Raw genomic sequence first — 57,671 nt, forward strand, 5'->3', positions numbered from 1 at the left:
ATTTGCAGCTCCTAGTGCACCCGCACCGATTAGGAGCACATGCTTTTCTCTTATTTTTCTTTGTCCCATTTCACCAATTCTAGAAAACAATACTTGTCTTGCATAACGCTCTTGCATAAGAACTCCGCCTTTCACTATCCACCAATGTAAGACATTTCAACTTTTGGACGTTTACTTGTACTTTCAACTGTTCTTTCATCTGAATATCGATCTGTTCTATATCGCCATGTATGTTGTAAAATTTTTAATAATGAAGCGTCAGAAATATTTTCTCGAAGAAGCGTTCGCAAATCCGTTCCTTTTGTTCCAAATAAACATGTAAAAAACTTACCGTCTGCCGAAATACGGGCTCTCGTACAAGAAGAACAAAATGACTCAGAAACAGAAGTAATAAATCCAACTTCTGCATCGCTCCCTACATATCGATACATTTTCGCAACCTCTCCAAAGTAACGAGGTTTAACAGGCTCAATCGGATATACACGATTAATCTTCTCTATTAATTGTTCCTTCGTAATAACTTGTTCAAAGTTCCAGCCGTTTGTACTGCCCACATCCATAAACTCTATAAAACGGAGCTGAATTTCTTTTTCTTTAAAGTAACGAGCCATATGAAGAATTTGACTATCATTCATTCCTTTTTTTACGACCATATTTACCTTTACTTCTAACCCTGCGTTCTTCGCTTCTTCAATTCCTTTTAATACAGGTTTTGTGCTTACATTTCGTCCATTAATTTTTTTGAAGACATAATCCTCTATCGCATCTAAACTAATATTTACACGTTTTAATCCCGCTTCTTTTAACGCCTTTGCTTGTTTTGCTAAATGAATACCGTTTGTTGTGAGTCCAATATCTTTTAAGCCTTCTAGCTTTGCAAGTCTTGCAATTAACGTCGGTAAGTCTTTACGCAATAAAGGTTCACCGCCAGTAAGCCTAATTTTATTGACTCCCATACTTATAAATAATCTCGCTAATCTTTCTATTTCATCGAACGTTAATAAAAGCTCTTCCTTTAAAAAAGCGTAATCAGGTCCGAACACTTCAGCAGGCATACAGTATGTACACCTAAAATTACAACGATCAATAACTGAAATACGTAAATCTTGAAGTGGCCGTTCTAAAGAATCTTTCATGTTCTCATGCATCTATATCCCTTCTTTTCTGCTGCAATCCTTAGTAAGCTTTCAATTTTTTTATTTGCCTTCATTATAAAAAAGAAGCTACATATTCAATGTGACTTTTCTCACATTACTTTCCCCATTCAAAAATTCTTCACAAATCCGTTCGAATTTTGTTCACATCTTTAATCTCATCCACTTTGTCTATTGAATTTTTCAAACTAAAAACTGAAGATTTCTTCCCCTTACGGTCATTGAAATTTCAATTTATTTTTAAAATAGCTCTTGCATTTTCATCATACTTACACTCAAAATAGGAAATGTATTGCTTATAAGAAGAAAGGTGATCACTGTGGCAAACAGTATGACATTATCTCAAGATTTAAAAGAATTACTTGCATCTGTTGAATATAAAATGCAAATTAAAAAAGGTAGTTTTATTTTTCAAGAAGGTATGGAGGCAACAGAGCTCTATATCATCCACTCAGGAAAAGTACAAATTAGTAAATTAAGTGCTGACGGACAAGAATTGACACTTCGAATTTGTTCGGAATATGACATTATTGGAGAACTAACATTATTCACGGACAATGCGAAATACTTATTAAATTCAAAATGCCTTGAAGATGTTGAAGTAGGAGTTATAAAGCGTGAAGCGTTAGAAAAAGCATTACTCCAAAAACCAGCACTTGTATTTGAATTTATGAAATGGATTAGTGAACATTTAAGAAGAATGCAAACGAAGTTCCGAGATTTAGTATTACACGGCAAAAAAGGTGCCCTGTACTCTACTCTTATACGAATGACAAATAGTTACGGTGTATTAAAAGAAAATGGGATTCTCATCGATTTACCATTAACAAATCAAGAACTTGCTAATTTCTGTGCAACTTCACGTGAAAGTGTAAATCGAATGTTAAATGAATTAAAAAAGCAAGGTACAATTTCGATTCATAAAGGAAAGATTACAATCCACGATTTACAATTTTTAAAATGTGAAATTGCTTGTGAAGATTGCTCTGCTTCTGTTTGTAGCATTGATTAGCATCTTATTTAGATGCTAATCTTTTTTCAATTTAAACTACTTATTAACGGCTATTCCCTATATAAACAAAAACGAGGCCTTCCATATTAGACCTCGTTTCGTTTTAGCTGCTAACTCCTATCTGTTTACAGCAGTATTATTTTTTCAACTCATTAGGAATACGTCTTCTGTAAATTACATAACTACGGCTTACATATTTAATTGGGGCACTAAATACATGTACTAGTCTTGTAAATGGCCACACTGCGAATAAACCCATCCCTGCAAGAATGTGAATTTTAAACCATACTGGTACTTCCGTCATATATTCAACTTTCGGTTGGAAAATAAAGAGACTTCGGAACCAAGGGCCAATTGTTGTACGATAATCAAATCCTTTTGAATCGATATTTAAAAATGTTGAAGAAAGTCCTGCTAACATTACGATAAGTAATAAAATAAGCGCAATATAATCTCCCTTTGTGCTCGTTGCAATGATACGTTTTACAGTTACGCGGCGGTACGTTAATATAATTAAACCGATGATAGAAGCAACACCTGCCGGAAGCCCGAAACTAATTGCCATTATGTGATACGTATGCTCAGAAATACCTATCGAACGGTATACAGCTTCTGGAATTAATATCCCCATAACATGACCGGCAATTACGAACATAATCCCAAAGTGGAATAATAGACTTCCGATTCGGAGCATTTTCTTTTCTAATAGTTCACTAGATTTTGATGTCCATCCAAATTGATCATAGTTGTATCTAAAAATATGTCCACCGATAAAGATTGCAAAAATGATATAGGGAAACAATACCCATAGAAATTGATTCATCATTTTAACAACTCTCCTTTCTAATTTGTCTGTACATCCCATGCTTCGATAGCGAGTAGAACAGCCGCAAGAATTGGTTCATACATACTACCTGCTTCTTTTAACTGAACGTGTAATGCTTGTATATTCTCCTTGTATTTATTCATAATTGGTTCACTGTCTTGCTCATTTGCATTTGCAAAAAACTCAAGAAAAAGTGGTAAATAATCAGGTAGTTCTTTATCCGTTACTTCAAAACCAGATTTTTTATAATGCTGCTTTAACTCTAATAATTCAATACCTCTTTCTCTTTGTTCACCAGTGTTCATATAAGTAAGATACATATTTGTTTTCTTACCAAAATCGAATGTATATACGTAACTATCAATGAGTTGATCATTCGTTTTATGTAGCGCTTGCTTTATAAAGGCTGTAAGTGATGCTTTAACTTCTTCCTTTTCTATCGTTTCAATCTCTTCTTGCAATTCAGTTACAGCTTCTCTCCACCCTAGTTCAGGATAGGAGAGAAGAAAAGAAGAACAAGAAAAAGCAGTTTGTAAACTTTGTTTCATCATTTTCTGACCCCTTTATTTAAGAAATTGTCATACAAGAGCCTGGACCACCTGCGAATGCTAAACCACAGCTTCCTTGTTCGCTATATAAATCTGTCACTTGTTCACGGTGAGTGCCCGGAATGACGAAGCGATCTTTATATTTCGCAATAGCAAGAAGACGATACATATCTTCTACATCCTGTTTTGTTAAAATAAGTTCTTTTAATACAGCTTCATTTGGCTCTTTATTAATTTGCAGCGCTCTCATATGCGTTCGCATAACAGCCATTTTCTTCAATGTAAGACGAATGTGTGATTCATCTCCTGCAGTGAGTAAATTCGCTAAATATTGAATTGGAATACGCATATTATCGATAGCAGGGAAAATCTCTTCTGCTTGCCAGTTACTGCCTTTCCCTTCCACCATATTCATAATTGGGCTAAGCGGCGGAATATACCAAACCATCGGCATTGTACGGTACTCTGGATGAAGAGGCAGAGCAATTTTCCAATCGATAATCATTTTATAGATTGGTGACTCTTGTGCTGCTTTAATCCATTCTTCAGGAATGCCTTGTTTTTTCGCTTCAGCTGCTACTTCTGGATCATTTGGATCTAGGAAAACAGTAAGCTGAGATTCATATAAATCTTTTTCGTCTTCAACAGAAGCTGCTTCTTTTACTTTGTCAGCGTCATATAGCATTACCCCAATATACCTGATACGTCCCACACATGTTTCTGAACAAATTGTTGGCATACCAGCCTCAATACGTGGGAAACACATTGTACATTTTTCAGCTTTATTCGTTTGCCAGTTAAAATACACTTTTTTATATGGACAAGATGATACGCAGAACCTCCAAGCACGACATGCATTTTGATCTACAAGAACAATGCCGTCTTCTTCACGTTTATACATCGCACCAGATGGACAAGATGATACGCAAGACGGATTCATACAATGTTCACATATGCGTGGTAAATACATCATAAAGACGTTTTCAAAATCTGTTTTAATTTCTTCTTCCATTTTCTTTACGTTCGGATCTTGTAATCCTGTTATATGTCCACCAGCTAAATCATCTTCCCAGTTCGGACCCCATTCAATTTTGTCGATAAATTCGCCTGTAATTGCTGATTTCGGACGAGCAACTGGTTGATGCTTACGCTGCGGGCTATTTGTTAATGTTTCATAATCATAATTCCAAGGTTCAAAGTAATCATCAATTGTTGGTTGATCTGGATTGTGGAAAATGTTCATAAGACGTTTCATTTTCGAACCAGATTTCAGCTGAATTTCACCATTTTTCAATTCCCATCCGCCTTTATATTTCTCCTGATCTTCCCATTGTTTCGGATAACCAATTCCAGGCTTCGTTTCTACGTTATTGAAGTACATATATTCCGCACCTGGACGATTTGTCCAGGTGTTTTTGCACGTTACGCTACAAGTATGACAGCCGATGCATTTATCTAGGTTCATTACCATTCCGACTTGCGCTTTAATCTTCAAGCCAATCTACCTCCTTCAGTTTACGGATTACAACATTTAAATCACGCTGGTTCCCAGTCGGACCATAATAGTTAAATCCATAGCTTAATTGGCCATATCCACCAATCATATGTGTTGGTTTAACATGAATACGGGTTGGACTATTATGCGTTCCCCCACGGGTGCTTGTTAATTTCGTACCAGGCACGTTAATGTGGCGATCTTGCGCATGGTGCATAAATGCCATTCCCCTCGGTATACGGTGCGTTACAACAGCACGCGCTACGACAACACCGTTACGGTTAAAGCACTCGATCCAATCATTATCAGCAACGCCAGCTTCTGCAGCGTCCTCTTTATTCATCCAAACAGTTGGACCACCTCTAAACAGCGTTAACATCGGTAATGAATCGAAATACATACTATGAATCGACCACTTATTATGCGGTGTTAAATAGTTTAGTGTAATCTCTTTCCCTTCTACTTCAGGGCGTGACTTACGGAACGGTTTATGTTGCAGAATTGGTTTAAATGTTGCCATCGTTTCACCAAATTCTTTCATCATGTCATGGTCTAAGTAGAAAGATTGTCGACCAGTTATCGTTCTCCAAGGAATAAGACGTTCCACATTTGTTGTAAACGGTGAGTAACGTCGTCCACCTTTTTCTGAACCTGTAAAGGCCGGAGAAGTAATTACTGTTTTCGGTTGTGCTGTAATTTGTTCGAATGTAAAGCATTCTTCTTCACGTTCTTCTGCTAAATCACGTAATTTTAGATCTGTTTGTTTTTCAAGTGCTTCCCATGCTTTTACTGCCATATGACCGTTTGTTGTAGAAGAAAGCGTTAATACCGCTTCAGCAGCATTGATTGCTTCTTTTATGTCTGGGCAACCTTTCGCAATAGTATCCGTTCGAACAACTCCTAATTTGCTCTTTAATTGCTCATACTCTTTTTCTGCTGACCAAGAGATCCCTTTCGTACCAATCGGTTGTTTTCCGGCATTTGGTCCAAGTGCTGTCATTTTGTCATAAATCGTTCTATAATCCCTTTCAACAACATGAATTTGTGGCATCGTTTTACCCGGGATTGGTTCACATTCACCTTTACTCCAATCTTTAATCTTGCCAAGTGGTTGCGCTAATTCTTGCGGTGTATCATGAAGAAGTGGTGTTGCAACAACTTCTTTCATTGGTTCAAGATCTATTTTCTTCGCTAAATCTGACACAGCTTTAGAAAGTGAAGTGAAAATATCCCAGTCAGAGCGTGCTTCCCACGGTGAACCGATTGCTGGATTAAATGGATGCACAAATGGATGCATATCTGTACTACTTAAATCATGTTTTTCGTACCAAGTTGAAGCAGGTAAGACGATATCAGAATACAGCGCTGTTCCAGCCATACGGAAATCTAAATTAATGAGTAAATCAAGCTTCCCTTCTGGTGCTTCTTCATGCCACTTAATTTCTTCTGGTCGTAATGAATCACTATCGTCATTCATTAATCCGTTTGTTGTACCTAATAAATGTTTTAAGAAATATTCATGCCCTTTACCAGAACTTGAAATTAAATTCGCACGCCACACGAATAAGTTGCGCGGGAAGTTGTTTTTATTATCAGGATCTTCAATCGCAAATTTCAGTTCTTTTTCTTTTAATTTTTGTGCAACATATTTTCCGATTTCTTCTTGCGTTGTTGCACCAGCAGCAACAGCTTCTTTATATAATTCAATTCCATTTTTCTCGAATGTTGGATAAGAAGGTAACCAGCCGAGTCGTGCTGCTAATACATTGTAATCACCGTGATGTTGATAACGTGAGTTACCTTCAATTGGTGATGCTAAATGTCCAACAGGTGTATCTTCATAGCGCCATTGATCTGTTACGAAATAGAAGAAAGACGTACCATTTTGTAATTTTGGTGGCCCTTGCCAATCTTTTGCCATCGCGATTGTTTGCCATCCTTCTGCAGGTCGTAACTTTTCTTGACCAACATAATGCGCCCATCCCCCGCCGTTTACTCCTTGTGCCCCAACTAGAAGAACAAGATTTAAAACTGCGCGATAAATCGTATCAGAATTAAACCAATGGTTAATACCAGCTCCAACAATAATCATCGAGCGACCATTTGTATCAGCGGCATTTTGTGCGAACTCACGAGCGATTTGAATAATTAGTTCTCGTTTCACTCCTGTCATTTTCTCTTGCCATGCAGGTGTAAACGGTACATCATCATTGAAGTCTTTCGGCTCTTGTCCGCCAAACCCTCGGTTCACCCCGTAATTTGCTAACGTTAAGTCGTATACAGTTGTAACGAACACTTCGCCTTCTTCTGTCATAACCTTTTTCACTGGAATTGTACGTTCTAATACTTTGTTTCCATCATCAGAGAAGTACGGAATTTGTACCGTTCCAATCGTTTCTTCCATTCCAAGTAAAGAAAGACGTGGATCAATCTTTTCACCTGTTTCTTCATCTTCTAAACGCAAGTTCCATTTCTTTTCGTTATCCCAACGTGAGCCCATTGTGCCTTGAGGTGTTGCAAAATCATTCGTGTTCTCGTTCCAAAGAACAGGTTTCCATTCTCCTAACTTCGTTTCGCGTCCAATATCAGCAGCGTTTAAGAAACGATCAGCAACGAATTGATCTCCTTTTTGTTTCAATGTGACAAAGAAAGGAAAATCAGTATATTGCTTCGCATACTTTGTGAAATATTCCACTTGATTATCTACGTAAAATTCTTGTAAGATCACATGCCCCATTGCCATCGCAAGTGCACCATCTGTACCTTGTTTCACACTAATCCAATCATCCGCAAACTTTGTAGATTCAGCGAAGTCAGGACTGACAGAAACGACTTTCGTTCCTTTATATCGAACCTCTGCTAAAAAGTGAGCATCTGGTGTTCTCGTCATCGGTACATTTGAACCCCATGTCATAATGTAACCAGAGTTATACCAGTCACTACTTTCTGGTACATCTGTTTGATCGCCCCAAATTTGCGGAGAAGCTGGTGGTAAATCTGCGTACCAATCATAGAAACTAAGCATCGGCCCACCCATAAGTTGCATAAAACGACTACCAGCAGCATGACTTAACATCGACATAGCTGGAATTGGTGAAAAGCCAACATTTCGATCTGGCCCGTATTTAATTACTGTATAAAGTAGAGAAGCTGAAACGAGTTGTAATACTTCATCCCAATTCGCACGAATAAATCCACCTTTACCACGCGCCTGCTTATACTTACGTGCTTTTTCAGGGTTTTCCACAATACTTTTCCAAGCATCTAGTGGTGACTCGTTATTTTGTAGTTCATCTTGCCACATACTCCAAAGAACACCACGTACATACGGATATTTCACACGAAGTGGACTATAAATGTACCAAGAAAAACTTGCTCCACGTGGGCATCCTCGCGGTTCAAAATCTGGCATATCAGGACCTGTCGTTGGATAGTTAAGCTCCTGTCCTTCCCACGTCACAATTCCATCTTTCACATATATATTCCAGCTACATGAACCAGTACAGTTCACGCCGTGTGTAGAACGAATTACTTTATCATGCTGCCAACGCTTTCTGTACACATTTTCCCATTCGCGATCTTCATATGTTTCTTGTGTATGATTATCGTTATAACGATCTATTGGTGAAAAATATTTTAAACGTCTCATTAGTGCTGAAGTTTTTTTCTTCATACTGTTCACTCCTTTAATACGTCTCTCTTACATACCCTTACTATAAGAGAGGTTGTAAAATACAGATGTGACATTTCGCACAGTTCAAGAGATTGTCAAAAATTCAGTAGAAAATAAGTTTGTGAGAAAATCTTGTGTTCCGTTGTGAAGATTATGGTTAATCTTAATTATTAGGAGAATGGTATTTTGAGGTATCGACTATTTTGCAAAAGAAAAAGAGTTTTGATATTATTTCAAAACTGCCATAAGGAAAAGAGTATAAATTGTATGTAAAAAATTTTTCCCAATGTTATTATTTTATATCGAGTCTGATTTTACATAAAACTACAAATCATTATTTACTGTATTGCCCTTAGTTACGGAAACAATTATACTAGATGTAATCGAAATAAATAATCTGAATATTCTCAGAATTTAAGGTAAAAGTTTTACTATCTACAAATAGAATTAGAAATATGTCCACTAAATAGATTAGAAAACGATAATAACATTAGGAGGATTACGATGCCCCAGCTTGATTCATTACATCCCACTGTAGAAAAAATAATCAATAATATTGAAAAAATAATGGTCGGAAAACGAAAAGAAACGATCTTAGCTTTGACAGCTCTCTTAGCTGACGGTCATGTGCTATTAGAAGATGTTCCTGGTGTCGGGAAAACAATGCTAGTACGTGCTCTTTCTAAATCCATTGATGCTGATTATAAGCGAATTCAATTTACACCTGATTTATTGCCGTCAGATGTAACAGGAGTTTCTATTTATAATCCGAAAGAGCTCCAATTTGAGTTCAAGCCTGGACCAATTATGGGGAATTTTGTACTTGCTGATGAAATTAATCGTACATCTCCAAAGACACAATCTGCTTTACTTGAATGTATGGAAGAAGGCAATATTACAATCGATGGCATTACAAGGCCTTTACCAAAGCCGTTCTTTGTCATGGCTACACAAAATCCGGTCGAATATGAAGGAACATATTCTCTACCAGAAGCTCAGCTCGATCGTTTCTTATTGAAACTAAAAATGGGATATCCTACACCAGAAGAAGAATTTGAAATTTTAAACCGGATGGAAAAAACAAATCCACTCTCTCAATTACAGACCATTACTACAATAGAAGAATTAATTTATTTACAACAAAGCGTACGGGTAGTAAGTATGGACAAAGCAATTAAGCATTACATTGTAAAACTTGTTAATCAGACTCGTACGTACAGTTCTATACAGCTAGGTGCAAGTCCACGTGGCTCAATTGCTTTAATGAAAGCTTCACAAGCTTATGCATTTATCCATGGCAGAAATTATGTTATTCCAGACGATGTTAAATTTTTAGCTCCTTACGTTTTAGCACATAGACTCATTTTAAAAATGGAAGCAAAATTTGAAGGAATAACTGTAGAACAAGTTATCGCAAAAATCGTTGCACGAACTACTGTGCCGACTCAAAGGACGATGAACCCTTGATGAAACGAATACTGCGAGCGCTATATCACGTTACGAAGTTATTGCTACTCCCTTTATGTCTAGTCTTAACATTTGTGTACGCTATGTTTCAAGGAGGGTTTGTAAGTTGGTTTTTGTTTTACAGCACAATTCCCATTGCTCTTTATTCACTACTACTCCCCTTTTACGCTTTTCGGGACGCTGAAGTAAGACGAATAACAAACCAAAATGGATATGTAGTAGGAGAACAATTTATAAGCACGATTACAATAAAAAGAAAATTTCCTTTTCCCTTACTTTATTTAGTTATAGAAGATGAACTGCCACCACAATTTATAAGTTGTAAACAAACAAAGATGAATAAGGTAGTACTCTTCCCAGGATTGAAACGAAATATTTCGTTTCAATATGTTATTGACACAATCTCTAGAGGCGAGCACACTTTTTCAAGCGTTCGTGTAAAAACTGGCGATTTATTCGGCATGATAGAGAAAGAAGTAACTTTTTCAGTTCCAGATACATTTTTAGTCTATCCCCAGTATGTAGATATAGCATATCGACAATTGGAAAATCATTTCGAACAAGGAGCGCTTTCAGCAAATATAAATTCAGCAAAAGACTCTACAATCTCTGTCGGTGTCAGAGACTATAAACCTGGTGATCGCTTTTCATGGATTGATTGGAAAGCAACTGCACGAACAAACACTATTATGACAAAAGAGTTTGAACAACAGCGCAGCCATAATGTCATGATATTCATAGACAGAACCGAGTCTCCTCTATTCGAATCAGTCGTCACATTTACTGCCTCTATCGTAAGGACTGTCTTGAAACAAAATTCACCAGCATCATTCGTGTCTATCGGAAAAGAACAAACTATTTTCCCTTTAGACAATGGAGATACGCAGTTACAACAAATCCTTTGTCATTTAGCAAAAGTGCAAGCAGACAGTGTATTCCCGCTCTCCCAGAGTGTAGACATGGAACTAAGAAAAATTTATGAGCCCGTCACGGTTATACTCGTGACCAGTAATCTTTCTCCCGATATTCAAAAGGCGGCTGATTGTGCTGCTATAAGAAATAGAAAATGTATGGTTTTTGTCGTGAAAGAAAAAGCGAATCAACTTTCACACCGAGAAATCAGTATAATAGAAACTCTAAAAAAACGACAAATATTTGTAAACACGGTTTATGAAAACCGTTATACAAACGTGTTTTTTGAGGTGAGCAAATGATAACATTACAAACAAAATACAAGTGGGATACGAACAGATTCTTTATGCATGCATGTGTATTTCTTCTTTTACTAGAATGGCTAAGACCTCTTATAGGTATTACAAATGTAGGTAGATTAGATATTTTCGTAACATTTATAGGAATTTGCTTCGCTCTCTCTTTTTTTCAAACGAGGTGGCAGATTCCAATAAAAATTGTCACAGTCCTATTTATCATTCATTCCCTATATTATAAAAATGCTTTTATAAATCCATCTTGGCTAACAGCATTCTTTTCTGATATGTTTCGAAATTCCTCCCTGTTTTTCCAAGGGAATTTACTAGATATTTCTCCAGTTTTTCCGACGGTTTTATTTTTTCTCTCATTTTGGTTTTTGAGTTCTTTTACTTCATTTTGGATTATTCATAAAAAACGTGGGTTTCTATTTCTTGTATTGACTATTATTTATATCGCAACTTTTCATAACTTACATTTATACAATGCAAACTACGCTATTATTCGTACTGTTGTCATCGGCTTTTTTATGCTTAGTCTTCTTCAAGTAGAACGAATAAAAGAACGTGAACACTTACAAAATTATGCTAGGGAAATCTCAAAATTACTTAGACCACTTACAATATTTATTGTATTATTAGCAACCATCGCATACTTTGCTCCAAAATTTGGCCCTCAATGGCCAAACCCAATGGATTTCTTAAAATTCAACACATCTGAAGCAAGTAAAGAAAAAAAAGTTTCTACAATTGGGTATGGTTTAGATGACTCACGATTAGGTGGTCCTTTTAAGGCGGATCCTACAATTGTTTTCACAGCACGAACGCAAAACAAACAATATTGGAGAGTCGAAACGAAAGATTTTTATACCGGAAAAGGCTGGGAGGTTTCTGAAAATCCGAAAAAGGTTTCTTTTAAAAATAAAAACGACGTCGTAAGCTGGTACGAACAAAATACAAAAACAGAAACTACTGAGGCAACAATTACCATGCAAAAAAGTTACCCTCACCTTACCTATCCAGCAGGATTAGTAACAGTTGAAGCTTCTTCTGATGTATCATACAGTGTTGACCCGTTTTCAGAAAAAATTTATACAATGAATGGAGACTCTTCTACTACTTTACATTCGTATAAAGTAACATATGAGATCCCTGAGTTTTCCATAAAAAACTTGAAAGCTGTAAAAACAAATGAAGGTCAAGAAACAAATCCTTATTTTATGACAAAGTACACACAACTTCCCGAGTCATTACCACAGCGCGTAAAAGACTTGGCTATCAATCTTACAAATGATAAAGACAACCGATATGATAAAGTATTAGCTATTGAAAATTACTTCACAGACAACTCTTTTACATACGAATCAACGAATGTCTCATTCCCTGCCAAAAGCCAAGATTATGTAGATCAATTCCTTTTCGATACAAAAAGCGGCTACTGTAATAATTTTTCGACGTCTATGATTGTACTACTTCGTTCTGCGGGGATTCCAGCTCGCTGGGTGAAAGGCTATACAGAAGGAACTCTTGACAATACACTTGCCTCTGCAGAAGGTGAGGATGTTTATACAATCACGAACGATAACGCACACTCTTGGGTCGAAGTATATTTCCCAGAATACGGATGGATTCCATTCGAACCGACAAAAGGATTTACTAATCCCTATAATTTTATAAATAATACGCCTGCTCCTATTTCACAAAATAGCGAAGCAAATAATTCTAATAACGAGCAAATACAACAACGAAATAATGAAGCAAAACTTAAAAGTTTAATTGAAAATACAGAAGAAGCTTCTACTAAAAAAGTCACAAATTCTAAAACTAGTTTTTCTTGGTGGTACGTATTCCTCTCTACGATACTAATTAGTATTATAGGATACATTCTCTTCACCACTAGAATGAAATGGATGACATTTCTTATTATTCATTTCTATAAATACCGAAAAGATGATGCTGTTTATCAAAAAGCTTACGGTGCACTTTTAAAACAATTTGCGAGAATTGGCATACCACGGGGTGAAAGTCAAACATTCCGAGAATACGCTCTCCATATCGATACACTTTACAACTCGGCCGATATGCAACAACTTACTGCCAGTTATGAGAACGCTATGTATCAACAGGGGCAGGCTACGGTAGAATGGAAGAAATCCGTACACTTATGGGAAGTACTTATGAAAAAAGCAGCTTCTCCACCTAAATCAGATGGCTTTGATACAGTTATTTAATCTTGAAAATTTGAGTTTAAAGAAAACGTCTCAAAGAACTACATTGTTCTTTGAGACGTTTTTTAATAAAGTGAAACTCCTACTTATTCCCCAAGCACCTTCTCAATCTCAACCTCTAAATCTACCGGCTTCGTCTGCGGAGCAAAACGCCCTACTACTTTCCCGTCTTTTCCGATTAAAAACTTCGTAAAATTCCATTTCACTGCTTTCATACCAAGTAAACCTGGTGCTTGTTCTGTCATGTATGTATATAGAGGGTGAGCCTTATCACCTTTCACATCAACCTTTGCAAACATCGGGAAGTTTACACCGTAGTTTAATTCACAAAAACTAGTAATGTCCGCTTCTGTACCTGGTTCTTGTCCCCCGAATTGGTTACAAGGAAATCCGAGTATTTCGAGTCCTTGGTCTTTATATTTATCATATACCTCTTGTAATCCTTTATATTGTGGTGTAAAACCACATTTGCTAGCTACATTGACAATAAGAATTGCTTTTCCTTCGTAATCTTTTAACGATTTTTCTTCACCTGTAATTGTTTTAGCTGAAAAATCATAAACTGTCATTGTCTTTGCCCCTCTCTTCACTATCATTCTATGTTTATACTATACTACATTCGTGAATATACAGCTCTTATTACGTACTTATAAGTTGTAATGATAGCGCTTTATTTCTGTTCGAAAATTCGACACAAACTACTAGACTTTTATGATGGAAAGTTTTACAATTGAAATGTGAACAAAATGTGACAGTTTATATTCCATTATAAAAGAAAAGGATGGTGTTCATTATGAAAACTGCACAACATGAAACGATTTCAAATCGCGAGTTTTATTTCGTACTATATATGATGTTATTGTTTGTTACTGGCTGGGTAATCGATGTAAATGGTTTATTCTTAAGCTCCTACTTTAATTTAGCAGGAGAGATTATGCTTCCATTAGTAGGCGGGATTGTTGGACTGTTCATTATGTCTATTAATAAACAACAAACGAAATAATAATATTACAAAAAGGCAGAAGATGAGCTTCGTTTTCTGCCTTTTTTCTATTTTAGCGTATAATAAAAACATGCAGTATATAAGGAGTGGTAACTATGAAAAAAGTAGAGCAATTATCTTCTCACCTATATCTTATTGATGATTTCGATTTACAGCATAATGAACGAACAGGTACGTACGTTTTATTAGGTGACGATATTACTTTAATTGAAACTTGTGCAGCCCCTTCTCTTCCGTATATTTTAGACGGCTTACAACAATTACATATTGATTTAAACGATGTTAAAAACATTATCGTTACACATGTGCATTTAGATCACGCTGGAGCAGCTGGTTTAATGATGGAAAAGTGCCCAAATGCTACGTTATATGTGCATTCTCGTGGTGCTCGTCATATGATTGATCCAACAAAACTTATTTTAGGTGCAAAAGCTGTCTACAAAGAAGATTTCGATAAACTCTTTGATCCAATTCTTCCAATTGAAGAAGAACGTGTTCATATTGTACAACATGGTGATACGTTAAAAATTGCAAAAGATCGCACCCTTACATTTTATGATACACCAGGACATGCGAAGCACCATATTAGCATTCACGATTCATTAACAAACGGGATTTTTACTGGCGATACAATTGGAATTTATTATAGAGAACTCGCAGACGTTGATGTAGAGTTATATCTACCATCAACGTCCCCTTCACAATTCCAACCAGATGCGATGATTACTTCTAAAAATCACATTCAAAGTATGAATGTAGATACTATTTATTTCGGTCATTACGGCGCATCCTCTCATGTTACAGAAGTATATAATCAACTGGAATATTGGCTACCTATTTTCGTTCATACTGGTAAGGAAGTCTTTGAAAAGTATAATGATTTCGATGAAGCAACTAAAGCTTTACAAACTTTGTTAATGGATAAAATCTCTTCTCATCTTACAAAGTTAAACGTTCCATCAGATCATTCCGTTTATAATATTTTACATTTAGATATAGAAATTAGCGCAATGGGCATTATTGATTATTTCACGAAGCAAGAAAAATCAAACTCCACTATTAACTAACAGTAAAAGAAGAGATATACAACAGTAGTTATTGTATATCTCTTCTTTTTTTGAATATATTTTGAGTAAAGGATGGTGGAATATAATGCAAAAAGTGATGCTATACCTCTGCTTCACATTATTTATCGTCTTATTATTATTTGTAGGAGTAAAAATTCAATTTTATTTAGATACAGATGCACAAGTGAACTTTAACGTTTATCCAAGATTATTCTACTTTACACTCTTCCCTCTTATAGTTGGCATTTTATTACGCTTCCTTCAATCTATTAATCGCGAAACGAGTAAACAAAACTGGAGCTTTCAACCGGATAAATTTATTGCTATTACAGTGCCTACACTATTCATTTCCTTTTCCCCAGCACTACTCTTTTCACCACTTGCCGAATACCTACCTTATTTAGTTAATATTATTCTAATAAATACAACTTTTGTTACGATTATTAGTTTAATAGCTGGTTATTCACTATTAGATTGTTTTATACAAAAGGACAATGCAACGATGAAAAAATATAATTGAATGCTCTATTTTCTTTTAATAAAGAAAGCTCAAAGCTAAAGCTTTGAGCTTTTTTACTTATCTCACCTTTTCATCTACATACTCCATAAACTGCTCCGCTTTAATAAATCTTTCTTTGTACGCCTCAGGCACTTCTTCTACTGTTATCCCGCCACTCGATTTCGTTTTTACTAACACAGTTTGATGTGACATTAATGCCTCCATATATTGTTCATACTCTTCAGGAGTTAGTACTTCTTTACTAGATTTATGGCCATTTAATTTATCAAAATACGGATGAAGCTCCATTACTACCTTTTTCAATTCCTCTTTTTTAGCTGGTGATAATTGATCATAATCTATATTACCATTCGAATCCCCGTACGCAAGCTTTGCATTAGTTAATTTTTTCAGTTCTTTTGTAAACTCTTCATATTCCTTCGAACTCATTTCATCTTTCGCTTCTGATAATTTTGCATTAAAACGCATATACGTTTCTAATGTCATCGCTCCGGCGTGTTTTTTTAAATTCTCAAAAGATCCGTATATACCATCCGCCATAATAGATTGATATGCAAAACCGGTCGTAGGGATTAAAAATGCTGCTGCAAGCACTCCGGCGATAAGACGTTTCTTCACCTTACTTCCCCCGCGATTCATTTTGATTTGAACAATTACTTTTTCTTTTAACTCCGGCGGGGCAACAATCCCCTTCGCTTCTTCTCGTATAGATTCTCTAACTCTACAATCTAAACTCATTTCACATTCCCTACCTCTCCTAAAAAGATTTCTTCTACTTGCTCTTTTTGACGTAGTTTCTTTAATGCCGCATGAATTCTAGACTTCACTGTACCAATTGGAATATGTAGTATTTGTGCTACTTCTTCTTGTGAATATTCGTATAAGTATCTTAAGATAATAACTTGTTTCAATTTATACGGTAATTTATGAATGAGTTCGATTAGTTTTTGGTTTGATATTTTACTTACAACATCGTTAGAAAAATCAATTTGCACTGGCTTTCTTTACTCTTCTGCTTTTTTCATAATTCGTAGTCGCATCCACCTCTTTCTTCTATAAGAATGAATTTGTTTAATCGCAAGCCCAATTAGCCAAGGGCGAAATGGCTTCTCGCTATCATATTTACGAAGCGATTCATATAGCTGTATGTATACTTCTTGAACGACATCATCTACATCCGTTTTATCTTCAATTAAAAAATGTGCTGTTTTATATACTTCTTGAATCGTTACATCATACAATTCGCTATACGCTTCTTTATTTCCTGATAAAGTTAATCGAATTAAATGTGCGTAATCTATTTCAGCCTTTATATTCCAGCCCTCCTTTGTCTTACACTATATATTGGCAAGTAATTCATATTTCGTTCGATTTTTCCGAAAAAATTTTTTATATAAATTAATATTATGATCCGATGAGTTCATAAGCTTCACTTATAACCACACATAACTATTATATAATTTTCCAATTTCTGATAAAGATTTAAAATGATTTATATAGTCAAATTTAGGAGGATATATGATGAAAGCTATCGTTGTAACGTCGTTCGGTGGTCCTGAAGTGATGAAATATACAGATTTGGATATACCGGCTATTTCAGAAGATCAAGTTTTAATTCGCGTTGTTGCTACTAGTGTAAATTTCGCTGATATTAAATCACGTTGTGGCAAAAAAGGAAATAAAGCACTACCTTTTATTCCAGGTATAGATGCAACTGGTATTGTAGAACGCGTCGGTTCTCATGTGAAAAATATTCAACCTGGACAGCGTGTCATTGCTTTTCCTCAAAATGGATCTTACGCAGAGTACGTTGTTTCAAATGAAAATCTCACTTTCGTTTTACCCCATGAAGTCGACTTTCAAACCGCAGCTGCTTGTCCGATCGTATCTTTCACAAGCTATAATTTACTCGTGAATGTTGCAAGGCTTCAACAAAATGAATCCGTGCTGATTCATGCAGCTGCTGGCGGAATTGGTACTACCGCGATTCAACTTGCAAAACGATTAGGGGCTGGAACAGTTATCGGTACTGTCGGAAGTGAAACGAAAAAAGAAATCGCTTTAGATGCTGGAGCTGATTATGTTATTTGTCATCAAGATGAAGATTTTGTAGAGAAAGTCAATGAGCTGACAAACGGAGAAGGAGTGAATATAATTTTGGACTCTATTTCTGGAACTGTCTCTGAAAGAAGTTTAAACTGCCTAGCTTATTACGGTCGCCTCGTTCATTTCGGTAATGCAAGCGGTAAAATTGGCAATTTCAAAACGAAAGATTTACACGCAAGTTGCCGCTCTATACTAGGCTTTAGCTTTGGCACTACACGGAAAAAACGTCCTGAACTACTCCAAGAAACGGCAAATGAAGTTTTCCGTTATTTGCGTGACGGAAGTTTGCAAATGAAAGCTACAAAATCTTTTCCCCTTCAAGATGCAGGGAAAGCACATGAATGGGTCGAAAGTAGAAAAAGTACAGGGAAAGTAATACTAACTGTTTAGTCTTCTTCCTGAAATGAATACTTGAAACAGAGGTGGCATTCATGGGATCACGAATTATGCATGTTATTATCGCTAACGGTATTGCTGAGAAACTATGTATTCAAGATAAAACTTCTTTCTTACTTGGAGGGGTAGCCCCTGATGCGGTTCATTCAGCAGAAGAAAAAGGAACTTCACACTTTTACGCTGGTACAACGAAGAACTATACGAGAAGAATAGATTATGATTCATTCTTTCATAAATACGAAGCACATATAGATTCCCCCTTTATTTTAGGCTATTATACCCACCTCATTGCCGATGATAATTGGCTAAGTGGCTTTTTTCTACCATGGCTAAAAAATAGAATAGAGAATGACGAAACCATCGCACCCCTGTACTATAACGATTTTAAACTGTTAAATGCAAAGTTGCTTCATCATTACGATCAAGAACAACAGCTCTTCTCTCTTCTCAATCAAGAGGCTCACATTGTGGATATTGAAGAGGTTTCTAAAGAAAACGTTTTAGCTTTTCGAAAGTATCTTTTTGAAGATATGTTGTATCCTGAGCAACATTTGCATGAAGACTTACAGGTGTTTACGTTTAATCAAATTGTCGGTTACATTGAAACCGCTATTGAAAAAGGTGTATTTTTTATTACACAACTCTCTCATGAAAAATCCACTTCAAAGATTTAATCCCCCTCAATATATTTGAGGGGGATTTTCACATAGCAATATTATTATTGATTCTTCTCCATAACCGCAAAATAATTCCCTTCACTATCAGCAAAGTTAAACACTTTACCAGAAGGCATAGTTACCATTTCTCCAACAGTAACATTTTTATTTTTTAAACCTGCATATAATTGATCCAGATTTTCTGAGAAGAACATTAAGGACGGTGTACCAAGATTTAATTCTGGGCTCATTTTCGAAATAACTTCTTTATTATGTAATATAATGCTCGTTTCAGCACCGTTAGTTGGAGCAATTTCAATCCATCTCATTCCTTGCTTGTTATCTTCCTCCGCAACTACATGAAACCCTACCTTTTCCGTCCAAAAATTTACTGCCTCATCTTGATTATTTACATATAACATAATTTGTCCTACTTTATGAATCATTTCTATTCCTCCTATTGTTTTTTTACATTCTATGTAGCTTTCTACAGCTGGTATCGTTATTCCTTTTGAGTTGGTATGTACTTCTTTGCAAAATTTATCGACTGACTCATCCCATCCAGTTCGTCAAAATAATTGTTTCTTTCAATCATGTTATATCCGTCGAATCCAATTTCATCTAATACTTTGAAGAATATATCGAAATCCACTTCACCATTTCCTACTGCTACTTCTATATACTTACTTGAACTATTACTTTTCACTTCTTTACAATCTTTAATATGAGTTTGTACTATATAATCTTTTAATAGTAATAAACCTTCTAACAGATTTTCATTTACATCACTTATTAAATTTGCTAGGTCAAAGTTAACAGCTAGTCCTTTCGAGTTTGCATTTTCTAAAAATCGTTTTAATACTATTGCTTTTTCAGATCCTGTCTCAATAGCAAAGACTCCCCCAAATTTGAATGCTAATTCTCCTATCTCATAACAAACCCGTATCATTTTATCATAGCACTCACTTTTTTCATCATCTGGAACTTTCCCAATATGAGCTGTTATTATCTTTGCTCCCAGCTCCAAACCTCTGTCAGTAATATATTTAATCTGATTTATTGCACTGTCAGCTTCTGTTCCTGTAATTCCATTTTCTCCAAAACTAATTGCTAATGATGGAATCTTTATCCCATTAAAAGATAAGCTTTTCTTTAAAGCAGTCCATTCTACCACTGGAATATTAGCTAAGTTGAAGTTTTTATTCATAGCATATAATTGAATATATTCTAAATCCCATTCCCTTGCTTTTTGTATTCCTTCGTTTACTTCAATATGTTTCGTATTCAAAAACATTCCTAATTTCCTATCCATATATGAACCTTCTTTTTATCATTTCGCATCAGTTTAATATTCGACTTTTTTTATATTACTTCCTTGTACATATGTTGATTAAAAAAGTGATAATAGATACATTTCAATAATCATTAATAAAACTCCTTGTATTATTCAATTGCAAATAAAAAAGACGTAACTACAAATAGTTACGCCTTCCCCATTATTTATCTAGGCTTTTTCTTCCCAGTAAATGCTGGTTTCTTTTTCTTAGGTGCTGGTGGCTTCGATTCTACAAATGTTCCTTTGAACATTTCTTGCTTCGTAAATACGATGCCTAGTTTTTTCGCAAATTGTAGTAATTTGCGCTCTTCTTGTGGAGTTACAAGAGATACGACAGTTCCTTCTTTACCCATACGTCCAGTACGTCCTGAGCGGTGAATGTATTGGTCTACTGTGTCTGGTAATTCTAAGTGAATTACATGTGTTAAATCATCAATATCAATACCGCGTGCTGCAATATCAGTAGCAAGTAGGATTTCTAATTTTCCACCGCGGAAAGCACGCATCGTTGCTTCACGCTCTTGTTTACTTGCTTCTGCATGAAGAGCCGCTGCTTTCATTTTACGGAATTTCAATTTCTGAGTAATTTCATCTAAACGGAATGGATCGTTTAAGAAAGCAACTGCTTTTACATCGCCCATATGCATAATTCTTCTTACGTAATCATTTTTTTCGCGTCGCTCACAAATGATATACGTATGCTCAACTAAGCTTTTTGATTCTGCACGTGTTACACGTACTAATTGTGGTTCAACTGCTAAATCACGTGCCGCATCTTCTGCCGCTTTTGTCATTGTCGCCGAGAAGAATACTAATTGACGATCGCGCATCGTTGATTTAATTACATCTTGCACTGCACCCATCATTTTTTGCTTTACAATTTGATCAAACTCATCAAATACAATTGTTTTTACTTCATGCATTTTTAGCTTTTTCATACGAATTAATTCTAAGATACGGCCTGGTGAACCGACAATTACTCTTGGGTGTTTCTTTAATTTTTCAACTTGGCGCTTAATATCTGCACCACCAATTAAAGATGCACCTGAAATTTCAGTTCCTGCTGTAAATTTTTGAACCTCTTCATGAATTTGCATTACAAGTTCACGCGTTGGAGCTAAAATAACAACTTGTGGCTGTTTTACTTCAGGATTAATTTTATGTAAAAGGGGTAATAAGTACGCTAATGTTTTTCCTGTTCCAGTTGGAGATTCAGCTATAACGTCTTGTCCTTCTAAAATAGTTGGAATCGCTTGTTTTTGAATTTCAGTTAATTCTTTAAAACCAGCCTTCTCCCAAGCTTCTTCTAAAAATGGTTGCATATCTTTTATCATTTGTTTTTCTCCTTTATCTCTATTTTTGAAGAAAATGCTGTATTGTTCGCACCGTTTCTATCATGTGTGAAATAACAGCTATTAAATCATCAACATGGTCTTCTGTAATCGCTTTTTGAAATAGAACCTCTACCTTATTATGATATGAAATCGCTTGCTTATTATATTCGTATGAAACTTTCTGCATAATCATTCTTTCTTTTCCCCATATAGAACGCATTAAAGTTTCAATTTCTTCGCATCCTACTTCTGGTTGTTCTAACGGGAATGAAAATGCTAGCTTCATTTCACAACCTGGTGTAAACTGAGGCACTTCTAGTATTTCACCAGACAAGTTCTTTGCATCCACAGATAATGAAAATGTTGCTTCTACTAATGGTTCGAACGGTTCTGTTAATTGAAATGAGATATGATATATACGACTTAATGAGGCAAGGTCCATCATATCTTTTCGATCTGTTACAAGAATATCTCCATGTAGATCAAAATCATACACAGCACCTTCTACGATTACTTTTAAATTGTCAAAAGCAGTTGGATCAAACATAATTTCCTCCAAAAAACAGGCGCCTTTCGATGGAAAGGCGCCACTTGATGTATATATAGTTTACAGATAAACGAGATGAATTACAACCTTTTAGAATAAACCTACTGCTTTTCCATCTTCATTTACATCCATTTGAAGTGCTGCTGGTTGTTTTGGAAGACCTGGCATTGTTAACATTGTACCTGTTAACGCAACGATAAAGCCTGCACCGATAGATGGTTTTAACTCACGAATTGTAACGATAAAGTCAGATGGACGACCTAATTTTGTTGCATCGTCAGAAAGAGAGTATTGTGTTTTCGCCATACAAACTGGTAGGTTACTCCAACCTTCTCCTTCATATTGAGCTAATTGCTTACGTGCTTTCGGAGCAAATTCAATATCTTTTGCGCCATACACTTTTTGAGCAATTGTACGAATTTTTTCTTCTAATGGTAATTCTAATTCATAAAGTGGTGCGTAGTTGTTTTCACCTTTTTCGATTTCTTTTAGTACTTTTTCAGCAAGGTCAACTCCGCCTTGGCCACCCTTCTCCCAAACTTCTGTTAAGGATACTGCATAGCCACGCTCATTACACCACTCTTGTAAGTATGTAACTTCTGCATCTGTATCTGTAATGAATTTATTAATTGCAATTACGAAAGGCACACCAAAGCTTTGAATTGTTTCAACATGCTTCTGTAAGTTTTCCATACCTTTTGCTAATGCATCTACATTTTCTTCTTTTAATTGATCTTTTGCTACGCCACCATGCATTTTAAGCGCACGAATCGTCGCAACAATAACAACTGCTTCTGGTTTAATGCCAGCTGCACGAGCTTTAATATCTAAAAACTTCTCAGCGCCTAAATCAGCACCAAATCCAGCTTCTGTAATAACATAATCACCTAATTTTGCTGCCATTGTCGTAGCGATAACACTGTTACAACCGTGAGCAATATTCGCAAATGGTCCGCCATGAATAATAGCTGGTGTATTTTCTAATGTTTGTACTAAGTTTGGTTTTAATGCGTCTTTTAATAATAGCGTTAACGCACCTTCTACACCTAAATCTTTAACCGTTACAGGTTGATTTGCAAAGTTATAAGCAACTACGATGCGAGATAGACGCGCTTTTAAGTCTTGAATATCTGTTGCAAGGCAGAATACGGCCATAATTTCAGATGCGACTGTAATGTCAAAACCGTCTTCACGTGGTACACCTTGTACAGGTCCACCAAGACCAATTACTACGTTACGAAGGGCACGATCATTTAAGTCAACACAGCGTTTCCAAACAATTTTACGCGTATCAATTCCAAGTGTGTTTCCTTGTTGGATATGATTATCAATAAACGCTGCTAATGCGTTATTGGCAGTTGTGATCGCATGGATATCTCCAGTAAAGTGAAGGTTAATGTCTTCCATTGGTACGACTTGTGAAAAACCGCCACCTGCTGCTCCACCTTTTAATCCCATCGTCGGTCCAAGAGATGGTTCACGAAGTGCAATTACTGTTTTCTTACCAATTTTGTTAAAAGCTTGACCTAAACCAACTGTTACTGTTGATTTACCTTCTCCAGCTGGAGTTGGGTTAATTGCTGTTACTAAAACAACTTTACCGTCTTTCTCATCTTGTAAGCGCTTAAAAATATCAAGAGATAACTTACCTTTATAATGCCCGTATGGCTCTAATTCATCTTCTAAAATATTTAAATCAGCTGCAATTTCTTGAATCTTCTTCATACTCGCTTCTTGTGCGATTTCAATATCGGATTTCACTGTTGTAGTAGTTGTCATATACCCTAGTCCCCCTTTAATTGGTTCTGATGATATTGTATCAGTTTTTTGTATTTTCTGCACTTATTTACCTCCTAAAAATTCTTTCATTTCTTTATACGTTTTTTAACATAAATACCCATAAGAATGTTAACGATTGTTGTAACTCTGTAGGTAGTTGACCTAACATCTTCTCATTTACTCCGCGCTTATATACGCCGATGCCATCTATAACTTTAAAACCTTGTTCTTTCGCTAACTGTTCAAATTCCCAAGGCATCATCGTATTACAAACAACGTCTTTTCCATACAAGCGAGGATAACTGTTCTCTCGTGGCTTTGCTGTCGGTCCTAAAATTGCAATACATGCATATCCATCTTTCTTTAACACACGCTTTATTTCATTTAACGCTCGTAATGGCTCTTCCGTCCATTCTAAAGAATTAATTGCCATAATTGATTCAAATTGCTCATTTTCAAATGGTAATGCAGAAAGATCTCCTTTTATAAAAGATAAATTTGGTCCTTCTCCGCGCTCCTTACCTTTTTGAATCATCACTTCCGATAAATCTACTCCCACTGCTTTATAGCCTGCGCTACTTAATTTATATGTACCGTACCCATCACCACAACCAACATCGAGCACTTGTGCTTCTTTCTTTACGTATTGTTCAAAAAACGGAATAATTGTGCTCCTACTCCCGCTATCCCACATTTCCTGACTATTTTTATTCCAAAACTCCGCACTACTATCCCATTTCTTCTCTGCTGATTCATGCCAATTAAATGTTGTCATACATTCCCCTACCTTCACGTATTATCATTCATTTCATTCTACATCATTTTCCAAAATTCCTGTTTTATCCTGCTTGCAGTAAGACACCTACCTCAGAATTCAATGGATGCGGACCAGTTAATGGGAGAGAACTGCTCATAAAAATCCAATTGTTGCTGGCTGATAATCAGTCGTGATGGAAAAAATCCCGCACTTTATCTTCAATAGGAAATGGATATGTTAACGATGGAATACGTATTCTCCAATTTTTGCTTTACTTGGGTTTAACTCATACTCATGTTCTTCTCTTTATGAAAGATACTATAGATACACCCAATTGAAAGAGAGGGATGTACATGCGAAGAAAGAGAAATCATCATTTTAAAAGTGGTGAAAAAAACGAAGAGTATGCTGCTGAAATATCACCAGCTGGCATTCCAATTAGACATAAGCGTAAAGAAATTGCAAATGAGATAGAAGGTACAAATACCGGCGCAATGGTAGGCTATGTCGCTTTATTTCTTTCGTTATTCTCCATTGCTTTTTATCCAGTTACGCTCGGCTCCCTAGCAATTTTAGTTGGCCTATTAGCTGTCAATTTCGGAGCAAGAACACTTGGATATACAGCAATTGGTTTTGGTAGTTTTTCTGTTTTATTTACTTTACTTTATCCGCTTGCTTTGTCAGCGTTTTAAAAAAACACACCAAGTTATACTTGGTGTGTTCATTCATGATACAACATAATATGACCGCATCCACAACAATGTTTCGCTGTAATTTCTTGAAACACTGGATAATTTTCTTCATCCCTATGCTCAATAAATACTTTTTCAAACCGATACATGTTTGGTGCATATGCCCAATCTTGTTTCGTACGTGCATATAATGTTGAGGAAAAAAACTCCTCACCACCGCAAACGATACATGTGTTCTTCATCGCTATCCCTCCTATGCTTGTCTTACTTCATCTATATGAACATAAGCATAAAAAAAAGACCTTCTATTACTAGAAAGTCTTCTCTGAAACAAAAAGAAATGTACCAAACATTCCTACTCCGCTATATTCTTTTGAAACACCAGCTTCTGTTTTAAATGTTTGCTTTACAGTCATAAAGAATACACCATTTCGTGCATCTGTACTTTCAAATTGTAGTTTTTCTTTTTTACCATCTACATTTTGCGTGCATTCAAAACTACTCTCATTACAATTCAACGCATACTTATCCTCTACATACACTTTAAAATCTGATTCTTTCGGACAAGTTATAAGTAATATTGCCACGAGAATAATACTTACAATACCCACAATTGTATAATATTTCTTCATTTGTACTCCTTTCAAATGACAAGAAAACTTGACTTCATGCGCCAAGTTTTCTTAGTCAACAACCCATTGCCACTCTTGTTCTTTCTTATCAAAAATGAGCCAACCTGTTTCTGTTGCTTCCTCTTTCAATTCATCGATATTATCTAGCACCTCATCCGTACTTTCATACGAACCAACTACATATACCGGAATTTCAAGACCTCTTCTTGACTCAATCTTCCCTGCTAGATCTATGTAAAGACCATCTTCCATTAGTGGAATAAGTCCCATAATCAATTCTTTTGAAATTGCCGGGAAAATTTTTGATTTTTGGAAGAAAGAAAAACGTTTCTTACCGAAAGCACCGAGTTTATACGGAATGACTTTACTTAACATTCCTACAAAATCGGCAATTCTACGATAATACACTTTGTTGTACCATCCGTCATCATGTGAAAAATAAACAAATCTATTTTTCAGTAACGGAAAGAATGTTCTTGCAAGTGGTTCTTTTTTGTGAGCCAAATATAATAATTCTGCAATTTCTTTCGGCTCTAATTCATCTAAATCGCTTGCATCATCAAAATCTACCCAACAAAATTCATCAAATTCATCAATCTCTGCTTGAATTAACTTATGTATATTTTCTTCCTCAACATATTCAAATAAAGTATGATAATGAAAATCCGTCCATTCAAAGTTGTGCTTCAAAAGCAACACTTGATGAAGCGGTGAAGGGATGTTACTCGCAAACTCTTTAAACGTAATTCCTGATGTAATAAAACAATGACCTCGACGATTACCATTAATATATATCATATTCTTTACTTGGTCAGATCCTCCAGACAAAGCACCTAGCCACCTTCGTTTTATATGTTTCAATTCTATAGCATATTTTAACATGAAAAATTTTAGAAACATAGAAAAAACTTCAAAAACTATTTACAATTTCATGTGTTTTATTACATAGTGATTACAAGAAAAAACGCCTGCTCATAAGCAGGCGTTTTTAAAGGATTTCATCAGGGTTTTGAGGATGATGATTTCCCTCTTTCTTTTCTTCTTTTTGGAACATCGATTGAATTTTATCAATTGTTTGTGGAGCTAATTCAATCATTTTTTCTGCTAAATGTGTCGCATTTTGTAAATGAAGAATATTTACTCCATCTTTATTCACCACAAGAAATGCTACTGGTGTAATCGAAACACCACCCGCGCTACCGCCACCAAATGCAGGGTTACCGTTCGCTCTTTGTCCATCATTCGTTTGGAAATCAGAACCTCCTGCTCCAAAACCGAACGCTACTTTAGAAACCGTTAACACCACACCACCGTCAGCCGTTTGAACAGGCTCTCCAACAATCGTATTTACATCAACCATTTCTTTTAAATTTTCCATTGCTGCTTTCATTAACCCTTGAATTGGATGATCCACCGTTCATAACCTCCTTTGTCATATCTTTCCTAGTTTTTCCGAAAGTTTGTGAACTAAACATAAAATTTTATATTGATTTCAAAAAACTTAAGTTGTAATATTTAGAAAAATAAAAAAAGAGGTCGATTCTTTATGATGCGAAAATTAACAAAGAAAGATCATGAACAAGTATTCGCTTATCTAAAAGAAGAAGCAGCCATTAACTTGTTTATTATTGGAGATATTGAAGCTTTCGGTTATGACACAGATTTCCAAGAATTATGGGGAGTATTTAAAGAGAATGGGACATTAAAATCAATTCTACTCCGATTCCACGATTCATTTATACCATATAGTAAAGAAGACTTTGTTACCCTAGATTATGAGGCACTTCTTTCCGCATATAAACCGCTTAAACTCTCTGGCAAGTCAACTATTGTAGAAAGATTTGAAACTTCTCCAAGTCTACAATTAGGCGCCAAAAATGAAATGTATTTTTGCGAATGTCTAAATGACAACAACTTACCTAGCACGCCTATCCAAGAAACAATTAAACTTGCCACACTAGATGATGTAGAGCGAATTATGCAATTGCGAGGTAACATTGCTGAATTTCCAGTTGCTAATGAATCAGAGAAAATATTAAGACAAGCTCTCAAAACAAATACAGGACGCACATATTATATTGAAAAAGACGGTGCTATTATTGCATCCGCCTCTACTTCCGCTGAAAATTCATTATCCGCTATGGTAGTTGGTGTATGTACACACCCAAATTATCGCGGAAATGGATATGCTTCACTCATATTGCAAAAAATGATTCAAGACTTTACGAAAGAAGGCCGAACGCTTTGTTTGTTTTATAACAATCCAGCTGCTGGACGTATTTACAAACGATTAGGGTTTAAAGATATTGGGATGTGGACTATGTATCGATAATAATGCATAATACACGCAGGAGAGGCTGCCTATTATAAGTAGCCTCTTCTTAACTAATATCTATTCACATGTACTCCGCTTGCCGTTACTATATGATATACTACGCATTTACTTGTTAACGCTTGTTAATTTCTATAACATAAAAAAACAATTTAAATCTTTTATCTTTTCAACTGAACCAATTAGGAACGCTTTATCGTTATTCTCTTTTCTTATTTAGATATATTTTTCGACTTGCTACTGAAATTTTCTAATAAATAGGAAATTCCAATACCTACTCCACCAATAATTAGAGCAACAATAGCTGTTAAAACCTTTTTTCCCATTGGCTATAGAAAGAAGAAGGAAGAAAAAATAGCACTGCGGTAAAAGTACACATTAAAATACGCCCTTGTTTAAACATGCTTGATTGCTCCTTTTTTCTTTTTCAGATAAAACTATAAGCATAACGTTAAAAGAGGCAACCAGTAGGTCACCTCCCAAGTAAAACGATTAATAATACACGTTACATATTTTCAGCTGTTATTCCATACAATCTATCTCTATTTTGCCCTCTTCTTTTTTCGATTTTTAAATATAATCTCTAACGCTACTACTGCGATGAATCCAACAGTTAGTTGTATACCTGTAAACAATAGTTTATCATTTAGAGGAGTATCCGGAACACTCCACAGCAGTATCGGCGGGATAAGTATGCCAATGATTACAAGGGTTCTCATTATTTTCCCCATCTTATTTTCCCCTATCGTATTTTCCAACTAGTCTATAATTCTAATAATTTCTCGCGTAGAACTATTTCACTCTCAGTCATATACCCTCTATGCATTTCCTCTACAATCTTATCGTGATTAAAACATAATACTTTTTCATCCCCTAGATAGCCTATTGGGTAAGGAACACCCACATAATCAAAATCACGTTTATCTGCTGATATGACCATTCTTCCAATAATCATTACAATTTGTTCTATATCTTCTATTTTAACGACTGTTCCAATTGGTAATAGTTTCATTTGTTTATTTCTCCTTTTTTAAGCATCTGTAATAGTTCTAATCCATTTTCATTAAAAATTTGAAAATGGATTCTAAAACAACATTTGAAGTAAATCCTATGAATAATTAAATTGCTGAAAAATTTTTTTCTTGCAACAAAACTTCAAGTGAATTCCGTATTATTATTGGATTACTCCTCCCTTATACCAAACTTTATTTTTGTTTAAATTTTTTATATATTCGTCCTACTACTTTATTCGCTCCCAAGGAAATGGCTCCTAAAATTAAAACAAAAATAATAAGAGCAATCTTTTTAGGTAGGCTATATGGCAATAACATAGAAAATATAAGAAGTATCACAACTGCAACATATGTAATATATTTTCCAGCCTTAAATGATTGCATATTAATATGCCCCTCTCTTAATCCTTCAATTTAATGGTACCACCTATCCGATAACCATCTCTAACGTATAATCCCGTTTCTTTCCCTAATTAATATTGAATTACCTCCATCCTTTTTCAAACTTTATTATTGTTTAAATTTGTTATGTATTCGTCCTACCACTTTATTCGCCCCCAATGAAATAGCTCCTATAATTAAAACAAAAGTAATAAGAGCAATCTTTTTAGGTAGGCTATATGGCAATAACATAGAAAATATAAGAATAGACGATGTATCGATAATTAAAAGCCGTATACTCACTTCAAAGTCATAATTACCTGTCTTTCAACAAACCCAAACTCTTCGTACATCTCTTTTGCAAAGTTCCCAGTAAATACATTCAACCTAATTTCTGAATACTTCTCCTTCAATTCCTTAATACCAGCTTCCATCAGTTCTCTCGATAATCCTTTCCCGCGATATTCTGGGAAAACGTACAATTCATATATAAATCCAAGTTTTTCACAAGAAAAATAGTCTGTATTTTCCCCTATTAATATCCATCCCATTACTTTATTTTCTTCTTTAATGATTAAATAAAATGCTCCTTTTTCTACAATCGGCTTTGTAATTTCAATCGCTTTCTCGGTACTTAATTGACAATTTCCTCTCGTCCCTTCAAAAAGCGCTTGAGCTGTATGTTTTAATATTTCATTGGTATCTTCTTGATTTGCCTTAATTATCATTTTTCACAACTCCCCTGGAATAATAGGCATTACTATCCCTTGTTCAAGATTCTCCGCCTCCATAACAATTGCCGTTAATCCTTGTTCTGTACTTGTTTCATGGGGCTCTCCCTTCTCCCAAAACACAGCTTGTCCCGCCTCTACCTTTATCTTTTCTTTATTTGCCCCACATACATATCCTGCTCCGTCCACAATAAGAAGCAGTTGAGATACAACTGCTTCATGATAACCGATGATTCCATTCTCTTGTAAACGCATAGCACCGATATGTACATTTCCTTGATGGTTTACTATTTTCGACATTATGAAATTAGAAATACCGATATGTGCTTTCCTACTTTTTCACTAAAATCAAAAATTTTCATTGCTAGTCCTCCTTATACGTATAAAACCATCCTTACTGTCTGCATCATATGTCCTTCAAAGTCTTCTTCAAATTGCTCTAATTCAGCAAAACCTTTCGCTTCATAAAAGCGTTTTCCTTTTTCATTTGCTGCTTCTACATGTATGTACAATTTACGTATCCCATTTAATTCCTTAATCCCTCTTTGTAATAAAGCACTTCCGATCCCTTTTCCTTGCTGATCTGGTAACAAATAAATCGCACCTAATTCCGCTTCATTTTGTAGTCTAACAGGTGAAAAGTTAGCAAATCCTATTACTTCTCCCTCTTCTTCCGCAACGAATAAATGTGTATTTTTAAGACGATATTTCATTTTTTCATCAGAATATGCCTCGTCTAAAAAACTGTCTTGAATTTCTCTTGGAATAATGCCTTCATATGTATCATGCCAAGCTATTTTTGCTACTGATTGTACAGCGTGAATGTCTTCTTGCTTCATTTCTCTAATTACATATGTCATCTCGATGTCTCCATTCTCTTTAAATTATATTCTGCTAATATACTAGAAGAAATGGCAGAACCATTTTTATAATTCACCTTAATTAATTTTAATTTCTCAATTGAAGCTGTTGCAAAATCAAATTTTTCATAAATATATTCCATTACACTTAAAAACTGCTTTGTATGTAATCTATTCGCAATCGTACAATGCGGAACCCATTTTCCCGGTACGTAATATGAATTTGGATTGTCATGAAAATTTTTAAAATAATCATGATAAGAATGATGAAGTTTTAACAATTCATCGGTAACAGTCGGAGCTAGAAAAATCGTACCGTTAGTAGGAAAAGTTCCAACAGAAGGAAAAGTGACTGCAGACATACTTTCTTGAATAGCTACAAATTCCTTTAATTTTTCAATATACAAATTAACATCTAACTCATTATAATCCGCAATCGTTATATGAGGTTCTACTCCAGCTAATTGATTTGTTCCAATTACATTTGTTAATTCATTTTGCAATTCTGTAATTTTATTAGTAAACACACGATCAAATGTAGCAATAATAGCGTACAATCTTTCTCACCCCTTCGTTACACATAGTGCTTCCCATTCTTCACGAATCATTCCCATTCGAATAGAATCATAGTATGTTCCTTTATAATAACGACACTTTCGCATTCTACCTTCTAAGCTCATTCCTATTTTCTCCGCTACTTTCATCATTCGTTCATTGCCAGACCAAGTCGTGATTCCTACTCTACCAATCTCCATTTTTTCAAATAGCAAATCTCTATATAATGTCAATGTTTCTGTACCGTATCCACCATTCCAGTATGTTGGGTCATAAATCACAAGCCCCATCTCTAACCAACGCGTCGGTTTATATTCCCAATAAAACCCGACTGTCCCAATGATTTGACCGTTATTTTCTATAATTAAATTTGACAGTGGTTCTTCTTTCAAACGAGTTTGCATCTTCTCTTTATAGGAAGAGTATTCTTGCATTGAGAACGGGAAATATGGCGCATCCCATTTCTTCCATTCTGGGCTTTCTTCTTTAAATATGATATTCCATAATATTTCTATATCCGATTCTTCTATTGTACGAATTGTAACTTTCTTCCCCTTTAATACAACCTTTTGCATAATTCCCTCCTGCATTCACCTTTATTTCATATATAATTATAATATTTTTTCAGAAAAATCAAAACTAATATCATATATTATATTGTATAATTTTGTTATAAGATACCAATTATTGATTTAGAAAGCTGGTGATTCAATGAATAATCAATTTAGTATTGCTTTATTTCTCACTATTATTACGACAAATATTATTCTATATTTCTTCTTACCATCAAATATTGTTACGAAATGGGACTTCAATGGAACGCCTACATCAACAATGGATAAAAGCACTTTTGTAATCGTAAATATAATTATATGTTCCTTCTTATTCTTTGTATTTTTAGCTTTATCTAAAGCAGTGAGTAACCAGAAATTTCTCCATTGGATCGGCAACACAATGTTATTATTCTTATTTTTTGTCGATATTGTCATTGCCCTCATCGCTCTTGGCTTTTCACTTCCTCTTGATCATTTCATATTTTTAGCATTAGGGCTTTTATTTATATTAATAGGTTATTTCAGTTCCAAAATTGATACGACTAAATCAACCGTTTCATTAGAATGGAATGATAAGCACCTCGAAAAAAGAGCTTCAAATATTAGTAGTATTTCAATGATGATAGCAGGGATTTTTTTAGCGATACTTCCTTTTAGCGTTTCTGCTCCCTATAGAGGTTATGGCATACTAGCAATTCTTTTAGGAATGACGCTTATCATTCTACCGAGTACGATTTATTTACTTATTAAAGACAGCAGGCAGTCCACTAATTTAAAAGGTTAATTGAAGTACGAAGGCGCAAAATAGGCAATAAAAAATAGGAGGTTACATCCCTCCTATTTCAGCTCAATATATTACTTTCCTTCTTATTCAGCTCAAGCAAAATGCCTTTCTCTATCCACCCCTCTACGCCATCTTTTTTAATTAAATCATATCCTGAACAGCTTCCATCAATGAGAGAAACAATGTCACCTTTTCTTACGCTTATTTGCGCACAAGAAATATCCGTTTTTACTGTGTATTCACCTGAATCTAGTTGCTTAATGTATTCATCTTTCACCGAAAGTAATTTATTCGTTTCCTTTTGCTTACATACTGTATAATCTTGCATCTTCTCGATAGGCTCTATGTAATAATACGGATATGTCACTCCGCCCTGCATTTCTGAATTCGCATTAAAATCCGCTATTACTTCGTACCCTGGAAAATAGTCTACATATGTATAAGAAAACGTATCGCCCGTTTGTTTCCTCTGAATAATAAATGCATTTAATTGTCCTGCTTCTTTAATTGCATTTCCTCCATCTATTGCAATAATTTTTTTCTCCTCATCAATAACTGGATTGTTAGACGGTGCTTCTTCAGAATAGTTCACGACAGGCCAATGACCAACTATTACATACTTATTTGCTTTATGTGATTTATTAAAAAACTCTGGCATCGCTATCGCATTTTTGCGCTCTGTTTCTTTCCAATCTACTCTATCTTCTAGCCCGGCATGCACAAAAATATAATCTTCTGTTTCAATCGCTGTTGGCAACTCCGTTAGCCAATATAGTTCTTGTGAAAATTCACTTAGCAATGCTTCTCTCACTTCACGAATTGAAGTGCCTTCATAAACTGAAAAATCCAATTGCTCTAGCCATTCATTAAAAATCGAATGCTTTTTCGTACATAAATAATTAATAAGACGAGGATTTGCATTTAGAAGAGCATCAACTAAAACTTCACAATTTCCTTCAACAACGTGAACATTTGAATTGTTCTTTACAAGATTCATAACGTAGTTTACTACACCTACGCTATCTCGTCCTTTCTCGCAAAGATCTCCATTAATAATTAAATAATCTTCATCTTTAAAGTTAACTTTATGTAGTGCTTCTTTTAAAAGATTTAATTCTCCATGAATATCAGATATGACGATAACTCTAGCATCATTAGGGATTGATAGTTTCTTTATTTTCTTCAAGTATAAGCGCTCCAATCATTCTCTTTATTAAATTAAAACAATTCGACAAAATACACTATATAACCTTTTCAAATACATATACCATAACTTACAACCTATTTACCGTTCAATAATAACTTAATAAATAAGAAGAGGCTGTTCCCAACTTTTGCGGGACAGCTTCTTCTTATTATTTATAATTCTTTATGAAAAGAATAACTCACCTTATCATACCCTTCTCTTTCATAAAAACGATGAGCATCAATTCTTGCAAATGCTGATGTGAGGACGATAGATTCACATCCGTTTTCCTTTCCCCAGTTCTCTATATACGAAAGTAATACATTTCCATGTCCTTTTGAACGATGTGTGTCTGCTGTTACAAGGTCATATACGAAAACGTGCTTCTTATTATAAAAGTTCGTACAAATCGCTACACCTGCAAGGCTAACAACTTCATCCTCCTCATTACGCAGCGAAAATAATTTATAATTTTCTTCTTTCATATTTCGAAATAAAGAGCTTGTTTCCTCTTTTGAAAGTTTCGTTCTTAATTGCTGTAAAACAGGTAATACTTCATGTAATTGCTCTTCCGTTACTACTTCTTTAACATTCATTTTTAACTCTCCCTAACTATTTATTTAATTTTCTAAATGTTATATCATTATTATAGAAAGTAACTGCCCTTTACTTAAGTGACAGTTTAAGTATTTTTTATAAGGCCAGTTTTAAAGGAGAGTTTTATATGGATTTTACTATCCCATTGCAATTACAAAGTAACACACCTATTTACTTGCAAATTTACGAATATATTAAAGCTGAAATTATACAAGGGACTATTTCTGTCGGCACACGTCTACCCTCACACAGAAATTTAGCATCACAACTTAATATTAGCCGCATCACTGTTGAATCAGCTTATCAACAATTATTAGCTGAAGGTTATGTAGAAAGTAAACCGAAACGGGGTATTTTTGTAGCAAATTTCGATATTGACGTTATCCCAAATAAAAAACGAGATGCAGCAATGAAGACGAGCAATTTAATAGACGAAAAATTCGAATATGATTGTAGCCAAGGGCTTATTGATCAAAATACGTTTCCGATTACAAATTGGAAACGAGCATTACAAGAATCCATTCTTAAATACGAAAATGCACTATTTGCCAAAGAAGACCCTCAAGGTGAATTCGCTCTTCGAGAGCATATATCAACATATTTATATCATTCTCGCGGTGTACATTCTTCACCTGATCAAATTGTGATCGGTGCCGGAACGCAGCCACTTCTCTGGCTACTACTTCAACTGCTTGGCCCTACAAAAGAATACGGCATTGAAAACCCTGGATTTCACCGTATACACGCAATCATTAAAAGCTGTGATAGACAAATTCATCCCATACCATTGGATGAAAAAGGTATTGATATTTCTAGCTTATATAATACAAGTGCCAATGTCGCATACGTTACACCATCACATCAATTTCCACTCGGGATTATTATGCCTTTATCTAGAAGATTAGAATTGTTAAAGTGGGCTACTGATTGCAGCGGATACATTATTGAAGATGACTATGACGGTGAGTTTCGCTACGCTGGTAAGCCGATTCCTTCTTTGCAAAGTCTTGATTCAAATGAACGCGTTATTTATATGGGGACTTTCTCAAAATCTTTTTTACCTTCTTTACGAATGGGATATGTTGTTTTACCACCACATCTTTTAAAAACATATCAAGAACTGCATGGAATTTTTAAACAAACAGTCGCTACAATACAACAACTTGCTTTTGCTAACTTTATACAAAGCGGGAATTGGGAACGTCATCTTAACCGGAGTCGTACACTATATAAAAGAAAACATCATGCGTTAGTAAAATCCATTATGAAAGAAATGGGGGCTAATGTTCAAATTCTTGGCGAACAGTCCGGACTTCATATTGTTTTATGTGTCCATAACAGTATGAATGAAAACGAACTGATTGAATCCGCTAAAAAACAAAGCGTTAAATTATACCCGCTTTCTCCATATGATTTCGTGAATGATTTACGTAAGGAATCATACGTATTACTCGGTTTTGGTAGCATTCCAGAAAATAAAATTGAAACGTTGGCTATATTATTGAAAAACGCTTGGTTCCCTAGTTGCAAGGAAACTTGTTAACAGTGGGTTTAACTTGTAACATACTAACAATTCAACAAAATAAAAAAGAAGGCTGTTCCAAAATAACTTTTTGGACAGCCTTCTTCTAGTTATTCACCTGACCTAGCTTTCCTTCCCGGACGTTTCACACCAGTCGTTTCTGTTGAATAAGAAGCTTCAATTATAGCGGTTGGATCTACAGAGAGAACGAGATCTTTCATTTTCGGATAAATGAATCGGTTTGTAATACAATAAATGATTCTCTTATGCTCCCCTAAAAAACCACCTTCTCCATGTAGATACGTAACAGATAGTTGCAATTCTTTCATAAGTAAATCGCCTATTTCTTTATTCTTACCAGAAATAATCATAACGCTCTTACCTTGATTTATACCATCTAATATAAAATCAATCATTTTCGTAACAATATAGAAAATGGCTAATGAGAACATCGCTTGTTCGATTGAAAATAAAATGGCAACAAAGATGAAAATAACTGCATTTACTGCAAGTAAAAATGTACTAATCGGTACATTAAAGTGTTTATTCATCCAAACTGCTAACATTTCCGAACCGTCAATTGCTCCACCCATTTTAACAACAATCCCAACACCAATTCCGAACAGCACTCCACCATAAAGTACAATTAATAACTCAGAAGTCGTAATTGCTGGGAATGGTTTTAAATAAATTAATCCGAGTGTTGTAACTACATTCGCATAAGATGTACGGATAAAAAATTTCTTTCCCATTACTTTTGCAGTAAATAATAAAATTGGGATATTAATTCCTAAGAACACACCATAAAGCGGCAATCCTGCGACTTTATTTGCCATAATAGCAATAGCCGTTACCCCACCATCTACTAATCCATTAGGTGCTAAAATAAGCTCTAATGAACCTGCTACTATAATTGAGCCAATTGTTAATAATACGTATTCAAATACTTTCTTCATTCATTACCCCCAAAACTTATATATTTTCTTAGTATTATTTTAACGTAATTTTACTACTAATTCAAAGGTATCGATTTATATTCAGAAAAGTTTTACCTTTATTGCTATTTTTATGTAACACATGTAACGCGTAATACTAGAAACACACTTACAAATTAAAAGTAAGTGTGTTTTTAACATCTAGTTAATCTTTACATACGGCTTCATTTTTAATTCAAATATTTCCTCAACTGCCCTTTGATATCCACCAGCATTTCTAAGCGACTCTCCCACTTTACGACTATTTTCCTTAAACGTCACATCATCCATTACTTTCTTTACAGTCTCACGTAACAATTCAGAAGTTAACTCGTTACGATTAAGTGTTATGCCTGCCCCTACTTCAGTCAATCGTTTTGCAACGAATGGCTGATCTCCTGTTACCGGAATTACAACTAATGGAACACCGTAATATAACGCTTCACTCGAACTATTCATACCACCATGTGTCACGAATACATCAGCATGCTGTAAAACTTCTAATTGCGGGACATAATTATACAACTTAAAGTTTTTCGGGATATTTTCAAATTGACTTATATTTATCTTCTTACCAACGACTAATACGACTGTCGCATCTACATCTTTAAACGCTTCAAAACACTTTTCATACAAAGCAGGTTGTTCATTAAAAACTGTTCCCATAGAAATGAAAATCACTTTTTCATTTTTTAAATCTTCGGTAGGAAAACTCCCCACTTCTTTTCGAGTAGCAATTGATGGACCTACAAATTTATACGATTCATCAAATAAATCTGAACGCGGCTGATATTCTTTTGAAGTATATACAATCGTAATATCACCAGGATGGTTCATAATATCATACATACTATTACATTTCATTCCATACTGCTTATTCCATCTTTCCATTCCCGCTAAACAAGATTGATATAATGGATTCATTTCGTCTACTTGTCTCGATTCTTGCCCATCATGAAAATTAATGTACTGATTAACAGCAAACGTTGTACAAGATGAAACGCTTGGTAATTGTAAAATATTCGCTATAATACGTCCTACTGGAAAATGATTATCATATATTAAATAATCATATTTTTCCTCTTTTGTTTCTTCTACAATTTGAGTAACAATACGCTCTGATGCTTCAATCATATGAGATAGCATCATCAAAGGGCTCCCACCTTGATTTACTCGTTCCATAATATTAATTTGAGAGAGAAAATTCTCAAACACTCGGAATTCCGCACCTGTTGCTTCAATCTTCTTTCTATAATCTTCAATACAATAAGAAACAACTGTTTCTCCTCTTTGGATTAACTCACTTACAATAGCTAAAGTCGGATTAATATGACCTTCCCCAGGGAAATTTATTACGAGTACATTTGCCATAATATTCTCTCCTATCCAGTCAATCTTATAAAGTTAACAATTAATTATATTAATTAATTTAAGCCTATTATAAATGAAAGCATTCTACTTCTTCATGCTTTTCTCTTCATTTTATTATTGAGAAATATTTTCTATAATCTACATTATTTTGATTCACAATCTTATAAATGAATGCTTAGTTTTACTTTTACTCTTCATAGATTTAAAGATATGAGTCTTACATTCAAGTCTTACTACTGCAATTTTTAGACAATTCACACAAAAATGTAGAAATATAATGTTTTTAATGAATTTTCGCTATAAATGTAACTATGCTTTCAATCTTTTTATCTTTATCCTCATAACACATCATCTGTTATATAATGAATTTATAGAATTTACAGAAAAGGGAGTCTCTTCTTCATGCTACAACAACTATTCAATTCACCTATTCTATCCGTTCAGGCCTTGCACCCAGGTTATGAAGATCATGCAAGTGATGTTTTTCTCGTTCAAACAGAAGATACAGAAGTTATCGTTCGTACTTCTAAAATGAATGAAGAACCAAATAATGATTTTTGGTGGGGATGTAAAAATCTATTTGGAATTGATCCAAGGAACGTCCATCATTTAGAAACTGTACATACATTGCTGCAAGAACATACGAATCTTCCTATCCCAACAATATTAGAAAAACATGTTTTAAATGGCCGTGAATTTGTGGTGGTCGAAAAGTTAGTAGGTAACACAGTTCAATCTTTTATCGAGCAACCAGATTCTATTTTATTTAGCCTAGGAAAAGGACTTGCAGAAATACATAAGTTTAAAGCCGACTTTATAGGAAATCCGTCAGGCACGTTCAAAATTCCACTAAATGAATTCCAATCACATATTTTAAACGTGAGTAAAGAGCTTGTGAATATGTTTTATTCCGATGATGAAAGCATACAAGATGCATTTCCTACCTTTGAATCACAGCTTTCTTCCCTGTCCGTACCAAAAGAAGCTACACTCGTCTTACTTGATATGGACCCTACCCAATTTTTATCTGACGGTACAACTATTACGGGTTTAGTAGATACTGAAGCTTACGCGGTTGCCCCGCGAGAGTTTGATTTTATCGGACTAGAATATGTACTTACCGAAAAAGAAGCACATGCCTTTAAAAGTGGTTACGAAACAATTATGCCTATTCCTCATCTTGAAGAATGTAGACGACCATATCGTTATTTATACCGACTGTTATCTGTGCAAGGTAGTGTGGAATTAAAGAAATGGTTAAGTCACCCATCCTATTTTTAAATATAATTGAGAGGGAGTATACAATGGATATTCAGAAAAAGTGTTCTGTAACAGAAAGTGAAATACAGCAAATGAAGGATTTGGCTTATATTTGTGGGCAACAAGACAATCTTGATTACTCTTCAGATTTACATATCAACTTTTTAAAAAATCGAAATGAAGATCATATAAACGATTTTCTTCTTTATAACGGTACTCAATTAATTGGCACTTTAAATATGTATGATTTCGAAAGACCCACAAAGCTTGAACTAATAGGCTTTGTACATCCTCATTTTAGAAAACAACGTTTCGGAACTACCCTTTTACAAACTGCAATGAAAGAAATACAAAATAGAGAGGCAGATGAAGCTCTTCTTATTATCAATGGGGATTCTATTTCTGGGAATGAATTTGTAAAACATATGAAGTTACCGTATTTATATAGTGAATATAGTATGGAGTTCAAAACAAACGAAATTCAAAAAACAACAGAAAGTAATATACAGCTTACTCTTGCAGCTTCAGAATCACTTCTTGACCTTATTGAAATTTCTAGTAAAGCTTTTGGTGATTCAGTAGACAATACGGCTACATGGTTACAAAAAATGATGACTTCACCTTCTCATAAAGTTTACAGTGCTCTTATTAACGAAAAAGCTATTGGAACAATTACAGTTACTGAGCAAGAACAATCTACTACACTATCAGGATTCGCCGTTCATCCTTCTTATCAAGGTAAAGGATATGGAAAAGATATTCTTAGTTATATGGTACATACCCTTATTACAGAAGGAACTTCAACAATTGAATTAGACGTTGAAACGAAAAATAACCATGCTTTAAAACTATATACACAATGTGGTTTTAAAATTAAAACGAAGCATGACTATTATAATTTAATGAATAGCACGGAGAATATTTATGTTTAAAAAACTTATTTATTCTGATTACGATATTTTCGCATCTATTTATAATAAACAGTGGGGACATTTTGCCGAACACTCCTATCTAGCTTTTGAAAAACTCGTTTTACAATATGCACAACCACGTTCTCATATTTTAGATCTTTGTTGCGGGACTGGTCATCTTACTAGGAAACTACTTGATAATAATTTTGTAGTAACTGGTATAGATGGTTCTACTCAAATGATTGAATATGCAAGTGAAAATGCGCCAGATGCAACCTTTTTCGTCGATGACGCTCGCTATTTCAATATAAATGAGCAATTCCACTACGTCATCTCTGCCGGTGATAGTTTAAACCATATTATGAATTTAGATGAACTAAAAAGTGTGTTTCACAACGTTTACTCCGTATTACATAACGAGGGTATATTCGCATTTGATATGAATATGGAAAAAGGATTTCTTGAAAACTGGATTGCTTCGTTTCATATTTCAGAGAAAGAATATGTTTGTACGATTGATTCTAAATTTGATAATAAAAACAAAAAAGCAGAAATGAATTTCATATTATTTACACGTGATACAAATGATATTTGGAAAAGAAGTGACTTTTCTTTTAAAGAAACATGTTACACTAAAGACGAAATTACTCATGCATTACAATCTGTAGGTTTTAAAAATATTCAATCGTACGGTACAAATAGAGCATTTTTCACTTGCCAAAAATAAAAAAACTGAATCTAAATGATTCAGTTTTTTCTTAATATATTTACAACTGCAGTTGTTTCGTCATTTTCTTTATAAACACGCGGAATTCTTCTATCTAGCATACATGTAACTTCATAGTTTATTGTACTTAACATATCCGCTATTTCTTCTACTGTGATATTTTCTTCACCTTGTTTACCGTAGAATACTACTTCGTCTCCTACTTGTACTGGCATCGCTTTTGAAACATCCAACATTAACTGATCCATACAAACACGGCCAATTACAGGTACTCGAACCCCGTTAATTAACGCATAGCCTTTATTAGATAATTGACGATTATAACCATCAGCATAACCAATTGGTACAGTCGCAATCCATTCTTCACCAGTTGTTACATACGTATTCCCATAACTTACACCACGATTTTTCTTCGCATGTTTAATATGAGCCACTTTTGATTTTAACGACAACGCAGGCTGTAAAGAAACGACTGAATGATCCACCTCTTTTGATGGATACATACCGTACACTCCTATTCCAACGCGCACCATATTTTGAAATGTGTTACTTAATTCCATTGATCCTGCACTATTTGAACTATGAATATATGGTATTTGAATTCCTAATTCTTTCGCTGTATTAACAGCTTTTTCAAATAAACTTGTTTGCATATTCGTATATGATTTATCGATTTCATCTGCCGTAGAGTAATGCGTAAATATCCCTACTACTTCTATATACTCCATACGGTTTAATTCTTCTAAAAATGGTTTAACTTCTTCTTCTTGTAAACCGATACGACTCATTCCTGTATCAATTTTCACTTGAATTTGTACTTTCTTTTGAAGACGGTTTGCAATTTCATTTATACCATGTAAATCTTCTACTCTATAAACAGTCATCATAACGTCATATTGAATTACATCTTCTACAGCCGCTACTGGTGTGTATCCTAAAATTAAAATCGGCACAGTAATTCCTGCTTCTCTTAATTCTATTGCTTCATCTACAAATGCAACTGCAAGTTGATTTATTCCAGCTTCAATTGCAGCTTTGGCAACTTCAACTGCCCCATGGCCATACCCATTCGCTTTTACAGCAGCCATCATCTTAATTTCTTCATCATTTACATGTTTTTTAAATTCTTTTACATTATGTTTTACAGCATTTAAGTCAATTTCTACAATTGTATCTCTTCCATATTTCAAACTCATTGGTCTAACTCCTAACTCAATAATTGCATTCCATTCTATTTCACGTTTCATATGACCTTTTACAATATAATACTTTTCATTATGCTAGTCAAACTACTAGAATTTTCGGAATTTTGAGTATGATATAATATCCTCAAGAAACTATTATATACGGAGACGAGGAGAATTACAATGTTTGTTCAATCTGCATTACATCAACTAAAAGTTGCTATTGATACTTCTATTTATATGCTTAACCAATATAGTGAAAACGATTTAAAAATACAACCGATTCACTCAAAACGATCATTATTTGAACTGTGTACACATCTTTCTCTTATTTGTCATGCTGATTTGCTCATTTTAAATGGTATTCCAGAAAAAGAATTACATACCTTTTATATAGAACATACGCCCGTAACAGTTGCTCAAATGCAACAAACGATGATTGAAGGATACAACCTTCTCTCCAAAACATTTCTTTCCTACTCCCAAATAGAATTAGCAGAAGTTATGACTGCCTATTGGGGTATTTCTTATTCGCGCTTTGAATGGTTACTTGAAATCGTTGCACACTTTTATCATCATCGTGGACAAATTCATCTTTTATTATGTGAGCATATGAAAGATCCTCGCATTCCTTTATTTGAGTGATTTTCCACTTATTCATTAATTATAAATAGAGAAGCTACAAAACCAATAAAAAGTATCATTCCTAATAAAATAAATGTTTGAGCATACCCTCCTATTTTCATTAGATAAATAGAAATGATAGGTCCTATACTAGTACCTAAAAATAAAATAAAAGTATAAATAGATACTGCTATTCCCCTCGCTTTCCCTCCTAATTGACCTACAAGAGAAACTAAAGACGGAACGGATATAGCAATACCTATTACAAAACAGACACTCATCATTACAAGTAGAGATAGATACGAAACAAATCCCATTGAACTTAGACTAAAAATAGCGATCAACAATCCTCCCTGAAGAACTTTTCTTACTTCAAACCTCTTCGTTAAACGACCTGCAAGCGGTGACAGCAACATACCAAATAGCCCCGCTAAGCGAAAATAAAGAATTTGTTCTGCAGTTAAATTGTAAGTAGGAGAGCTCAAATAATTCCCTAAAACAGTATACATATTAACAAAAGCCATTAATAAAACAAATGCAATTATATAGCTTAATACTAAGCTTTTATTTGTAAAAACTTTACCCATCTGTTTAATTGGCCCCAAAATATCAGTATAGGATTGAGACGTCTCTCCTTTCGGAAGAGAATAATAAACCCATATAGCAGTACTTATATAGACAATGCTAAGAAGAAAGAAAACCATATGCCATCCAAAATGCTGACTAACAGCAGTACTTATTACCTGCCCTACAATTCCAGCTACTAAAAAACCAGTACTAACAAATCCTATTGTTGTAACCCTTCTTTCTACTGGGAACATTTCTACAACGTAGGCTAGCGCTACTGGAGAAAATGTAGCTGCTGCTATCCCTTGTATACCTCGAAAAATAACAAGCCAAAATAAACTATCTACAAACCCTAAGCAAAAAGAAACAATCGACAGTGCAAGCAATCCAATAAAAATCACTTTTTTTCGTCCATATTTATCAGAAATTGCCCCAAATAACAAACACCCTATAGCAAAGCCAACAGAAAATATACTTCCTGTAGCTGCCGATTGTGCTAATGACGTATTAAAAATGTTTGAAAATAGAGAGATTAAAGGTATTGTTACATATAGGCTAGACATAACTACCATACCCGACCAACATAATACTGCTGTCATTATTGTATAATTCTTTTCACTATTTACTTCCTTTCCTATTTCCATCATAAACTCTCTCCCTTATTACGATTTGTTTTTATTAGTTTAAACTCTCTAAATTACTAAAATAGCATTCCTTTAACTCTTATTTATTTTAATTACATAGCAAAAATTATCACCGTTCATAAAGTTAGTTAAGCATATAATAAGGTAAGCTAATTATATGTCCAAATAAATAAGTTGATCTTCATAATCAACTTATTTACCTACCTTCTCCTAATTTCACCTGCATAGTTGTTTGCATTTTATTTAATAGCTTTTCTAAAACTTGACGCTCTTCTTGATTAAAGCCATCAACTAACGAAGCGCAAGATAACCAAAAAGTTGGTAAAGAATGTGTAACTAGTTCTTTTCCTTTCGGAGTAATTTTCACCTTTAATCTTCTTCGATCTTCAGAATGGTGGAATCTTACGATTAACTCTCGTTTCTCCATCCAATCTAATAAGCCAGTGACAGAAGCACGTGTAATCCCTAATCGACTCGCAATATCCGAAGGACTCATGTTCACCTCTTCCCCATTCGCTTCCATTTCACGCAAAATAAACAATAGTAAAAAATCTAATTTACTCTCTGAAATACCAAGCGGAGCTAAATCTACGTCAACCGCATCAAGAACATTATCAGACGTCCATAACATTAACAAACCAAGTTTTGCTGCGATTGGATCCGTTTCCGCTGATGCTGTCTTTTTGATTAACTCTGCGTACGGCTCAATCCCTAAAGGAAGAGAATCTTTTCTTGAATCCATTCATCTTCACTCTCCTTTCTCATTAAATGATTAGCTTGCCTAATTACTTTCTCATTATACTCATATTTTTCCTTTTATTGCAAGCACATTGTTGAACAAAAAAATCCTATTATTAAAACAGGATTTTTCACACTGACTAGCTATCAGTTTTAAATAATGTGCAACTTCTTTAAGGCATAAGAAATTCCGCCTTCACTCGCCTTCGTTGTAACGAAATCAGCCCTTCTCTTCAACTCCTCTCCACCATTTCCCATCGCAACTCCTAATCCTACATACTGCAACATCTCAATATCATTTCCACCATCGCCAAAAGCAATGGCTTCTAATTTACTAATGTTTAAATGTTCCAATACTTTTTGAATTGCAGTTAGCTTCGATACTTTACTATCTTCCAATACATTCATAACGTAACCATGAAAACGGTCAAACGTAAGTGCTGGATATCTTTCAATGAATTTTTGAGCTTCTGTATCATCAGCATACAGACATATGCAATACATCTCATCTGACAAGTTTTTAACTTTGTCAGGATACCGCTCTAAATTTAAAGTTTCATTTAACGCTCGTATGACACGTTCATCTTTGGAGGCAATATCATTCATTGCAAATTCTTCTGTAAAGTAAGAAACACTGTGACCATGTAATTCAGCAAAATTTGAAATATCATGAACGATTTCGCTTGAAAGTACTGATTTATGTATAACTTTTTCCCCCAATTTTATATGTGCACCATTTGCAGAAATATACGTTTTTATGCCTAGCCCCTTAAATTGTGAGCATAAACTATATGGTCTCCCTGTTGTAACAACTACGTGAATCCCCTTATCTATTAATCTTTGTACCGCTTCTTTTGTACTTTCATGCATACTTCTATCAATCTCGCTTAAAAGCGTACCGTCAACATCAAAAAATGCAACTTTGTACATAAGTCTTTACATCCCGTCCAAATGATTCGTATCATTAATGAAATGCACCGTTTTTTGTTCACCCTCAATTTCAATTAAACTTATTCCCGTATCTCCCATTTTGAAATAGTAGTCCATTGAAATTGGCATATTGAAAAATGCACGTAATAGACTATTAATTACGCCTCCATGGGCAACAATCGCAATTCGATCATATGTATTCTCTGTCACAATTTTAGAAAAAATCCCTTCTATTCTCATTCGAAACTCAATAAATGACTCTCCGTTTTCAAAACGGTCATGAAGAAATTTTGGCTCTGGATATTTCTTTGCTTCTTCAAATGATAAGCCAGCTTGTATTCCATTATTAAACTCCATTAATTCCTCTTCTAATTGAATTGGACAACCAATTGCTTCTGCTAATGTTTCACCCGTTTCGCGAGCGCGTTTTAATGTGCTTGCCCAAATGAAATCTGGTGCAAAATCTTTTTTCACTTTCTGTACAAGTCTTTGTACTTGTCGTCTCCCTTTGTCAGTCAACTCAAAATCAGCTCGTCCTTCATGCACATGTAAAATATCAGCTTCTGATTCTCCGTGGCGTATTAGTAGTATTTGCATGTTTCTCTCTCCCCCTTTATTTAATATTCATAAAATTCTATTATATCACATTTTAAGATTTCAAAATAAAAAGGAACGGTCTCCCGTCCCTCATCCATTCACTTTTTCTGCATCATTCCAATAATATTTACTAAACGCTTCTGTTAACACATCAATTGTGTTATATAATTCATCTAACGTATTATCAACACCACCAACTTCAATTAACATCGCATTTTTCGATAGATCTTGGTTATAAACGCCATTTCCATCTTTTTTATACTTCGGAAAAATCCCTCTACTTAATCCGTAATAGTTTTCATCTAAATAACTATTGATCGCTCTTGCAATTTTTTCATTTTCAGCACGGCCTTCATTTTCCATCCCAATAATAAAATATAATCTTGCATACGATTTTCCATTAATTACTTTTGTTGTTACTTTCTTACGCTGATCATCACGATGTATATCAATCGGAAACGCAATTTTATTATTTTGTGCTAATGCTCCTTTTACATATTCATGAGATGCTTTATATGACTGATACCATACCCACTTTTTACTCGCTAATAAATCACCCATATTCGTTTTATCGTGAATTACTGGAATTCCTTGCCCCTCAAGTTGTTCCTTCATACGTTTTCCTAGTAAGAACACATTTACATCTGGGCTAGATGGATCAGTTGCCCCTGGTAATAATGGAAAGAAGGATTCCCAGCTATGTGTATGATAAATATATACTGCACTTTCACCTTTTTTCGCTCCGTTCTTTTTCTGAACCGGATTATTCTTTTCCGCTTCTGTAACTTTATCTTTTGCTACTTCCCGTTCTTTCGTTACTTCTTCAATCGGTACACTAGATTCATTTGGGATATTCGTCAAGTTTGTCCCTTCCCCAGCTACGATAATATTAGAATAATACTTTGACATACCAGGTACTTCTTTACCGACGAATGTTCTTAAATCTTTAATTTTCAAATCTGTCGCAATAGAGAACATTAAATTCCCAACTGACTCTCTTTTATTCTGCTTAAAATAATCAAATCCGTAATAGTGATTCTCACTTTCTATCATTTGAACAAAACCTTGCATCGATACTTTTCCAAACCATTGATTTGCATAATTCGATTTCATTGTATGTAAAAGTGACGTCAAAATCGACGCTATTATAATTACTATTAGCGCATATAAAAGGAGTAACGAAATTAATTTCTTCCCATGTATTCGAGTTGCATACTTTTTCACTGCATCACCTTCTTTATACATGGATATGTACAAGCTTTTCGGAATATACGCACAAAAAAAGAGAAATGGTATCCCATTTCTCTTCCTCACTTTTATTGTTCTTTTCCTGTATCATTTGAAGGTAGTTTCTTCGCTTGTTTTTCTTTAAATATTTCTCCAATTGCCCCAAGAGTACCAAGTGTTTCAATTGCATTAGACGGAATAAAGACTTTATTTGCTGGTCCTTTTGCAACTTCAGCTAATGATTCGAATGATTTGTAAGCAAGTATGCGCTCATCCAAATTCGCTTCACGAAGCAATTCAATACGGTTTTGTTCTGCTTTTGCGATTTCTTCAATTGCTCGCGCTTCCCCTTGTGCCTCTAATTCTTTTGCTTCTCTTATACCTTCAGCTTCGCGAATACGCGCTTCTTTATCCCCTTCAGCCATCAAGATTTTACTTTGCTTTTCCCCTTCAGCACGAAGAACTTTATCTTGTTTTGCTGCTTCAGCTTCTAAAATAATTGCACGTTTATTACGCTCAGCCTTCATTTGTTTTTCCATTGATGCTTGCACATCTTTTGGCGGGTTAATATCAACAACTTCGACACGTTCAATACGTACGCCCCATTTTTCTGTTGCTTCATCAAGCGCTAAGCGGATTTCTGTTGAAATTTTTTCACGACCAGATAACGTTTCATCCAGTTCCATTTTACCGATAATTTGACGCATCGTTGCTGAAGTAATATTACGAACACCATATTCATAGTTTGAAATACCATATGTCGCAAGTTCTGGTTCAACAATTTGATAGAAAATAATTGTATCTATTTCTACTTGAACATTATCTTTCGTAATTACTTTTTGCGGTGGTACATTCGTTTGTTGAATACGTAAGTCGTGATATACACGAACACGATCTACAATTGGGATTAAAATATTTAATCCTGGGTGCATGATACGTTGAAACTTACCAAATCTTTCAACAACCCCAACTTTTTGCTGAGGAATAATTTTAATTGTTAATGCGATAAATGTAACTACAATTAGTGCGAATATAATCGTTAACGTTAATGCTACCATATTTATTCACTCTCCTTTTTTACTTGTAATATAGTACTATGCCTCTTTATAACAACGACTTTTTCTCCAGCATCAATTGAAGAATCTGCAATAGCTGTCCAAGTATCTCCATCCACCTTCACAATACCATTCGCTTCATTTGTAATCGCTTGCATAACAATCCCTTTTTTACCAACAAGCATATCTACTGTATCCGTAAAACCTTTTGCTTCTCGAAAGTTTTTTGAAATTCTTTTCGTAAAGAATGTCAAAGTTAAACTTATAATTGCGCCAACAGTAACTTGTAACAGTAGTGCATCAGGAGCAAACAAAGCAATAAGACCTCCGACAACAGCTCCAATTCCAAGCCAAAGCATGTAAAATGTAATCGACAACATTTCTGCAATAAATAAAATACCAGCTATTATAAACCAAATTACCCAAGCAGCCATATGCAACCCTCACTTTCTTTCTCATTTTCTATATGTATATGAAGAAAAGAATGGTTTATCCGCCCTTTCTTACACTTGGGCGTTTGCTACAAGCTATTGTACATACTCACTGTTACAATAATTATTAATATAATACTATATCAATATATTCTTCATTATACATGAAAATCCCTTTCAAAAAGTGACAAAAAATTAAATTCTTTAAAAATTTCATTTTTTAAATTACAATTATTCTAATTACTAAATACTATTTTTATAGAGGTGTTATTCTTATTGAGAAACCTGTCACTAACCTACTACTTAGGTTCCAAAACATGCATTACTCTCGCTGACATCGTATATGTAATGATTATTACAACTCATATTTATATAGCAACTAAATCAGCTACTATTACTGCTCTTTTTCCATTATTACAAGTTATCACAAATCTAATTGCTAACATCTCTGCACCACTAATAATAAATCGTTTTCCGTCTTATACGTTGTTATATACGCTACAATGGCTAAAAACAGTCTTTTTACTATTATTAATGATTTTGTTTCCGGTCTTATCCACAAACATTATAGCTCTATTAACTTTTATTTTTTTCATTTCATTATGTAGTGGATGGAGCGCTCCATTACTATACAGCATTCTTCCGCGCCTTACACCGAAAGAAAAATTAGTAAAAGTAAATAGTATCTTTTCCTTTTCAACACAAATTGCGCAAGCCGCCGCTTATTCATTTACGAGTGTTATCGTTCTTCTCATTGGCGCTACATCTACACTCATGATTAATAACATGTTAATGATTTTTGGATGTATTGCATTACACTTTTCATTACGTACCATACATACTGAACGAATAGCAGATCCTCCCTCTTCAAAAAGTACTGCTTTATCGGAAGGTTGGAAACTCTTATTTCAAAATCCTTCTCTCCGTACCGTTACATATATGGACTTAATTGAAACTTTCGCCGGGACAATATGGATTGGCGCTATTACGATGGCATATGTTACGACTATTCTTCATAAAGGCGAAGAATGGTGGGGATATATTAATACAAGTTATTATGTTGGCACGTTAATCGGTGGTCTATTAGCATGGAAAATGAGTTCCTATATTCAAAACAACTTAATACGATCTATGTCGATTGGCTCTCTTATATTTAGCATTCTTACATTTTTATATGGTATGACGAGCAGCGGATTTATTGCGCTTTTTCTATGTGTTCTAATGGGACCATGTTATCAAATTAGAGATATTTCCCAAACGACTGTTTTACAATCAAGTGTCGCCCCTGCTTTATTATCAAAAATGTATACAGCACACGGTGTACTTCTTTCAACAGCCTCTGGACTATCTATGCTTAGTGTTGGCATTATTACTGATATGTTCGGTGTTCGTACAATTTATATCATCGCTTCTATTCTTATTTTATGTTCCGCTTGTTTATCTTTTAGTTTATTAAAATATCATAAAACAGAGCAGAACGATATTTCACTTTAATCACTAAAACAAAAAGGACAGGCATTCCCTGTCCTTTTTGTTTATTCTATTCATGACAAGTTTGGGATTTTTCTATGTTTTGTCGCCTGTTCAAAAGCGTAAGCTAGCTTAATTAACATCCCTTCACTAAAGGCAGTACTTGCAATCGTAATTCCAAAAGGTCTCCCGCTTTCCATATACCCTGCAGGTATTGCTATAGACGGATAACCCGCTTTCGCACATATAGTAGAAGCTATATAGGAAGGAAACAGTATCGCATCAAGATTATATTTTTCCAATGCAAAATCAATGCCTTGTTCTTGTGAAAAATATATATCTTCTAATCTTGCATTTAAATATTCTGGATTTCGTAACGTATTAGGAAAATCTTTTCTTCCCTCTAACTTAGTTTGTCCATATTTTAAAGCTCTTTCTGCTATGTTTTTATTAAACTCCATTAACTCCGAAATAGAATGTACCGGAATAGTAGAAGGTAATTTAGAAAGATAGTTATCTAAACTATGTTTCAGTTCATAAAGCGGCACTCCCCAACTCCATTCTCTATGAAAAGAAGGAATATTAATATTTTCTACTACTGTCGCTCCTTCATTACGTAATACTTGGATCGTTTCCTTAAACAAGATTTCATCATACTCACCATTTTCGTAATAATCTTTTGGTGCATCGTTAAACACACCAATCTTCGCTCCATTTAAGCCATTAACATTAAGATATTTTGTATAATCCTGCTCTGCCCTACCTTCACTTCTATGAGTAGCAACATCTTTCTCATCTACTCCAATTAAACTCCCTAGCAAAATAGCAGCATCTGTTACCGTTCTAGCAAATGGTCCAGCTGTATCTTGCGAATAAGTAAATGGAATAATTCCTCTACGACTAATTAAACCGACAGTCGGTTTAATACCTACTACAGAATTTTGAACAGCAGGGCTCAAAATAGAAGCATCGGTTTCTGTCCCAATAGATACTACTGTAAAGTTAGCGGCAACTGCTATCGCAGATCCTGTACTAGATCCGCCAACAAACATATGGTCCTTGCCCGTTCCGTATGGATTGATTGTTTGACCACCTCTTGCACTATATCCAGTCCACATTTCAAAAGACATTGCATTTGCTAATTCTGTCATATTTGTTTTTCCTATTATTACTGCTCCGGCTTCTCGTAATTTTGTAACGAGAAATGCATCTTCACTGCTTATATTTTGTTCTAGAGCAATCGTACCTGCACTTGTATGCATGGAGTCATTCGTTTCAATATTGTCTTTAAGCAAAACAGGTATACCATGTAATGGACCCCTTATACCTTTTGTCTTTCTTTCATAATCTAACGCTTCTGCAATAAAAATAGCATCTGGATTGATTTCTAAAATAGAATTAATTTCCGGTCCGTCTTGGTCATACTTTGCGATTCTATGAAGATAATACATCACTAATTCCTTTGAAGTTAACTGCCCAGATTCCATTTCGGTTTGTATATCATGAATTGTTAATTCTTTTTTTAATACTGGATTAAACTGAATCTCCATTTATATTCTCCCTTATAGCAACTTTTTTGCGTATAACTCTTACTTTTTCATCTTTTCACCCCAACTATTCCAAACTAATATTCCTTTAAAGAAATTCAATTTATCTATTCAAAAAGCCTTTAATTTCCCGAAAAATAAAAAGAGTCTGAAACGAATGAACTGTCGCTTCAGACTCTTTTATTACTTTACATATATCTCATCTAATAAGTGTAAAAACTCTCCTTGTTTCCCTGCTAATTCAGGGCATTTTGCAATATTAACCCATTCGTAGCTAAACGCTAAACCTTGATCTTTCTCACCAGCACTTACTATATGTTCCCATGTATCTTTTACATCAGTTAGTAAAGTTACATGAAAAAAGTGCCGTTTTTCATATTCCTGTTTTTCCTTCACATGTATAATGTAATCTGCTAAAAAACGCTCTATACATAAATGACGCAATCCGGATTCTTCCTGTACTTCACGCAATATAGCCGCTTCTAACGTTTCACCTTCATCAACCGTTCCCCCTGGCACTTGAATACCAGCTTCATGTATATCACGATGTTTAAAAACCAGTAATTGCATAACCCCCTCTTTTTCTCTTGTAATATATGCATGTACTTTTTTCTTATATAACATCTTCATTATACGTCTCTCCCCTCAATCATTTACTCTGTTACTTCTTCAAGCGTCAGTTGATTATCATACAAATATGTAGCTTGTGGATTTCCCACATACCTTACGTGCCATGGTTCATACCGATAGCCCGTAATCGTTTCTTTCGCTTTTGTGTATCGAATCACAAAACCAAATTTATGGGCATTTTCAGAAAGCCACTGACCTTCTTTCGTTTCCCCAAAAACCGTCTCTAACTGAAATTTAGCAGATTGAGACGTAATATCCATAGCTAATCCAGTTTGATGCTCACTTGTGCCAGGAACCGCGCTAGACATTGCTGTTTTTGCTTCCCCATCTTGTTTTTTATACATCGTATTTAATGCTTTTTGTCGATCAAAGGATCTAAATCCAGAAACTGCAAAAAGGAAAATACGCTCGTTGTTAGCTTGCTGGAACATTTCCTCAAGCGCCCTCGCTGCCTCTTTTCTCATCTTTTTCTTTTCTTGATCACCTTCACTAGAGTAGCGCACTTTCGGAATAACTAAATCTGGCGGTCTATAACCATCTGGTAAACGCCTACTTTTATTCACAAGAACAAGCATTGAATTCGGATTATTAATTACCGCAATATCCCCATCCATATTAGCAATCGTTTCTTTCGCTTTTGGAAATATACTATTTACACTTACTTCCCGCGCCTGCTTATCCTTATACATTTTATAATTGATTCCTGCTACTCCAACAATAATTATTGCAGCTACGATACCGAGTAGTGCCCATCTTTTTTTCATATAACGACCTCTTATTTTAATAATTTGGCCATTTCATACTCATCGATGTCCTTTCCATCGATAATAAGAGCAGCTTTTTTGACACCTTCTTTCTCAAATCCAGCTTTTTTATATAGTGCCTGAGCTCTTGTATTGTGGGCCATTACTGTTAATTCTAAACGCCATACATCATGTAATTTTGCCCACTTCTCAACCTCTTTAAACAATCTCGTCCCAATACCTCGCCCGTTATACTCTTGCAAAATACCAATTACAATGCTTGCCACATGCCTCTTTCTTTGAATGTTATTTCCATTCACTAATATAAAACCTATTATTCTCTCATCTTCAACTGCTACAAATATTGTTGCATATTCAATTTCTATAAATCGCTGGATCATTTTTTCTTGTTGCTCAACTGTAGTTTTCCTTTCTCCTGGTTCATATAGCATAAACTTCGTTTCTTCATCTAATTGCTTACTTAATTGCAAAAATGATGCTGCATCTTCTATTTCGATTTCCCTAATCACTTCAATCACCCTACCAGTTTCATAATAAAAAGTTTTCCTTATAAAAAGATTTTCTCTACTTTCCCGAAAATTCCTTTGTAAATCTCCTACTATAAATTGACAAATTTCGATATTACTATAACAACGACAAATTATGTCTATTCTGTGACGTCTCACCATTACAAAGAAAAAACGCAAGCATTACACTTACGTTTTTTCAAGATTGAAGTGCGCTAATAATTATCGATAGATGTCCTGGCTAATTCACGTTTCACTTTATCCATTCACTTTTTCTGCCTGCCAAAAATATTCACCAAATGCTTTAGCAAGTGCATCAATTGATCGATTCAATTCTTCCTCCGTATTATCTACACCGCCAACTTCTATTAATATCGCTTGTCCTGATAAATCTTGATTATAGATTCCATTTCCTGTTTGAAAACCTTTTTGAATGACCCCACGACTCACTCCTGGATATTTCTTATTAATCGCCTCATGTAAAGCTGTCGCTAATTGTAAGTTTTTTTCATAATTTTTATTTCCTTTCCCTACTACAAATGCAAGCTTCGCATATGATTTATCTCCAATTGTTTTTGTCGTTACATTCTTTCGAGCACTATCACGATGCAAATCAAAAAAGTATTGAAGATCTTTATTTCCAGCCATAGCTTGCTGCACAATTTCTCGTGACATTTTATACGAACTATTACTGTTTAAACCCTTACTTATTAACTTTTGACCAACATCACTCTTATCGTTAGTAGCTCCAATCCCTTCACCTTCTAGTTGTTCACGGAAACGATCTCCTAATATAGAAATATTCGATACAGAACTCGTTGCTTTATTCGGATTCGGGTCATTCGTTAAGTTAAGTAAAGGTAAATAAGATTCCCAGCTATGTGTATGATAAATAAACGCAACTTGTCTTTTCCCGGTCGTTTGGGACGGCTGTTTTTTCTCTTTATTCGTATCTTGTTTAGGTGCTTGTCCAGTTCCACTAGTCCGTTCTTTCACTACTTCTTCAAGAGGTACACTCGACTCTATCGGTAAGTTAGAATAGTTTGTGCCCTCACCCGCAATAACAATTTCTGTATCGTACTTACCAAACCCGGGTAGCTCTTTCCCGACAAAACTGCGTACATCATTAAAGCGAATATTTGTAGCCATAGAAAAGAGAAAAGAAGAAATTGAAAAATCTTGATTCAACTTTCGATACTCCTGTGTAAAATAATGATTCTCTTTTCCAAGTACATACATGTAACCATTCATCGATAACTCATTTAACCAATTATATAAATACGTTGACTTCGTCTCTTTCATAGAGGTTACCATCATACTAATAAGAAAAAAAGTCGCTAGCACTGTAGTAATAACAAATAAAACTAACTTACGCATACTTGTAAACTTCATAAAAAAAAAGCCCCGATTCATACTATCACCTCTCTATTTCAAGTTATGTACAAGCCCTAGAGAATAGACCGTTAAAATTTCGGCTATATTGTTAATGAGGTGAAATGAATTGAAGCTATTAATAGGAATATTACCAATCGCTCTATCATTCATTTTTTATTTGTCCGCTAAGCATCCAAAAGTCTCTATTGTACTACATATTTCTGCGTACTTGGCACTGTATGTACTCGGTACAATTATTTCCATTAATATATACGATGTTTTAATACAAGATTTAGTTTTCATGACGAGCATTCATGGGATTTTACTGAATCCATTTTTCCTTATTGCAGGAGCGTATATAGGAACATACACGTTGTACCTACTTATGTCTCACATTATTATAAAAATAAAAAATGGAGCGTAATGAAATGCAACCAACATTTATCTGTCATACATGCAAAAAAAGAATTGTGAGAAAGAAAGATCTTATTACCGCCACATGGTACTTCCGCTTTTATTTATTTCACAGTGATTGTTTTAAACGACAGCAAGTGTTCCTCTCACGATTTATCCCAGTAAATACACTTTTCAATTTCTTTCTTATTATGTATGGACTTATTTTTGGCAGCATTCTTATGATTACAGAACCATCTATTATTTGGCTGATTTTCTTATTTCCCATTTTTTATCGGTTTCTTTCTTATTATTATATTGAACGTTTTTTCTCTACATAACGTGCAGACTGACCTCTCGGAATACTTAAACATTCCCACTCATTTTCTTTTAACATCTTCCCAATGTAAATAATCTGACCAATATGCAATGCATAATGAGAAATTTGCCTTTCAATTGCTTGCATGACAGTATGTGCTTCACCGCGAATGTATACCGTCTTCAATAAGTGCTCCGGCGCTAAAGTATTCATCGTATTAAAAACATATTTCCATCCTTCTTGCCAAGCTATAAGGGCTTCTTCTTTTGAATGATAGCATCCCTCAAATTCACCATCTCGATTACGATCGGTTTTTTCACCATCAAACGTTAAAAAATCCGTCCATCTAGAACGCATATTACCGTGCAGATGCTTTATAATAATCGCTATACTATTTGTTTCTTCATGAGAATACCATTGTATTTGTTCATATGATAATTGAGAAAGTGCCCGTTCCCCTTGCTTCTTTGTTGCTTC

The 57,671-nt window shown here is 34.7% G+C and carries 63 protein-coding genes and 3 pseudogenes (2 of these 66 only partly in view); 20 read left to right on the forward strand and 46 right to left on the reverse strand.

Annotated features, from left to right (window positions below):
- Both OXT04_RS10615 and moaA read right to left on the reverse strand, forming a co-directional pair.
- Positions 1-117, reverse strand: partial view of a molybdopterin-synthase adenylyltransferase MoeB gene (locus OXT04_RS10615; protein WP_258131636.1) — the 5' end (the start) only. The gene continues 897 nt to the left of window position 1, outside the view; only the first 117 of its 1,014 coding nucleotides appear in the window; it begins with the start codon at positions 115-117; the stop codon falls past the left edge of the window.
- 17 nt (positions 118-134) lie between these two features.
- The gene (gene moaA, locus OXT04_RS10620; protein WP_000545008.1) at positions 135-1,148 is read right to left on the reverse strand and encodes a GTP 3',8-cyclase MoaA; all 1,014 of its coding nucleotides are present in this window, start codon (positions 1,146-1,148) and stop codon (positions 135-137) included.
- A 325-nt stretch (positions 1,149-1,473) separates the two neighbouring features.
- On the opposite strand from moaA, the gene OXT04_RS10625 reads away from it, so the two are divergent.
- Positions 1,474-2,166 carry a Crp/Fnr family transcriptional regulator gene (locus tag OXT04_RS10625; protein WP_000013866.1) on the forward strand — a complete coding sequence of 231 codons (693 nt, stop codon included), beginning with the start codon at positions 1,474-1,476 and terminating at the stop codon, positions 2,164-2,166.
- 136 nt (positions 2,167-2,302) lie between these two features.
- On the opposite strand, the gene narI is transcribed toward OXT04_RS10625, so the two are convergent.
- From narI to OXT04_RS10645, 4 genes are read right to left on the reverse strand one after another with little or no spacing between them, the layout of a single operon-like run.
- Positions 2,303-2,992 (reverse strand): respiratory nitrate reductase subunit gamma, encoded by a 690-nt coding sequence (gene narI / locus OXT04_RS10630; protein ID WP_098235608.1) that lies wholly within the window; start codon positions 2,990-2,992, stop codon positions 2,303-2,305.
- A 17-nt stretch (positions 2,993-3,009) separates the two neighbouring features.
- Positions 3,010-3,540, reverse strand: a complete 531-nt coding sequence (narJ, locus tag OXT04_RS10635) for a nitrate reductase molybdenum cofactor assembly chaperone (RefSeq protein ID WP_063220184.1) — start codon at positions 3,538-3,540, stop codon at positions 3,010-3,012.
- A gap of 19 nt (positions 3,541-3,559) precedes the next feature.
- The gene (gene narH, locus OXT04_RS10640) at positions 3,560-5,035 is read right to left on the reverse strand and encodes a nitrate reductase subunit beta (RefSeq protein WP_098235607.1); all 1,476 of its coding nucleotides are present in this window, start codon (positions 5,033-5,035) and stop codon (positions 3,560-3,562) included.
- Positions 5,025-8,708, reverse strand: a complete 3,684-nt coding sequence (locus tag OXT04_RS10645) for a nitrate reductase subunit alpha (protein WP_098235606.1) — start codon at positions 8,706-8,708, stop codon at positions 5,025-5,027. Before OXT04_RS10645 ends, narH begins: the two co-directional genes overlap by 11 nt.
- Before the next feature lie 504 nt (positions 8,709-9,212).
- On the opposite strand from OXT04_RS10645, the gene OXT04_RS10650 reads away from it, so the two are divergent.
- The 3 genes from OXT04_RS10650 to OXT04_RS10660 are packed head-to-tail and all read left to right on the forward strand — an operon-like array spanning position 9,213 to position 13,614.
- Positions 9,213-10,175 carry an AAA family ATPase gene (locus OXT04_RS10650; RefSeq protein ID WP_267414360.1) on the forward strand — a complete coding sequence of 321 codons (963 nt, stop codon included), beginning with the start codon at positions 9,213-9,215 and terminating at the stop codon, positions 10,173-10,175.
- Complete coding sequence (locus tag OXT04_RS10655) at positions 10,175-11,389, forward strand: DUF58 domain-containing protein (protein WP_000821908.1); 1,215 nt, start codon at positions 10,175-10,177, stop codon at positions 11,387-11,389. The genes OXT04_RS10650 and OXT04_RS10655 overlap by 1 nt, the downstream gene beginning before the upstream one ends.
- Positions 11,386-13,614: a transglutaminase TgpA family protein gene (locus OXT04_RS10660; protein ID WP_089170882.1), complete on the forward strand. Its 2,229-nt coding sequence runs from the start codon at positions 11,386-11,388 to the stop codon at positions 13,612-13,614. The genes OXT04_RS10655 and OXT04_RS10660 overlap by 4 nt, the downstream gene beginning before the upstream one ends.
- An 83-nt stretch (positions 13,615-13,697) precedes the next feature.
- Here OXT04_RS10660 and bsaA read toward each other — a convergent pair whose 3' ends face one another.
- Positions 13,698-14,180, reverse strand: coding sequence for a glutathione peroxidase (bsaA, locus tag OXT04_RS10665; protein ID WP_267414365.1), 483 nt, complete (start codon positions 14,178-14,180; stop codon positions 13,698-13,700).
- Positions 14,181-14,404: 224 nt separating this feature from the next.
- Here bsaA and OXT04_RS10670 point away from each other — a divergent pair, with 224 nt between their 5' ends.
- From OXT04_RS10670 to OXT04_RS10680, 3 genes are all read left to right on the forward strand, one after another.
- The gene (locus OXT04_RS10670; RefSeq protein ID WP_043938462.1) at positions 14,405-14,614 is read left to right on the forward strand and encodes a DUF3925 domain-containing protein; all 210 of its coding nucleotides are present in this window, start codon (positions 14,405-14,407) and stop codon (positions 14,612-14,614) included.
- Between the two features lie 95 nt (positions 14,615-14,709).
- Entirely contained in the window at positions 14,710-15,681 is a 972-nt protein-coding gene (locus OXT04_RS10675; protein WP_043938463.1) for an MBL fold metallo-hydrolase, read from the forward strand.
- An 85-nt stretch (positions 15,682-15,766) separates the two neighbouring features.
- Entirely contained in the window at positions 15,767-16,201 is a 435-nt protein-coding gene (locus tag OXT04_RS10680; protein ID WP_001174535.1) for a hypothetical protein, read from the forward strand.
- A gap of 57 nt (positions 16,202-16,258) precedes the next feature.
- Here the strand turns inward: OXT04_RS10680 and OXT04_RS10685 are convergent, their stop codons facing one another.
- Both OXT04_RS10685 and OXT04_RS10690 read right to left on the reverse strand, forming a co-directional pair.
- A complete protein-coding gene (locus OXT04_RS10685) occupies positions 16,259-16,939 on the reverse strand; it encodes a DUF3600 domain-containing protein (protein WP_000050703.1) in 681 nt (226 codons plus the stop codon).
- A pseudogene (locus tag OXT04_RS10690) lies at positions 16,936-17,514 on the reverse strand (sigma-70 family RNA polymerase sigma factor). The gene OXT04_RS10685 and the pseudogene OXT04_RS10690 overlap by 4 nt, the downstream one beginning before the upstream one ends.
- 208 nt (positions 17,515-17,722) lie before the next feature.
- On the opposite strand from OXT04_RS10690, the gene OXT04_RS10695 reads away from it, so the two are divergent.
- Together OXT04_RS10695 and OXT04_RS10700 are read left to right on the forward strand one after the other, a co-directional pair.
- Positions 17,723-18,697 carry a quinone oxidoreductase family protein gene (locus tag OXT04_RS10695; RefSeq protein WP_098250464.1) on the forward strand — a complete coding sequence of 325 codons (975 nt, stop codon included), beginning with the start codon at positions 17,723-17,725 and terminating at the stop codon, positions 18,695-18,697.
- 41 nt (positions 18,698-18,738) lie between these two features.
- On the forward strand, positions 18,739-19,377 hold the full coding sequence (locus tag OXT04_RS10700) for a hypothetical protein (protein ID WP_053564665.1): 639 nt from the start codon (positions 18,739-18,741) through the stop codon (positions 19,375-19,377).
- Between the two features lie 44 nt (positions 19,378-19,421).
- Here OXT04_RS10700 and OXT04_RS10705 read toward each other — a convergent pair whose 3' ends face one another.
- From OXT04_RS10705 to OXT04_RS10730, 6 genes are all read right to left on the reverse strand, one after another.
- Positions 19,422-19,805 carry a VOC family protein gene (locus OXT04_RS10705; protein WP_000581475.1) on the reverse strand — a complete coding sequence of 128 codons (384 nt, stop codon included), beginning with the start codon at positions 19,803-19,805 and terminating at the stop codon, positions 19,422-19,424.
- Between the two features lie 56 nt (positions 19,806-19,861).
- Positions 19,862-20,671, reverse strand: coding sequence for a sugar phosphate isomerase/epimerase family protein (locus OXT04_RS10710; RefSeq protein ID WP_267414372.1), 810 nt, complete (start codon positions 20,669-20,671; stop codon positions 19,862-19,864).
- Positions 20,672-20,859: 188 nt separating this feature from the next.
- Positions 20,860-22,029, reverse strand: a complete 1,170-nt coding sequence (locus OXT04_RS10715) for a DEAD/DEAH box helicase (protein ID WP_267414374.1) — start codon at positions 22,027-22,029, stop codon at positions 20,860-20,862.
- Between the two features lie 19 nt (positions 22,030-22,048).
- Positions 22,049-22,576 (reverse strand): hypothetical protein, encoded by a 528-nt coding sequence (locus OXT04_RS10720; protein WP_000460216.1) that lies wholly within the window; start codon positions 22,574-22,576, stop codon positions 22,049-22,051.
- A 90-nt stretch (positions 22,577-22,666) separates the two neighbouring features.
- The gene (locus tag OXT04_RS10725) at positions 22,667-24,355 is read right to left on the reverse strand and encodes a formate--tetrahydrofolate ligase (protein ID WP_014482011.1); all 1,689 of its coding nucleotides are present in this window, start codon (positions 24,353-24,355) and stop codon (positions 22,667-22,669) included.
- Positions 24,356-24,449: 94 nt separating this feature from the next.
- Positions 24,450-25,130, reverse strand: a complete 681-nt coding sequence (locus tag OXT04_RS10730) for a class I SAM-dependent methyltransferase (protein ID WP_000206577.1) — start codon at positions 25,128-25,130, stop codon at positions 24,450-24,452.
- Between the two features lie 335 nt (positions 25,131-25,465).
- Between OXT04_RS10730 and OXT04_RS10735 the strand changes: the two genes are divergently transcribed.
- Positions 25,466-25,804 (forward strand): hypothetical protein, encoded by a 339-nt coding sequence (locus OXT04_RS10735; RefSeq protein WP_001253201.1) that lies wholly within the window; start codon positions 25,466-25,468, stop codon positions 25,802-25,804.
- 29 nt (positions 25,805-25,833) lie between these two features.
- Here OXT04_RS10735 and OXT04_RS10740 read toward each other — a convergent pair whose 3' ends face one another.
- From OXT04_RS10740 to ytfJ, 4 genes are all read right to left on the reverse strand, one after another.
- Positions 25,834-26,046 (reverse strand): hypothetical protein, encoded by a 213-nt coding sequence (locus OXT04_RS10740; protein WP_000798747.1) that lies wholly within the window; start codon positions 26,044-26,046, stop codon positions 25,834-25,836.
- Between the two features lie 69 nt (positions 26,047-26,115).
- Positions 26,116-26,436 carry a hypothetical protein gene (locus tag OXT04_RS10745; RefSeq protein WP_000761184.1) on the reverse strand — a complete coding sequence of 107 codons (321 nt, stop codon included), beginning with the start codon at positions 26,434-26,436 and terminating at the stop codon, positions 26,116-26,118.
- A 51-nt stretch (positions 26,437-26,487) separates the two neighbouring features.
- Positions 26,488-27,264 (reverse strand): oxalate:formate antiporter, encoded by a 777-nt coding sequence (locus OXT04_RS10750; RefSeq protein WP_000014087.1) that lies wholly within the window; start codon positions 27,262-27,264, stop codon positions 26,488-26,490.
- 160 nt (positions 27,265-27,424) lie between these two features.
- Positions 27,425-27,850: a GerW family sporulation protein gene (ytfJ, locus tag OXT04_RS10755; RefSeq protein WP_000349991.1), complete on the reverse strand. Its 426-nt coding sequence runs from the start codon at positions 27,848-27,850 to the stop codon at positions 27,425-27,427.
- A gap of 132 nt (positions 27,851-27,982) precedes the next feature.
- Between ytfJ and OXT04_RS10760 the strand changes: the two genes are divergently transcribed.
- Complete coding sequence (locus OXT04_RS10760; protein WP_098250463.1) at positions 27,983-28,768, forward strand: GNAT family N-acetyltransferase; 786 nt, start codon at positions 27,983-27,985, stop codon at positions 28,766-28,768.
- Between the two features lie 212 nt (positions 28,769-28,980).
- Here OXT04_RS10760 and OXT04_RS29780 read toward each other — a convergent pair.
- The 9 genes and pseudogenes from OXT04_RS29780 to OXT04_RS10800 all read right to left on the reverse strand — a co-directional run bounded on the left by OXT04_RS29780 (position 28,981) and on the right by OXT04_RS10800 (position 32,883).
- A pseudogene (locus OXT04_RS29780) lies at positions 28,981-29,171 on the reverse strand (hypothetical protein).
- Positions 29,172-29,310: 139 nt separating this feature from the next.
- Positions 29,311-29,499 (reverse strand): hypothetical protein, encoded by a 189-nt coding sequence (locus OXT04_RS10765; RefSeq protein ID WP_016512959.1) that lies wholly within the window; start codon positions 29,497-29,499, stop codon positions 29,311-29,313.
- A 32-nt stretch (positions 29,500-29,531) separates the two neighbouring features.
- Complete coding sequence (locus tag OXT04_RS10770; protein WP_000771614.1) at positions 29,532-29,780, reverse strand: DUF4176 domain-containing protein; 249 nt, start codon at positions 29,778-29,780, stop codon at positions 29,532-29,534.
- Positions 29,781-29,973: 193 nt separating this feature from the next.
- A complete protein-coding gene (locus OXT04_RS10775) occupies positions 29,974-30,165 on the reverse strand; it encodes a hypothetical protein (protein WP_065228716.1) in 192 nt (63 codons plus the stop codon).
- A gap of 296 nt (positions 30,166-30,461) precedes the next feature.
- Entirely contained in the window at positions 30,462-30,890 is a 429-nt protein-coding gene (locus OXT04_RS10780) for a GNAT family N-acetyltransferase (protein ID WP_000584233.1), read from the reverse strand.
- Positions 30,887-31,255, reverse strand: a pseudogene (locus OXT04_RS10785) (cupin). The gene OXT04_RS10780 and the pseudogene OXT04_RS10785 overlap by 4 nt, the downstream one beginning before the upstream one ends.
- A gap of 12 nt (positions 31,256-31,267) precedes the next feature.
- Complete coding sequence (locus OXT04_RS10790) at positions 31,268-31,753, reverse strand: GNAT family N-acetyltransferase (protein WP_000222825.1); 486 nt, start codon at positions 31,751-31,753, stop codon at positions 31,268-31,270.
- Complete coding sequence (locus tag OXT04_RS10795) at positions 31,750-32,310, reverse strand: 2'-5' RNA ligase family protein (RefSeq protein ID WP_016512964.1); 561 nt, start codon at positions 32,308-32,310, stop codon at positions 31,750-31,752. The genes OXT04_RS10790 and OXT04_RS10795 overlap by 4 nt, the downstream gene beginning before the upstream one ends.
- Before the next feature lie 6 nt (positions 32,311-32,316).
- Positions 32,317-32,883, reverse strand: coding sequence for a GNAT family N-acetyltransferase (locus OXT04_RS10800; RefSeq protein WP_267414391.1), 567 nt, complete (start codon positions 32,881-32,883; stop codon positions 32,317-32,319).
- A gap of 136 nt (positions 32,884-33,019) precedes the next feature.
- Here OXT04_RS10800 and OXT04_RS10805 point away from each other — a divergent pair, with 136 nt between their 5' ends.
- Positions 33,020-33,646, forward strand: coding sequence for a DUF1648 domain-containing protein (locus tag OXT04_RS10805; RefSeq protein ID WP_098360813.1), 627 nt, complete (start codon positions 33,020-33,022; stop codon positions 33,644-33,646).
- A 58-nt stretch (positions 33,647-33,704) separates the two neighbouring features.
- On the opposite strand, the gene OXT04_RS10810 is transcribed toward OXT04_RS10805, so the two are convergent.
- Together OXT04_RS10810 and OXT04_RS10815 are read right to left on the reverse strand one after the other, a co-directional pair.
- Positions 33,705-34,832 (reverse strand): metallophosphoesterase, encoded by a 1,128-nt coding sequence (locus OXT04_RS10810; RefSeq protein WP_016512967.1) that lies wholly within the window; start codon positions 34,830-34,832, stop codon positions 33,705-33,707.
- Between the two features lie 173 nt (positions 34,833-35,005).
- Positions 35,006-35,428: a GNAT family N-acetyltransferase gene (locus OXT04_RS10815; RefSeq protein WP_001101121.1), complete on the reverse strand. Its 423-nt coding sequence runs from the start codon at positions 35,426-35,428 to the stop codon at positions 35,006-35,008.
- 128 nt (positions 35,429-35,556) lie between these two features.
- Between OXT04_RS10815 and pdxR the strand changes: the two genes are divergently transcribed.
- Entirely contained in the window at positions 35,557-36,972 is a 1,416-nt protein-coding gene (gene pdxR / locus OXT04_RS10820; protein WP_267414395.1) for a MocR-like pyridoxine biosynthesis transcription factor PdxR, read from the forward strand.
- 89 nt (positions 36,973-37,061) lie between these two features.
- On the opposite strand, the gene OXT04_RS10825 is transcribed toward pdxR, so the two are convergent.
- Entirely contained in the window at positions 37,062-37,907 is an 846-nt protein-coding gene (locus tag OXT04_RS10825) for a YitT family protein (RefSeq protein ID WP_000755126.1), read from the reverse strand.
- Between the two features lie 180 nt (positions 37,908-38,087).
- The gene (locus OXT04_RS10830) at positions 38,088-39,296 is read right to left on the reverse strand and encodes a macrolide family glycosyltransferase (RefSeq protein ID WP_098360811.1); all 1,209 of its coding nucleotides are present in this window, start codon (positions 39,294-39,296) and stop codon (positions 38,088-38,090) included.
- 402 nt (positions 39,297-39,698) lie between these two features.
- Here OXT04_RS10830 and OXT04_RS10835 point away from each other — a divergent pair, with 402 nt between their 5' ends.
- The 3 genes from OXT04_RS10835 to OXT04_RS10845 are packed head-to-tail and all read left to right on the forward strand — an operon-like array spanning position 39,699 to position 42,194.
- Positions 39,699-40,577, forward strand: a complete 879-nt coding sequence (locus tag OXT04_RS10835; protein ID WP_098360810.1) for an aminoglycoside phosphotransferase family protein — start codon at positions 39,699-39,701, stop codon at positions 40,575-40,577.
- 23 nt (positions 40,578-40,600) lie between these two features.
- On the forward strand, positions 40,601-41,488 hold the full coding sequence (locus OXT04_RS10840; protein WP_071714387.1) for a GNAT family N-acetyltransferase: 888 nt from the start codon (positions 40,601-40,603) through the stop codon (positions 41,486-41,488).
- The gene (locus tag OXT04_RS10845) at positions 41,481-42,194 is read left to right on the forward strand and encodes a class I SAM-dependent methyltransferase (RefSeq protein ID WP_267414401.1); all 714 of its coding nucleotides are present in this window, start codon (positions 41,481-41,483) and stop codon (positions 42,192-42,194) included. The genes OXT04_RS10840 and OXT04_RS10845 overlap by 8 nt, the downstream gene beginning before the upstream one ends.
- Before the next feature lie 20 nt (positions 42,195-42,214).
- On the opposite strand, the gene alr is transcribed toward OXT04_RS10845, so the two are convergent.
- Complete coding sequence (gene alr, locus OXT04_RS10850; RefSeq protein ID WP_002093966.1) at positions 42,215-43,390, reverse strand: alanine racemase; 1,176 nt, start codon at positions 43,388-43,390, stop codon at positions 42,215-42,217.
- 171 nt (positions 43,391-43,561) lie between these two features.
- On the opposite strand from alr, the gene OXT04_RS10855 reads away from it, so the two are divergent.
- Positions 43,562-44,023 (forward strand): DinB family protein, encoded by a 462-nt coding sequence (locus OXT04_RS10855; RefSeq protein WP_098360808.1) that lies wholly within the window; start codon positions 43,562-43,564, stop codon positions 44,021-44,023.
- Between the two features lie 8 nt (positions 44,024-44,031).
- Here the strand turns inward: OXT04_RS10855 and OXT04_RS10860 are convergent, their stop codons facing one another.
- From OXT04_RS10860 to OXT04_RS10890, 7 genes are all read right to left on the reverse strand, one after another.
- Positions 44,032-45,213, reverse strand: coding sequence for an MFS transporter (locus OXT04_RS10860; protein ID WP_048535550.1), 1,182 nt, complete (start codon positions 45,211-45,213; stop codon positions 44,032-44,034).
- Positions 45,214-45,409: 196 nt separating this feature from the next.
- On the reverse strand, positions 45,410-45,955 hold the full coding sequence (locus tag OXT04_RS10865) for a MarR family winged helix-turn-helix transcriptional regulator (RefSeq protein ID WP_000378333.1): 546 nt from the start codon (positions 45,953-45,955) through the stop codon (positions 45,410-45,412).
- Between the two features lie 149 nt (positions 45,956-46,104).
- Positions 46,105-46,881 carry a Cof-type HAD-IIB family hydrolase gene (locus OXT04_RS10870; protein ID WP_267414402.1) on the reverse strand — a complete coding sequence of 259 codons (777 nt, stop codon included), beginning with the start codon at positions 46,879-46,881 and terminating at the stop codon, positions 46,105-46,107.
- A gap of 6 nt (positions 46,882-46,887) precedes the next feature.
- Positions 46,888-47,478 (reverse strand): histidine phosphatase family protein, encoded by a 591-nt coding sequence (locus OXT04_RS10875; protein WP_001166442.1) that lies wholly within the window; start codon positions 47,476-47,478, stop codon positions 46,888-46,890.
- Between the two features lie 90 nt (positions 47,479-47,568).
- Positions 47,569-48,774, reverse strand: a complete 1,206-nt coding sequence (gene spoIIP / locus OXT04_RS10880; RefSeq protein ID WP_308202225.1) for a stage II sporulation protein P — start codon at positions 48,772-48,774, stop codon at positions 47,569-47,571.
- A 20-nt stretch (positions 48,775-48,794) separates the two neighbouring features.
- Positions 48,795-49,763: an SPFH domain-containing protein gene (locus tag OXT04_RS10885; protein WP_000226254.1), complete on the reverse strand. Its 969-nt coding sequence runs from the start codon at positions 49,761-49,763 to the stop codon at positions 48,795-48,797.
- A 2-nt stretch (positions 49,764-49,765) separates the two neighbouring features.
- Positions 49,766-50,194: an NfeD family protein gene (locus OXT04_RS10890; RefSeq protein ID WP_000741971.1), complete on the reverse strand. Its 429-nt coding sequence runs from the start codon at positions 50,192-50,194 to the stop codon at positions 49,766-49,768.
- A gap of 273 nt (positions 50,195-50,467) precedes the next feature.
- On the opposite strand from OXT04_RS10890, the gene OXT04_RS10895 reads away from it, so the two are divergent.
- The gene (locus tag OXT04_RS10895) at positions 50,468-51,685 is read left to right on the forward strand and encodes an MFS transporter (protein ID WP_001245237.1); all 1,218 of its coding nucleotides are present in this window, start codon (positions 50,468-50,470) and stop codon (positions 51,683-51,685) included.
- Positions 51,686-51,735: 50 nt separating this feature from the next.
- Here the strand turns inward: OXT04_RS10895 and OXT04_RS10900 are convergent, their stop codons facing one another.
- From OXT04_RS10900 to spoIIP (OXT04_RS10920), 5 genes are all read right to left on the reverse strand, one after another.
- Positions 51,736-53,211 (reverse strand): amidase family protein, encoded by a 1,476-nt coding sequence (locus OXT04_RS10900; RefSeq protein WP_267414404.1) that lies wholly within the window; start codon positions 53,209-53,211, stop codon positions 51,736-51,738.
- A gap of 180 nt (positions 53,212-53,391) precedes the next feature.
- Positions 53,392-53,838 carry an NUDIX hydrolase gene (locus OXT04_RS10905; protein ID WP_098661626.1) on the reverse strand — a complete coding sequence of 149 codons (447 nt, stop codon included), beginning with the start codon at positions 53,836-53,838 and terminating at the stop codon, positions 53,392-53,394.
- Positions 53,839-53,861: 23 nt separating this feature from the next.
- The gene (locus OXT04_RS10910; RefSeq protein WP_000747650.1) at positions 53,862-54,602 is read right to left on the reverse strand and encodes a M15 family metallopeptidase; all 741 of its coding nucleotides are present in this window, start codon (positions 54,600-54,602) and stop codon (positions 53,862-53,864) included.
- 11 nt (positions 54,603-54,613) lie between these two features.
- Positions 54,614-55,111, reverse strand: coding sequence for a GNAT family N-acetyltransferase (locus tag OXT04_RS10915; RefSeq protein WP_141544035.1), 498 nt, complete (start codon positions 55,109-55,111; stop codon positions 54,614-54,616).
- A gap of 255 nt (positions 55,112-55,366) precedes the next feature.
- Complete coding sequence (spoIIP, locus tag OXT04_RS10920) at positions 55,367-56,521, reverse strand: stage II sporulation protein P (protein ID WP_001079282.1); 1,155 nt, start codon at positions 56,519-56,521, stop codon at positions 55,367-55,369.
- Between the two features lie 88 nt (positions 56,522-56,609).
- Between spoIIP (OXT04_RS10920) and OXT04_RS10925 the strand changes: the two genes are divergently transcribed.
- Both OXT04_RS10925 and OXT04_RS10930 read left to right on the forward strand, forming a co-directional pair.
- Positions 56,610-56,906: a hypothetical protein gene (locus OXT04_RS10925; protein ID WP_000770732.1), complete on the forward strand. Its 297-nt coding sequence runs from the start codon at positions 56,610-56,612 to the stop codon at positions 56,904-56,906.
- Positions 56,907-56,910: 4 nt separating this feature from the next.
- Positions 56,911-57,216, forward strand: a complete 306-nt coding sequence (locus OXT04_RS10930; protein WP_071714392.1) for a permease — start codon at positions 56,911-56,913, stop codon at positions 57,214-57,216.
- On the opposite strand, the gene OXT04_RS10935 is transcribed toward OXT04_RS10930, so the two are convergent.
- Positions 57,189-57,671, reverse strand: partial view of a DUF1572 domain-containing protein gene (locus OXT04_RS10935; protein ID WP_141544034.1) — the 3' portion only. The gene runs 84 nt beyond the window's last position; 483 of the gene's 567 nt are visible here — the last part of the coding sequence; its start codon lies beyond the right edge, outside the window; it ends in the stop codon at positions 57,189-57,191. The two genes, OXT04_RS10930 and OXT04_RS10935, sit on opposite strands and share 28 nt — an antisense overlap.

This window comes from Bacillus sp. GC_Bacil_1 (assembly GCF_026540675.1).
Taxonomy (GTDB): Bacteria; Bacillota; Bacilli; order Bacillales; family Bacillaceae_G; genus Bacillus_A; species Bacillus_A cereus.

What these genes read in the sequence shown, in the direction of transcription:
- moaA (WP_000545008.1), bottom strand. Translation starts at nt 1,148, where the DNA reads ATGCATGAGAACATGAAAGATTCTTTAGAACGGCCACTTCAAGATTTA.
- narI (WP_098235608.1), bottom strand. Translation starts at nt 2,992, where the DNA reads ATGATGAATCAATTTCTATGGGTATTGTTTCCCTATATCATTTTTGCA.
- narJ (WP_063220184.1), bottom strand. Translation starts at nt 3,540, where the DNA reads ATGAAACAAAGTTTACAAACTGCTTTTTCTTGTTCTTCTTTTCTTCTC.
- OXT04_RS10645 (WP_098235606.1), bottom strand. Translation starts at nt 8,708, where the DNA reads ATGAAGAAAAAAACTTCAGCACTAATGAGACGTTTAAAATATTTTTCA.
- OXT04_RS10650 (WP_267414360.1), top strand. Translation starts at nt 9,213, where the DNA reads ATGCCCCAGCTTGATTCATTACATCCCACTGTAGAAAAAATAATCAAT.
- OXT04_RS10655 (WP_000821908.1), top strand. Translation starts at nt 10,175, where the DNA reads ATGAAACGAATACTGCGAGCGCTATATCACGTTACGAAGTTATTGCTA.
- OXT04_RS10660 (WP_089170882.1), top strand. Translation starts at nt 11,386, where the DNA reads ATGATAACATTACAAACAAAATACAAGTGGGATACGAACAGATTCTTT.
- bsaA (WP_267414365.1), bottom strand. Translation starts at nt 14,180, where the DNA reads ATGACAGTTTATGATTTTTCAGCTAAAACAATTACAGGTGAAGAAAAA.
- OXT04_RS10670 (WP_043938462.1), top strand. Translation starts at nt 14,405, where the DNA reads ATGAAAACTGCACAACATGAAACGATTTCAAATCGCGAGTTTTATTTC.
- OXT04_RS10675 (WP_043938463.1), top strand. Translation starts at nt 14,710, where the DNA reads ATGAAAAAAGTAGAGCAATTATCTTCTCACCTATATCTTATTGATGAT.
- OXT04_RS10680 (WP_001174535.1), top strand. Translation starts at nt 15,767, where the DNA reads ATGCAAAAAGTGATGCTATACCTCTGCTTCACATTATTTATCGTCTTA.
- OXT04_RS10685 (WP_000050703.1), bottom strand. Translation starts at nt 16,939, where the DNA reads ATGAGTTTAGATTGTAGAGTTAGAGAATCTATACGAGAAGAAGCGAAG.
- OXT04_RS10695 (WP_098250464.1), top strand. Translation starts at nt 17,723, where the DNA reads ATGAAAGCTATCGTTGTAACGTCGTTCGGTGGTCCTGAAGTGATGAAA.
- OXT04_RS10700 (WP_053564665.1), top strand. Translation starts at nt 18,739, where the DNA reads ATGGGATCACGAATTATGCATGTTATTATCGCTAACGGTATTGCTGAG.
- OXT04_RS10705 (WP_000581475.1), bottom strand. Translation starts at nt 19,805, where the DNA reads ATGATTCATAAAGTAGGACAAATTATGTTATATGTAAATAATCAAGAT.
- OXT04_RS10710 (WP_267414372.1), bottom strand. Translation starts at nt 20,671, where the DNA reads ATGGATAGGAAATTAGGAATGTTTTTGAATACGAAACATATTGAAGTA.
- OXT04_RS10715 (WP_267414374.1), bottom strand. Translation starts at nt 22,029, where the DNA reads ATGATAAAAGATATGCAACCATTTTTAGAAGAAGCTTGGGAGAAGGCT.
- OXT04_RS10720 (WP_000460216.1), bottom strand. Translation starts at nt 22,576, where the DNA reads ATGTTTGATCCAACTGCTTTTGACAATTTAAAAGTAATCGTAGAAGGT.
- OXT04_RS10725 (WP_014482011.1), bottom strand. Translation starts at nt 24,355, where the DNA reads ATGACAACTACTACAACAGTGAAATCCGATATTGAAATCGCACAAGAA.
- OXT04_RS10730 (WP_000206577.1), bottom strand. Translation starts at nt 25,130, where the DNA reads ATGACAACATTTAATTGGCATGAATCAGCAGAGAAGAAATGGGATAGT.
- OXT04_RS10735 (WP_001253201.1), top strand. Translation starts at nt 25,466, where the DNA reads ATGCGAAGAAAGAGAAATCATCATTTTAAAAGTGGTGAAAAAAACGAA.
- OXT04_RS10740 (WP_000798747.1), bottom strand. Translation starts at nt 26,046, where the DNA reads ATGAAGAACACATGTATCGTTTGCGGTGGTGAGGAGTTTTTTTCCTCA.
- OXT04_RS10745 (WP_000761184.1), bottom strand. Translation starts at nt 26,436, where the DNA reads ATGAAGAAATATTATACAATTGTGGGTATTGTAAGTATTATTCTCGTG.
- OXT04_RS10760 (WP_098250463.1), top strand. Translation starts at nt 27,983, where the DNA reads ATGATGCGAAAATTAACAAAGAAAGATCATGAACAAGTATTCGCTTAT.
- OXT04_RS10765 (WP_016512959.1), bottom strand. Translation starts at nt 29,499, where the DNA reads ATGGGGAAAATAATGAGAACCCTTGTAATCATTGGCATACTTATCCCG.
- OXT04_RS10770 (WP_000771614.1), bottom strand. Translation starts at nt 29,780, where the DNA reads ATGAAACTATTACCAATTGGAACAGTCGTTAAAATAGAAGATATAGAA.
- OXT04_RS10775 (WP_065228716.1), bottom strand. Translation starts at nt 30,165, where the DNA reads ATGCAATCATTTAAGGCTGGAAAATATATTACATATGTTGCAGTTGTG.
- OXT04_RS10780 (WP_000584233.1), bottom strand. Translation starts at nt 30,890, where the DNA reads ATGATAATTAAGGCAAATCAAGAAGATACCAATGAAATATTAAAACAT.
- OXT04_RS10790 (WP_000222825.1), bottom strand. Translation starts at nt 31,753, where the DNA reads ATGACATATGTAATTAGAGAAATGAAGCAAGAAGACATTCACGCTGTA.
- OXT04_RS10800 (WP_267414391.1), bottom strand. Translation starts at nt 32,883, where the DNA reads ATGCAAAAGGTTGTATTAAAGGGGAAGAAAGTTACAATTCGTACAATA.
- OXT04_RS10805 (WP_098360813.1), top strand. Translation starts at nt 33,020, where the DNA reads ATGAATAATCAATTTAGTATTGCTTTATTTCTCACTATTATTACGACA.
- OXT04_RS10815 (WP_001101121.1), bottom strand. Translation starts at nt 35,428, where the DNA reads ATGAATGTTAAAGAAGTAGTAACGGAAGAGCAATTACATGAAGTATTA.
- pdxR (WP_267414395.1), top strand. Translation starts at nt 35,557, where the DNA reads ATGGATTTTACTATCCCATTGCAATTACAAAGTAACACACCTATTTAC.
- OXT04_RS10825 (WP_000755126.1), bottom strand. Translation starts at nt 37,907, where the DNA reads ATGAAGAAAGTATTTGAATACGTATTATTAACAATTGGCTCAATTATA.
- OXT04_RS10830 (WP_098360811.1), bottom strand. Translation starts at nt 39,296, where the DNA reads ATGGCAAATGTACTCGTAATAAATTTCCCTGGGGAAGGTCATATTAAT.
- OXT04_RS10835 (WP_098360810.1), top strand. Translation starts at nt 39,699, where the DNA reads ATGCTACAACAACTATTCAATTCACCTATTCTATCCGTTCAGGCCTTG.
- OXT04_RS10840 (WP_071714387.1), top strand. Translation starts at nt 40,601, where the DNA reads ATGGATATTCAGAAAAAGTGTTCTGTAACAGAAAGTGAAATACAGCAA.
- OXT04_RS10845 (WP_267414401.1), top strand. Translation starts at nt 41,481, where the DNA reads ATGTTTAAAAAACTTATTTATTCTGATTACGATATTTTCGCATCTATT.
- alr (WP_002093966.1), bottom strand. Translation starts at nt 43,390, where the DNA reads ATGAGTTTGAAATATGGAAGAGATACAATTGTAGAAATTGACTTAAAT.
- OXT04_RS10855 (WP_098360808.1), top strand. Translation starts at nt 43,562, where the DNA reads ATGTTTGTTCAATCTGCATTACATCAACTAAAAGTTGCTATTGATACT.
- OXT04_RS10860 (WP_048535550.1), bottom strand. Translation starts at nt 45,213, where the DNA reads ATGGAAATAGGAAAGGAAGTAAATAGTGAAAAGAATTATACAATAATG.
- OXT04_RS10865 (WP_000378333.1), bottom strand. Translation starts at nt 45,955, where the DNA reads ATGGATTCAAGAAAAGATTCTCTTCCTTTAGGGATTGAGCCGTACGCA.
- OXT04_RS10870 (WP_267414402.1), bottom strand. Translation starts at nt 46,881, where the DNA reads ATGTACAAAGTTGCATTTTTTGATGTTGACGGTACGCTTTTAAGCGAG.
- OXT04_RS10875 (WP_001166442.1), bottom strand. Translation starts at nt 47,478, where the DNA reads ATGCAAATACTACTAATACGCCACGGAGAATCAGAAGCTGATATTTTA.
- OXT04_RS10885 (WP_000226254.1), bottom strand. Translation starts at nt 49,763, where the DNA reads ATGGTAGCATTAACGTTAACGATTATATTCGCACTAATTGTAGTTACA.
- OXT04_RS10890 (WP_000741971.1), bottom strand. Translation starts at nt 50,194, where the DNA reads ATGGCTGCTTGGGTAATTTGGTTTATAATAGCTGGTATTTTATTTATT.
- OXT04_RS10900 (WP_267414404.1), bottom strand. Translation starts at nt 53,211, where the DNA reads ATGGAGATTCAGTTTAATCCAGTATTAAAAAAAGAATTAACAATTCAT.
- OXT04_RS10905 (WP_098661626.1), bottom strand. Translation starts at nt 53,838, where the DNA reads ATGAAGATGTTATATAAGAAAAAAGTACATGCATATATTACAAGAGAA.
- OXT04_RS10910 (WP_000747650.1), bottom strand. Translation starts at nt 54,602, where the DNA reads ATGAAAAAAAGATGGGCACTACTCGGTATCGTAGCTGCAATAATTATT.
- spoIIP (WP_001079282.1), bottom strand. Translation starts at nt 56,521, where the DNA reads ATGAATCGGGGCTTTTTTTTTATGAAGTTTACAAGTATGCGTAAGTTA.
- OXT04_RS10930 (WP_071714392.1), top strand. Translation starts at nt 56,911, where the DNA reads ATGCAACCAACATTTATCTGTCATACATGCAAAAAAAGAATTGTGAGA.